63 protein-coding genes (1 of these 63 running past the window's edge) are annotated in these 57,347 nt (G+C 38.8%); 33 read left to right on the top strand and 30 right to left on the bottom strand.

Going from position 1 to position 57,347, the window contains the following annotated elements; translation table 11 throughout:
• From kdpB to B3E92_RS04510, 5 genes are all read right to left on the bottom strand, one after another.
• Window positions 1-1,692 carry the 5' portion of a potassium-transporting ATPase subunit KdpB gene (kdpB, locus tag B3E92_RS04525; protein ID WP_234108521.1) on the bottom strand. The gene continues 318 nt to the left of window position 1, outside the view, so the window shows 1,692 of its 2,010 coding nt (coding positions 1-1,692); its start codon is at window positions 1,690-1,692; the stop codon falls past the left edge of the window.
• 20 nt (window positions 1,693-1,712) lie between these two features.
• Window positions 1,713-3,401 (bottom strand): potassium-transporting ATPase subunit KdpA, encoded by a 1,689-nt coding sequence (kdpA, locus tag B3E92_RS04520; protein ID WP_234108519.1) that lies wholly within the window; start codon window positions 3,399-3,401, stop codon window positions 1,713-1,715.
• Between the two features lie 242 nt (window positions 3,402-3,643).
• The gene (locus B3E92_RS24355) at window positions 3,644-3,721 is read right to left on the bottom strand and encodes a potassium-transporting ATPase subunit F (protein ID WP_078691099.1); all 78 of its coding nucleotides are present in this window, start codon (window positions 3,719-3,721) and stop codon (window positions 3,644-3,646) included.
• Window positions 3,718-4,101, bottom strand: coding sequence for a DUF7674 family protein (locus B3E92_RS04515; RefSeq protein WP_032131839.1), 384 nt, complete (start codon window positions 4,099-4,101; stop codon window positions 3,718-3,720). Before B3E92_RS04515 ends, B3E92_RS24355 begins: the two co-directional genes overlap by 4 nt.
• A gap of 300 nt (window positions 4,102-4,401) precedes the next feature.
• A complete protein-coding gene (locus B3E92_RS04510) occupies window positions 4,402-4,761 on the bottom strand; it encodes a DUF7674 family protein (RefSeq protein WP_234108511.1) in 360 nt (119 codons plus the stop codon).
• Window positions 4,762-5,324: 563 nt separating this feature from the next.
• Here B3E92_RS04510 and nhaA point away from each other — a divergent pair.
• The 6 genes from nhaA to B3E92_RS04480 are packed head-to-tail and all read left to right on the top strand — an operon-like array spanning window position 5,325 to window position 11,410.
• Window positions 5,325-6,656: a Na+/H+ antiporter NhaA gene (nhaA, locus tag B3E92_RS04505; protein ID WP_234108509.1), complete on the top strand. Its 1,332-nt coding sequence runs from the start codon at window positions 5,325-5,327 to the stop codon at window positions 6,654-6,656.
• Window positions 6,657-6,669: 13 nt separating this feature from the next.
• Complete coding sequence (locus B3E92_RS04500; RefSeq protein WP_286895552.1) at window positions 6,670-7,479, top strand: DUF389 domain-containing protein; 810 nt, start codon at window positions 6,670-6,672, stop codon at window positions 7,477-7,479.
• Between the two features lie 38 nt (window positions 7,480-7,517).
• Window positions 7,518-7,976, top strand: a complete 459-nt coding sequence (locus B3E92_RS04495) for a hypothetical protein (protein WP_286895550.1) — start codon at window positions 7,518-7,520, stop codon at window positions 7,974-7,976.
• Between the two features lie 15 nt (window positions 7,977-7,991).
• Entirely contained in the window at window positions 7,992-9,731 is a 1,740-nt protein-coding gene (locus B3E92_RS04490) for a TrkH family potassium uptake protein (RefSeq protein WP_228444889.1), read from the top strand.
• Window positions 9,732-9,744: 13 nt separating this feature from the next.
• On the top strand, window positions 9,745-10,437 hold the full coding sequence (locus B3E92_RS04485; protein WP_048500228.1) for a potassium channel family protein: 693 nt from the start codon (window positions 9,745-9,747) through the stop codon (window positions 10,435-10,437).
• Window positions 10,438-10,462: 25 nt separating this feature from the next.
• Window positions 10,463-11,410 (top strand): arsenic resistance protein, encoded by a 948-nt coding sequence (locus tag B3E92_RS04480; RefSeq protein WP_144282588.1) that lies wholly within the window; start codon window positions 10,463-10,465, stop codon window positions 11,408-11,410.
• A gap of 4 nt (window positions 11,411-11,414) precedes the next feature.
• Here the strand turns inward: B3E92_RS04480 and B3E92_RS04475 are convergent, their stop codons facing one another.
• The 4 genes from B3E92_RS04475 to mobA form a co-directional block, all read right to left on the bottom strand.
• Window positions 11,415-12,752 carry a sigma-54-dependent transcriptional regulator gene (locus B3E92_RS04475; RefSeq protein WP_055041558.1) on the bottom strand — a complete coding sequence of 446 codons (1,338 nt, stop codon included), beginning with the start codon at window positions 12,750-12,752 and terminating at the stop codon, window positions 11,415-11,417.
• Window positions 12,753-12,832: 80 nt separating this feature from the next.
• A complete protein-coding gene (gene mobC / locus B3E92_RS04470; RefSeq protein WP_286895568.1) occupies window positions 12,833-14,836 on the bottom strand; it encodes a conjugal transfer protein MobC in 2,004 nt (667 codons plus the stop codon).
• A 98-nt stretch (window positions 14,837-14,934) separates the two neighbouring features.
• On the bottom strand, window positions 14,935-16,224 hold the full coding sequence (gene mobB, locus B3E92_RS04465) for a conjugal transfer protein MobB (protein ID WP_286895544.1): 1,290 nt from the start codon (window positions 16,222-16,224) through the stop codon (window positions 14,935-14,937).
• A gap of 7 nt (window positions 16,225-16,231) precedes the next feature.
• Window positions 16,232-16,663, bottom strand: coding sequence for a conjugal transfer protein MobA (mobA, locus tag B3E92_RS04460; protein WP_182981969.1), 432 nt, complete (start codon window positions 16,661-16,663; stop codon window positions 16,232-16,234).
• 699 nt (window positions 16,664-17,362) lie between these two features.
• On the opposite strand from mobA, the gene B3E92_RS04455 reads away from it, so the two are divergent.
• From B3E92_RS04455 to B3E92_RS04440, 4 genes are read left to right on the top strand one after another with little or no spacing between them, the layout of a single operon-like run.
• On the top strand, window positions 17,363-18,130 hold the full coding sequence (locus B3E92_RS04455; RefSeq protein ID WP_123860956.1) for a ParA family protein: 768 nt from the start codon (window positions 17,363-17,365) through the stop codon (window positions 18,128-18,130).
• 12 nt (window positions 18,131-18,142) lie between these two features.
• Window positions 18,143-18,547, top strand: coding sequence for a DUF3408 domain-containing protein (locus tag B3E92_RS04450; RefSeq protein WP_066434606.1), 405 nt, complete (start codon window positions 18,143-18,145; stop codon window positions 18,545-18,547).
• On the top strand, window positions 18,547-18,852 hold the full coding sequence (locus B3E92_RS04445) for a DUF3408 domain-containing protein (RefSeq protein ID WP_066434593.1): 306 nt from the start codon (window positions 18,547-18,549) through the stop codon (window positions 18,850-18,852). The genes B3E92_RS04450 and B3E92_RS04445 overlap by 1 nt, the downstream gene beginning before the upstream one ends.
• 12 nt (window positions 18,853-18,864) lie before the next feature.
• Complete coding sequence (locus B3E92_RS04440) at window positions 18,865-19,500, top strand: conjugal transfer protein TraD (RefSeq protein ID WP_123860957.1); 636 nt, start codon at window positions 18,865-18,867, stop codon at window positions 19,498-19,500.
• A 56-nt stretch (window positions 19,501-19,556) separates the two neighbouring features.
• Here the strand turns inward: B3E92_RS04440 and B3E92_RS04435 are convergent, their stop codons facing one another.
• Genes B3E92_RS04435 through B3E92_RS04425 form a run of 3 tightly spaced genes read right to left on the bottom strand, consistent with a single transcriptional unit; the run spans window position 19,557 to window position 22,874 of the window.
• Window positions 19,557-21,311, bottom strand: coding sequence for an ATP-binding protein (locus B3E92_RS04435; RefSeq protein WP_026357461.1), 1,755 nt, complete (start codon window positions 21,309-21,311; stop codon window positions 19,557-19,559).
• Between the two features lie 2 nt (window positions 21,312-21,313).
• On the bottom strand, window positions 21,314-22,519 hold the full coding sequence (locus B3E92_RS04430; RefSeq protein WP_019974894.1) for an SIR2 family protein: 1,206 nt from the start codon (window positions 22,517-22,519) through the stop codon (window positions 21,314-21,316).
• 55 nt (window positions 22,520-22,574) lie between these two features.
• Window positions 22,575-22,874 carry a helix-turn-helix domain-containing protein gene (locus tag B3E92_RS04425; protein ID WP_019974895.1) on the bottom strand — a complete coding sequence of 100 codons (300 nt, stop codon included), beginning with the start codon at window positions 22,872-22,874 and terminating at the stop codon, window positions 22,575-22,577.
• A 204-nt stretch (window positions 22,875-23,078) separates the two neighbouring features.
• On the opposite strand from B3E92_RS04425, the gene B3E92_RS04420 reads away from it, so the two are divergent.
• The 17 genes from B3E92_RS04420 to B3E92_RS04340 all read left to right on the top strand — a co-directional run bounded on the left by B3E92_RS04420 (window position 23,079) and on the right by B3E92_RS04340 (window position 35,300).
• Entirely contained in the window at window positions 23,079-23,384 is a 306-nt protein-coding gene (locus tag B3E92_RS04420; RefSeq protein ID WP_002979435.1) for a DUF4134 domain-containing protein, read from the top strand.
• 11 nt (window positions 23,385-23,395) lie between these two features.
• A complete protein-coding gene (locus B3E92_RS04415; protein ID WP_019974897.1) occupies window positions 23,396-23,728 on the top strand; it encodes a DUF4133 domain-containing protein in 333 nt (110 codons plus the stop codon).
• Window positions 23,725-26,229: a TraG family conjugative transposon ATPase gene (locus B3E92_RS04410; protein WP_286895542.1), complete on the top strand. Its 2,505-nt coding sequence runs from the start codon at window positions 23,725-23,727 to the stop codon at window positions 26,227-26,229. Before B3E92_RS04415 ends, B3E92_RS04410 begins: the two co-directional genes overlap by 4 nt.
• 28 nt (window positions 26,230-26,257) lie before the next feature.
• Window positions 26,258-26,890 carry a DUF4141 domain-containing protein gene (locus B3E92_RS04405; RefSeq protein ID WP_286895541.1) on the top strand — a complete coding sequence of 211 codons (633 nt, stop codon included), beginning with the start codon at window positions 26,258-26,260 and terminating at the stop codon, window positions 26,888-26,890.
• Window positions 26,891-26,893: 3 nt separating this feature from the next.
• Window positions 26,894-27,886: a conjugative transposon protein TraJ gene (gene traJ / locus B3E92_RS04400; protein WP_068944884.1), complete on the top strand. Its 993-nt coding sequence runs from the start codon at window positions 26,894-26,896 to the stop codon at window positions 27,884-27,886.
• Between the two features lie 24 nt (window positions 27,887-27,910).
• The gene (gene traK / locus B3E92_RS04395; RefSeq protein ID WP_026357722.1) at window positions 27,911-28,534 is read left to right on the top strand and encodes a conjugative transposon protein TraK; all 624 of its coding nucleotides are present in this window, start codon (window positions 27,911-27,913) and stop codon (window positions 28,532-28,534) included.
• Between the two features lie 13 nt (window positions 28,535-28,547).
• A complete protein-coding gene (locus tag B3E92_RS04390) occupies window positions 28,548-28,982 on the top strand; it encodes a hypothetical protein (RefSeq protein ID WP_068945226.1) in 435 nt (144 codons plus the stop codon).
• A 17-nt stretch (window positions 28,983-28,999) separates the two neighbouring features.
• Complete coding sequence (locus B3E92_RS04385) at window positions 29,000-29,287, top strand: nitrogen regulatory IIA protein (RefSeq protein WP_068944883.1); 288 nt, start codon at window positions 29,000-29,002, stop codon at window positions 29,285-29,287.
• On the top strand, window positions 29,274-30,614 hold the full coding sequence (gene traM / locus B3E92_RS04380; RefSeq protein ID WP_286895538.1) for a conjugative transposon protein TraM: 1,341 nt from the start codon (window positions 29,274-29,276) through the stop codon (window positions 30,612-30,614). The genes B3E92_RS04385 and traM overlap by 14 nt, the downstream gene beginning before the upstream one ends.
• A 24-nt stretch (window positions 30,615-30,638) precedes the next feature.
• Window positions 30,639-31,535, top strand: a complete 897-nt coding sequence (traN, locus tag B3E92_RS04375; protein ID WP_286895536.1) for a conjugative transposon protein TraN — start codon at window positions 30,639-30,641, stop codon at window positions 31,533-31,535.
• A gap of 21 nt (window positions 31,536-31,556) precedes the next feature.
• Entirely contained in the window at window positions 31,557-32,117 is a 561-nt protein-coding gene (locus tag B3E92_RS04370; protein ID WP_286895535.1) for a conjugal transfer protein TraO, read from the top strand.
• Between the two features lie 11 nt (window positions 32,118-32,128).
• Window positions 32,129-32,578 carry a DUF3872 domain-containing protein gene (locus B3E92_RS04365; protein WP_068944880.1) on the top strand — a complete coding sequence of 150 codons (450 nt, stop codon included), beginning with the start codon at window positions 32,129-32,131 and terminating at the stop codon, window positions 32,576-32,578.
• Window positions 32,579-32,686: 108 nt separating this feature from the next.
• Window positions 32,687-32,968 carry a molybdenum ABC transporter permease gene (locus B3E92_RS04360; protein ID WP_286895532.1) on the top strand — a complete coding sequence of 94 codons (282 nt, stop codon included), beginning with the start codon at window positions 32,687-32,689 and terminating at the stop codon, window positions 32,966-32,968.
• Window positions 32,969-33,030: 62 nt separating this feature from the next.
• Window positions 33,031-33,831 (top strand): TIGR02391 family protein, encoded by an 801-nt coding sequence (locus B3E92_RS04355; protein WP_066439705.1) that lies wholly within the window; start codon window positions 33,031-33,033, stop codon window positions 33,829-33,831.
• A gap of 153 nt (window positions 33,832-33,984) precedes the next feature.
• A complete protein-coding gene (locus B3E92_RS04350) occupies window positions 33,985-34,296 on the top strand; it encodes a helix-turn-helix domain-containing protein (protein ID WP_066439706.1) in 312 nt (103 codons plus the stop codon).
• A complete protein-coding gene (locus tag B3E92_RS04345) occupies window positions 34,277-34,576 on the top strand; it encodes a helix-turn-helix domain-containing protein (RefSeq protein WP_066439707.1) in 300 nt (99 codons plus the stop codon). Before B3E92_RS04350 ends, B3E92_RS04345 begins: the two co-directional genes overlap by 20 nt.
• Before the next feature lie 274 nt (window positions 34,577-34,850).
• Window positions 34,851-35,300, top strand: a complete 450-nt coding sequence (locus tag B3E92_RS04340) for a response regulator transcription factor (protein ID WP_066439708.1) — start codon at window positions 34,851-34,853, stop codon at window positions 35,298-35,300.
• A 278-nt stretch (window positions 35,301-35,578) separates the two neighbouring features.
• On the opposite strand, the gene B3E92_RS04335 is transcribed toward B3E92_RS04340, so the two are convergent.
• The 13 genes from B3E92_RS04335 to sppA form a co-directional block, all read right to left on the bottom strand.
• Complete coding sequence (locus B3E92_RS04335) at window positions 35,579-36,385, bottom strand: PRTRC system ThiF family protein (protein WP_055133019.1); 807 nt, start codon at window positions 36,383-36,385, stop codon at window positions 35,579-35,581.
• Window positions 36,385-37,107, bottom strand: coding sequence for a PRTRC system protein B (locus B3E92_RS04330; RefSeq protein WP_123860962.1), 723 nt, complete (start codon window positions 37,105-37,107; stop codon window positions 36,385-36,387). The genes B3E92_RS04335 and B3E92_RS04330 overlap by 1 nt, the downstream gene beginning before the upstream one ends.
• Window positions 37,104-38,270: a hypothetical protein gene (locus tag B3E92_RS04325; protein ID WP_213189191.1), complete on the bottom strand. Its 1,167-nt coding sequence runs from the start codon at window positions 38,268-38,270 to the stop codon at window positions 37,104-37,106. Before B3E92_RS04325 ends, B3E92_RS04330 begins: the two co-directional genes overlap by 4 nt.
• Window positions 38,271-38,287: 17 nt before the next feature.
• On the bottom strand, window positions 38,288-38,506 hold the full coding sequence (locus B3E92_RS04320; protein ID WP_002978317.1) for a PRTRC system protein C: 219 nt from the start codon (window positions 38,504-38,506) through the stop codon (window positions 38,288-38,290).
• A gap of 27 nt (window positions 38,507-38,533) precedes the next feature.
• Complete coding sequence (locus B3E92_RS04315; RefSeq protein ID WP_123860964.1) at window positions 38,534-39,136, bottom strand: PRTRC system protein E; 603 nt, start codon at window positions 39,134-39,136, stop codon at window positions 38,534-38,536.
• 12 nt (window positions 39,137-39,148) lie between these two features.
• Window positions 39,149-39,343, bottom strand: coding sequence for a hypothetical protein (locus tag B3E92_RS04310; protein WP_123860965.1), 195 nt, complete (start codon window positions 39,341-39,343; stop codon window positions 39,149-39,151).
• Between the two features lie 14 nt (window positions 39,344-39,357).
• Entirely contained in the window at window positions 39,358-39,696 is a 339-nt protein-coding gene (locus B3E92_RS04305) for a molybdenum ABC transporter ATP-binding protein (RefSeq protein ID WP_123860966.1), read from the bottom strand.
• Window positions 39,697-39,713: 17 nt separating this feature from the next.
• Complete coding sequence (locus B3E92_RS04300) at window positions 39,714-40,091, bottom strand: hypothetical protein (RefSeq protein WP_228445162.1); 378 nt, start codon at window positions 40,089-40,091, stop codon at window positions 39,714-39,716.
• Window positions 40,092-40,149: 58 nt separating this feature from the next.
• Complete coding sequence (locus tag B3E92_RS04295) at window positions 40,150-41,223, bottom strand: DUF932 domain-containing protein (protein WP_249601202.1); 1,074 nt, start codon at window positions 41,221-41,223, stop codon at window positions 40,150-40,152.
• A 44-nt stretch (window positions 41,224-41,267) separates the two neighbouring features.
• Entirely contained in the window at window positions 41,268-41,660 is a 393-nt protein-coding gene (locus tag B3E92_RS04290) for a single-stranded DNA-binding protein (protein WP_123860968.1), read from the bottom strand.
• Window positions 41,661-42,087: 427 nt separating this feature from the next.
• The gene (locus B3E92_RS04285) at window positions 42,088-43,413 is read right to left on the bottom strand and encodes a site-specific integrase (protein WP_228378468.1); all 1,326 of its coding nucleotides are present in this window, start codon (window positions 43,411-43,413) and stop codon (window positions 42,088-42,090) included.
• A 313-nt stretch (window positions 43,414-43,726) separates the two neighbouring features.
• Window positions 43,727-44,917 (bottom strand): phosphoglycerate kinase, encoded by a 1,191-nt coding sequence (locus B3E92_RS04280; RefSeq protein WP_070570453.1) that lies wholly within the window; start codon window positions 44,915-44,917, stop codon window positions 43,727-43,729.
• Between the two features lie 216 nt (window positions 44,918-45,133).
• Window positions 45,134-46,900: a signal peptide peptidase SppA gene (sppA, locus tag B3E92_RS04275; protein ID WP_070570450.1), complete on the bottom strand. Its 1,767-nt coding sequence runs from the start codon at window positions 46,898-46,900 to the stop codon at window positions 45,134-45,136.
• Window positions 46,901-47,139: 239 nt separating this feature from the next.
• Here sppA and folK point away from each other — a divergent pair, with 239 nt between their 5' ends.
• Window positions 47,140-47,643 (top strand): 2-amino-4-hydroxy-6-hydroxymethyldihydropteridine diphosphokinase, encoded by a 504-nt coding sequence (gene folK / locus B3E92_RS04270; protein ID WP_070570448.1) that lies wholly within the window; start codon window positions 47,140-47,142, stop codon window positions 47,641-47,643.
• On the top strand, window positions 47,624-47,968 hold the full coding sequence (locus B3E92_RS04265; protein ID WP_070570446.1) for an Hpt domain-containing protein: 345 nt from the start codon (window positions 47,624-47,626) through the stop codon (window positions 47,966-47,968). The genes folK and B3E92_RS04265 overlap by 20 nt, the downstream gene beginning before the upstream one ends.
• Here B3E92_RS04265 and pssA read toward each other — a convergent pair.
• Window positions 47,965-48,651, bottom strand: coding sequence for a CDP-diacylglycerol--serine O-phosphatidyltransferase (gene pssA / locus B3E92_RS04260; protein ID WP_286895526.1), 687 nt, complete (start codon window positions 48,649-48,651; stop codon window positions 47,965-47,967). The genes B3E92_RS04265 and pssA overlap by 4 nt on opposite strands.
• 74 nt (window positions 48,652-48,725) lie before the next feature.
• Window positions 48,726-50,225, bottom strand: coding sequence for a transcription termination factor Rho (gene rho / locus B3E92_RS04255; protein ID WP_201639487.1), 1,500 nt, complete (start codon window positions 50,223-50,225; stop codon window positions 48,726-48,728).
• Between the two features lie 303 nt (window positions 50,226-50,528).
• On the opposite strand from rho, the gene B3E92_RS04250 reads away from it, so the two are divergent.
• The 3 genes from B3E92_RS04250 to B3E92_RS04240 all read left to right on the top strand — a co-directional run bounded on the left by B3E92_RS04250 (window position 50,529) and on the right by B3E92_RS04240 (window position 54,597).
• Window positions 50,529-52,256, top strand: coding sequence for an MFS transporter (locus tag B3E92_RS04250; protein ID WP_201639488.1), 1,728 nt, complete (start codon window positions 50,529-50,531; stop codon window positions 52,254-52,256).
• A 241-nt stretch (window positions 52,257-52,497) separates the two neighbouring features.
• Window positions 52,498-53,361 (top strand): N-acetylglucosamine kinase, encoded by an 864-nt coding sequence (locus B3E92_RS04245; protein WP_046671899.1) that lies wholly within the window; start codon window positions 52,498-52,500, stop codon window positions 53,359-53,361.
• A gap of 417 nt (window positions 53,362-53,778) precedes the next feature.
• Window positions 53,779-54,597, top strand: coding sequence for a UDP-2,3-diacylglucosamine diphosphatase (locus B3E92_RS04240; protein ID WP_046671898.1), 819 nt, complete (start codon window positions 53,779-53,781; stop codon window positions 54,595-54,597).
• A gap of 93 nt (window positions 54,598-54,690) precedes the next feature.
• On the opposite strand, the gene B3E92_RS04235 is transcribed toward B3E92_RS04240, so the two are convergent.
• A complete protein-coding gene (locus B3E92_RS04235) occupies window positions 54,691-55,374 on the bottom strand; it encodes a metal-dependent hydrolase (protein ID WP_046671897.1) in 684 nt (227 codons plus the stop codon).
• 10 nt (window positions 55,375-55,384) lie between these two features.
• Window positions 55,385-55,699, bottom strand: a complete 315-nt coding sequence (locus B3E92_RS04230) for a YbaB/EbfC family nucleoid-associated protein (protein WP_046671896.1) — start codon at window positions 55,697-55,699, stop codon at window positions 55,385-55,387.
• 186 nt (window positions 55,700-55,885) lie between these two features.
• Between B3E92_RS04230 and B3E92_RS04225 the strand changes: the two genes are divergently transcribed.
• Window positions 55,886-56,512, top strand: coding sequence for a hypothetical protein (locus B3E92_RS04225; protein ID WP_112374193.1), 627 nt, complete (start codon window positions 55,886-55,888; stop codon window positions 56,510-56,512).
• A 67-nt stretch (window positions 56,513-56,579) separates the two neighbouring features.
• Here B3E92_RS04225 and B3E92_RS04220 read toward each other — a convergent pair.
• The coding region (locus tag B3E92_RS04220) for an IS3 family transposase (protein WP_286895525.1) at window positions 56,580-57,347 on the bottom strand (768 nt) is incomplete at its 5' end.

Below are 57,347 nucleotides of genomic sequence, written 5' to 3'. Positions count from 1 at the left end.
CAATGTACCACGGGTCATCAGCAATTGTTTTCCGATTTCTACGACTTCAATCAATTTGGTCGGATCGTTATCCAGATCGACCATGTTTCCTGCTTCTTTTGCTGCCTGAGTACCAGAATTCATTGCTACACCCACATCAGCTTGTGCTAAAGCCGGAGCATCGTTTGTTCCATCACCCATCATAGCGACCAAGCGACCTTCCGACTGTTCTTTTTTGATGTAATTCATCTTGTCTTCGGGTTTTGCTTCTGCGATGAAATCGTCCACACCTGCCTTCTCAGCGATAAATTTAGCAGTCAAAGGATTGTCGCCCGTTACCATGACGGTTTTGATACCCATTTTACGCAGCCGTTCGAAACGTTCTTGAATACCCGGTTTGATGATGTCCTGTAGCTCAATTACACCCAATGCGATTTCATTCTCTGATACGACCAACGGTGTACCTCCATTAGAAGAGATGGCTTTCACTCTTTCTTCGACCTCTTTTGGAAAGTTATTACCTGCTTTTGTAACCAGATTTTTTATCGCATCGGTTGCACCTTTTCGGACACGCACATTCTCATAGTCTATACCTGAACTTCTAGTTTCTGCTGTAAACTTGATGAATTGAGGATTTTTGACTTCGTAACTCAAAGGGTTGATACCTGCTAATTCGATAATCGATTTACCTTCAGGAGTTTCATCAGCCATGGAGCTTAATACAGCCGCTTTAATTAATCTTTTCTCGTCAATACCATTTGTTGGATGAAAATGAGTTGCTTTACGGTTACCAATCGTGATTGTTCCTGTTTTATCCAATAATAAGACATCGATATCACCTGCGGTTTCTACCGCTTTACCACTTTTTGTAATAACATTGGCTCTCAATGCTCTGTCCATCCCTGCAATACCGATTGCAGACAACAATCCTCCAATGGTAGTCGGGATAAGACATACAAATAAAGAGATAAAAGAAGCAATGGTAATCCCCACATTTGCATAATCAGCAAATGGCTTAAGCGTCACACAGACAATGATAAACACAAGTGTAAATCCTGCTAACAAAATGGTTAAAGCAATTTCATTTGGTGTTTTTTGTCGGGCTGCACCTTCTACCAAGGCAATCATCTTGTCCAGGAAGCTTTCGCCCGGTTGCGTTGTTACCTGCACCACGATTTTATCGGACAAAACTTTGGTACCACCGGTAACAGAACTTTTGTCGCCACCTGCTTCACGAATCACAGGAGCAGATTCTCCGGTAATTGCACTTTCATCGATGGTCGCTAAGCCTTCAATAATTTCCCCATCAGAAGGAATGATGTCGCCAGCTTCACAGATGAAAACATCACCTTTTTGTAATTGAGCAGAGGAGATCGTTTTCCCATTTTTTAATCTTGCAGGCGTTTCTTCTCTTGTCTTACGCAAACTATCTGCTTGTGCTTTACCTCTTGCCTCAGCAATTGCCTCGGCAAAATTGGCAAATAACAGGGTAAGCAAAAGGATAATAAAGACGGTAAAATTATAACCAAAACTTCCTTGTCCCTGAGCTCCTGCCAACGTCCATAAACTCACGGCTAGCATAACCAAAGTACCGATCCATACAGTAAACATGACCGGATTACGGAACATGGTTTTCGGATTGAGTTTCACAAAAGATTGTTTCAGTGCTTCCTGAACCATATCTTTTTGAAACAATGATGTATTATTGTTCATTTCTAAATTCTTTAATCAGTTTAATAAAGTGAAAAGTACTCTGCAATAGGACCTAATGCCAATACCGGGAAGAATGCTAAGGCAGCTACGATTGCGATTACAGCGAATACCATTAGTCCGAAAGTTGCCGTATCGGTTTTCAGGGTTCCGTCTCCCTCTGGTATAAATTTCTTTTGAGCTAACAAGCCTGCAATGGCTACCGGACCAATGATCGGTAAGAATCTTGAAAGAATAAGTACAAATCCTGTTGCAATATTCCACCAAGGTGTATTATCTCCCAATCCTTCAAAACCACTACCATTATTGGCAGATGACGAAGTGAACTCGTATAGCATTTCGCTCAATCCGTGAAATCCCGGGTTATTTAGAGAGTCCATAGTATATTGTGGTGATGCAGCGGCTAATGCTGTTCCTACTAATATCAGGAAAGGATGAAGCAAGGCAATAATCATGGCTATTTTCATTTCCCTAGCTTCCACTTTTTTACCTAAGAATTCTGGTGTTCTTCCTACCATCAATCCACTGATAAATACAGCAAGAATGATAAAAATAAAGAAGTTAAGTATTCCTACACCGACTCCTCCGTAAAACGCATTGATCATCATTGCTAATAGCTCATTCATTCCTGACAATGCCGTGGAACTATCGTGCATAGAGTTTACTGATCCAGTAGAGATTACAGTGGTGACAATGCTCCAAAAGCCAGATGCAGGAGCTCCTAATCGAATTTCCTTTCCTTCCATAGCCCCCAAGGAATTGTCTATACCCATGGCTGCAATTGCGGGATTGCCATTCATTTCCATATTGATATTTGGAATGGCCAGCATTAAAAAACCTACTGTCATTACACCAAATATCATCCACGATAGTTTTCTTCTTCTGGTAAAATAACCAAAGGCAAAGATCATAGCCAAGGGTACAATCAGCTGAGCCACCATTTCGACCATATTGGACAGATAAGATGGGTTTTCAAACGGATGGGCAGAATTCACTCCAAAGAATCCACCTCCGTTGGTTCCTACGTGTTTAATAGGCACAAATGCTGCTGCGGGTCCTCTTGATACTTCCACAGAATCACCTTGTAAAGTGGTAATAGCGTCTTTACCTTCAAAAGTCATCGGAACTCCATCGAATGCAAGAATTATGGCAATCACAAATGATACAGGTAATAAAATACGTGTACATGATTTTATAAAATTGCTGTAAAAATTCCCCAAGGTTTCAGATGATTTGTCTCTGAATGCTCTAAATAGCACTACTGCGGCAGCCATACCAGTTCCGGCACTTACGAACTGTAAGAACATTAACCAGTATTGTCCAAGATAACTTAATCCTGATTCCCCGGAATAGTGTTGCAGATTACAGTTTACCACAAATGATATCACGGTATTGAATGCAAGGTCTGCGGACATACTTGGATTGTTATCCGGATTAAGCGGGAGGCTTCCCTGAGTCATTAGAACAACCATTCCCAACAGGAACCACACCATATTGATCGTGATCATGGCTACCATCTGCTGTTTCCAGTTCATTTCTGTTTGCGGATTGATACCGCTTATTTTGTAAAAGATTCGCTCTATCGGATTAAAAATCGGATCGAGCAGCGTTTTTTCACCGCCATAAACTTTTGCAATGTATTTACCGAAGGGTATTGCAAGCAATATCGACAGGGTAAACATTACGATTATTCCTAAAATTTCTGTATTCATTTTTATTAATTAAATATGGTTTTAAACATCCATCCGAACAGCCTGACCAATGCCAATACAATCAGGAATATCAAAGCAATTCGGGCTACATCTTTCATTTCAGTAAATATCTTTTTCATAGCAATATTTGAATTTTTAGAAAAGCCAGATAAATGATCGAAATGAAGAACAGTATCCAGAATATAATGGATATCCATTCCTTGATTTTTCCTTTTGTATCTTTCTTCATCTGCTGAAGCGTTTTAAAATTTTTCCGGTTTGAGCAATACGTAACATATATAGGCAAATACACCTATGGCTACTATGAATAATGCTGTCATAGACTTGTTTTTTGTGTTAAATAATTTGTGTTCTGAAGCTGATAAACATGTTTCAGGTTATTGGGAATGAGCTGGTACATATAAATCCATTGTTCTGTAGTGCAACGTCTTTTCATTCCTTCAAAAGAGCGTACAAACAAATTTTCAATGATGTACTGTACATATTCATTACCTCTTTTATGAAGCCAACCGATGAACTTGATCTTTACCCCAATTTTCTCTATCTGTCCTTTGGAAAGCAAGAGATTGATGTGGTTGACGATTGCCTGAAATATTCCCGCAAAATTTTTTCGCATGGATAGTTCGTTGATCTCTTCTTTAATTTCACCGTAGTGATGTGCCAGGTACGTACTGGCTGCGTTTTCATTTATTTCATTCATTGATTTATAAACTTCTTTTTATTTACCGAAGAACATCGCATAGAAAATACAGAAGACAATAAAAGCTAAAAGTATTTTTGCCAATATATCCGTAACTATTTCCCTGTTTGATTTTCGTTCTTTTTTCATCTGCTTATTAATTGAAAGAATAGAAAGAAAAACACAAAGCCGATCAAAATACCTGCGAATCCTCCGAGCTTTACGCAAACGGCAAACAGGACAAACAATAAGATTGCTAATACTGCTTTTTTTATTTTAGCCGACCAATGTATTTTTCCCTTTAAAACTTTCATTATTTAATTAGTTTTCTAAAATGGTTTTGATATATCCTTTTCGTAATTCGATGGGAAATAAATCCATGTGTTTTTTTAGGCTTCCGGGGCTTTCTTCAAAAGACAAGGCTGTCAGAAACTCATTTTCAATGGCATTCCGGGTGTATTGATTCCCTCCCTGATATAAAAGGTTTATAACTTTGGCTATCTCCTGAACACACTCTAATTCATCTTCCGATCCAGAACCTATTTTTTGGGAACAAACTTCTGCCAGTTTATGTAGTAACAGATAGTCTGCGATAGAATCGTCCAAAGTATCCAAATCAGGAATGAGTCTTGCGGCTTCAGGAGCCCATTGTTGTATCGTATTTATGATTTTTGTTTTCATTTTATTTTAGATTTTCTCAAAGAAGTCAATTGACTTAATGAACAGACCGAAACAGGCTAAACCTGCGAGTACTAAAACTATTGTTGTCATTTTTATCTATTTTTAAGTGGTACTAATGTGCTTCATAATTGCTCCAAAAATCATGACCACAATAAAGGCAAAAAGCAATAAGTGGTATGATTTTAGCCATTTTGGAAACGAAGGAGGCTCTTTTCTTTGCTTCCATTTTACATTTCTTTTCCTCATTTTTAATTTCTTTTATATCCTCTATGCCAAATCCTATTCCAATAGAACTTTTTTGAATTTAAAATATTGATTTTCAATATTTTATCTCGTTATTTCAGGATTTGTTGATGCAAAAACCTTATCAAAATGATAGGGTAATTATCATTTTGATAAGAGCACAGATTTTTTGGTGGTAATGAGCGAAATCCTAAAGGACTATATCACCTTGATTAATACGGGGAATCGTTTTTAATTTTATATTTTTGTACTTTATTAATCATAGAATGACTGGTTTCTAAGTCATTTTCAGCACAAATCGGAGGGATAAGCAAAAAAAGATGAGTAAACTAAAAAAGACCCCTATTGAGAAAATCGTATCGCCAATTCAAAGCTTTATTAAAAATGAAAAAGCAGGTGGCATTGTATTAGGAATCAGTGTAGTGATTGCATTGATGTTAGCCAATTCGCCTTTAGCAGAAGAGTACCATCATGTTCTGGAACATAAATTTGGATTTCAGTTAGACGGAAGCACGTATTTTGAATACAATCTGCATCATTGGATCAACGATGGTTTAATGGCTATATTTTTCTTTGTAGTGGGTTTAGAACTAAAAAGAGAAATCGTTGGCGGGGAGTTATCCAATCCACGTAAAGCTTTATTACCCATCGCTGCTGCATTTGGTGGAATGGCTGTGCCAGCTGCAATTTATTTATTTTTGAATCCAACAGGAGAAGTGCATAGTGGTTGGGGAATTCCAATGGCGACAGATATTGCATTTGCCTTGGGGGTACTATATTTATTGGGGAATAGAATTCCGCTTACACTAAAAGTTTTCTTAACCGCTTTAGCTATTGTTGATGACTTAGGAGCTGTATTGGTTATCGCATTTTTCTATACTTCGGATATCTCTATGTTCCATCTCATTATCGGTGCTTTGGTGCTTTTGACGATGTATATCGGTAATAAAATGGGGGTAAGAGCCATTTTATTCTATGCCATTTTAGGAATAGGCGGAGTTTGGACAACTTTTTTACTTTCGGGGGTACACGCCACTATCGCAGCTGTTTTAGCAGCATTTACCATTCCGGCAGATGTAAAGATCAATGAGAAAATATTCAGTAATAATATCCAAAAACTTTTAGATAAGTTTAAAGGTATTGACCCGGATAACAGTAAACCTACTTTGACAAATGAACAATTACATATTCTGGAAGAAATTCAAAATAGTACAGTAGCCGCCACTCCGCCATTACAACGATTAGAACATGCTATGCATCCCATGGTAACCTTTTTGATCATTCCTATATTTGCTTTGGCAAACGCTGGTGTTTCATTGGCTATCGATATGGAACATTTATTCAGTACCAATGTAGCTTTGGGTGTTGCTTTAGGTCTTTTGGTAGGTAAGGTTGTTGGAGTAGTTGGTTTTACATTGCTTTTGGTGAAGCTGAAAGTGGCTCCTTTTCCAGAAGGAATGAATGTAAGAAATTTGTTTGGTTTAGGTTTACTGGCTTCTATAGGTTTTACGATGTCCTTATTTGTAACTTCTTTGGCGTTCTCGCATGAGGAATACATGACACAGGCGAAGATTGGAATTTTTGCAGCTTCTATTATTGGCGGTGTATTGGGTTATTACGTGCTGAGTAAGCAGTCTAAAAAGCAACTGTAAACCTTGTAAGCAAATGAGCAATAAATTATGGGATTTTATCAATCTGCACAATGGTGAAGAAGATAAACAGAAAGTTTTAGAGAATGTAACAGCTAACATTTCGTTCAGGGGATCCAACCTCTGGATATTAGCTTGTGCCATCCTTATCGCTTCTGTTGGATTGAATGTCAATTCAACAGCTGTGATTATTGGAGCCATGTTGATCTCTCCTTTGATGGGACCTATTTTAGGAGCAGGATTTGCCTTAGGAACCTATAATTTTTTACTCTTACGGAAATCTATTAAAAATCTTTTAATAGCAACTGTGGTCAGTTTATTGGTCTCTGCTTTTTACTTTTATATCAGTCCGTTCAAAGATGTACAATCCGAATTATTGGCTCGTACTTCTCCGAATATATATGATGTATTGATTGCTTTTTTTGGAGGTTTAGTCGGTGTTATTGCGATCACACGGGTTGAGAAAGGAAATCCAATTCCCGGTGTAGCCATTGCTACGGCTTTGATGCCTCCATTGTGTACGGCAGGTTATGGATTGGCTACCTTTAATTTTAGCTATTTCTTTGGTGCTTTCTACCTTTATACCATCAACTGTTTTTTTATTTGTATTGCTACTTTTTTAGTCATCAAATACTTAAAATATCCTGCTTCTGCTACGATCGAACCGAAGAATGAAAAACGTATTCGCTACGGAATTACCACCTTGATGATGATTATGATCATTCCCAGCTTTTATCTGCGTATAATCTATTTGAAGAAAAGAAGTTTACTAAAACCGTGGAAGAATTCATCAATTCTGAATTCAATAGCAGAGGATATACGGTGATTTACAAGAAACTGAATTACAATTCAAACCCTTAAAAGGTGGATCTGGCATTTCTGAATAAAAAACTCAGCAAAGAAGAAATGGAAATGTATAACCGATTACTGGATGAAAGAGGTATTCACAATACGATGCTGAATTTCAGACAGGATGATGCAGATCTTAAGTCGGAGATACTAAGTGAACTGAATAAGCAGGATGCTTCTTTATCTGAAAAAGATGTAACCATCAACAACCTTCGACAAGAACTGAATAAATATAAAGTAAATGAACCGGGACTTGTTAGAGAACTGAACGTTCTTTTCCCTGAACTGAAAGATGTTTCTCTTGGAAAAATAGAAAAATTTTCAGGAACAGATAGTGCCAAAGTTGAATGGTTGGTGTTATATCATTTGGAACAAGGGACAAAAGAAATTGATAAATCGAAAATGAAAAAATGGCTGAACGAGCGTCTTGATGTTGATAATACATTAATCCTACAAGACACACCATCGGAATAGCCTGAGAATTTTTAAATGAAAGAGTTTTTATATGCCAAATGGATACAACAGCTCATTGTTGTATTGCACTTGGTTGCACTTACAGCATTAATAGCTGATTACGGTTTTATACTCAATCCAACCTTACAACTAAGTATCATTTCTTTGTATCTTTTTGTATTGGTTATTGGTGTTTTTTATACTGTCCTGAAATACTATTATCATCGAAAAGAATTCATATTAAGTGTATTTATTTTTGATACATTGAGTGTTTTGTTTGTACTTTATTGTTTGTACAAACAATTATCAACAGGGGGAATATCGGAAATAACCCATTGGATACGGTTGGCTGTTATCTTAAAATTGATACGGGAGTTTACACGTCCACGTTTGAGCTATAAGCGTTCTTTACTCAATCCTGCCCAATTGTTTATCATCAGTTTCATGGGATTGATTGTCGTGGGAGCCCTACTATTAATGCTGCCCAATGCAACCTATCAAGGTATCAGCTTTGTAGATGCTCTATTCACTTCTACCAGTGCCGTTTGCGTGACAGGCCTTATCGTAGTCGATACGAGTAGTTATTTTACTCCTTTTGGGCAAACCTTAATCATGCTGTTGATCCAAGCCGGTGGTTTAGGTATCCTTACATTTGCCAGTTACTTCAGTTACTTCTTCAAAGGTGGATCTACCTACGAAAACCAATTGGCATTGAGTGATATGACCAATTCAGAGAAAATAGGCGAGGTTTTTACGACGGTAAAGAGGATTTTAACCATTACTTTTTTAATAGAGTTTATTGGAGCGATATTAATTTTCCTCAACCTGGATAAAGCTTTAATTCCATCCTTTTCAGAAAGAGTTTATTTTTCTGTGTTTCATTCTATATCCGCTTTCTGTAATGCGGGATTTTCAACCTTGCCCAATGGAATGATGGAAGACAGTTATGTGTATAATTATCCCCTACAGTTTATCATTGTCATCATCTTTGTATTCGGAGGTTTAGGTTTTCCAATTGTTATTAATTCAGTACGGTACATTAAACATTTGATAGCAAGATATATTCTTTGGTTTGTAGAGAAAAAGAACAATTACCGCCCATGGATTTTAACCTTGAGTAATAAGATAAATTTATTGACCACTTCCATATTGATTGTTTTGGGAACCGTCATTATCTACATCAAAGAATATTACAATGTATTGGGCAATCATCAAGGTTTGGGAAAGGTTGTTACGGCATTATTTACAGCAACTACACCCAGAACGGCAGGTTTTAATTCTATAGACTTTAGCCAAATGCACTTTTCATCTATCATCATTATCATTTTTTTGATGTGGGTAGGTGCATCTCCAGCTTCAACCGGTGGTGGTATTAAAACGAGTACGTTTGCCATTGCTACTTTGAACTATTTTAGTCTTGCAAAAGGAAAAACCAGAATAGAAGTCTTCAGAAGAGAGATTGCGGATATTTCCGTGAGAAGAGCTTTTGCCGTAATGAGTCTATCCTTATTGGTAATAGGAATAAGTGTCTATCTGATTTCTCATTATGATAATCATGTACCTCTTTTGGATATTGCATTTGAGAGTTTTTCGGCTTATAGCACTGTTGGGCTTAGCTTAGGAATAACCGGAGATTTAAGTAGTGAAAGTAAATTGGTTCTTATTGGAACTATGTTCGTTGGAAGGGTAAGTATGTTAACCATTCTGATTGCCTTTTTTAAGAAGGTCAGACAGGGTAACTACCATTATCCATCGGATGAAATATTAATCAACTAAAAGAATAATTGAAATGAAATTTATAATTATAGGATTGGGAAATTTTGGAGGCTCATTGGCAGAAAAACTAACCCAACAAGGAAATGAAGTTATCGGTGTGGATTCACGTTCGGAAAAAGTTGTAGCATTAAAAGATAAATTGTCTCACACCATCTGTATGAATGCTACAGATCAATCAGCCATTACTCATTTACCGCTAAAGAATACGGATATAGTGATGGTTTGTATTGGTGAAGACGAAGGTGCAAATATCATGGTTACTGCTCATTTTAAAAATCTGGGGGTAAAACGATTGATTAGTCGTGCCATTAATCCACTTCACGAAAGTGTTCTACAGGCTATAGGCGTTAATGAAATTGTACGTCCGGAAGAAGAAACTGCTGAAAGATGGGCTAAAAAACTATGCCTAAAAGGTGTTATAGATTCTTTTGAGCTGAACAAGAGTTATAGTATTGTAGAGATTGTAGTACCAGAAAAATACATTGGAAAAACCATAGAAGAAGTAAAATTCAGAGAATTGCATAATGTGTTAATTCTGACTATTATCAGAGATGCCCAAGAGAAGAGTTTCTTAGGAAGAAGTAAAACCGTTGCTAATGTGCAGGGAATTCCGGAACCTACTACTATGCTACAAAAAGATGATATCATCGTAATTTATGGTAATAATGAAGATCTACAGAGATTTGCAAAAGTAAAATATGAATAATTGCTACGATTACGTATAAATCAAAATGGATAAAATCAATAAATATCAAACGATTGTTATTTTAATCGCAGTCATTGTAGGCTTAGTTATTGGTCAATCTTCCTTGATTTCGGACATCTCGGCATCCTTTATTATTCCGCTACTGATGGTCATGCTTTTCGGTTTATTTCTGACCATTGATATCTCAGAGCTCAAGCACTCGTTTCTGAATATCAAGTTTTCTATAACCAGTATTCTAATCAATTTTGTGTGGACACCGATCTTTGCTTATCTATTAGGAAGTATATTTTTAAATAATGATATAGCTATCTGGATGGGGTTTGTCATGCTTATGGTCACACCCTGTACCGATTGGTATTTGGTTTTTACAAGTGTAGCAAAAGGAAATGTTCCCTTGTCAACAGCTATTCTTCCAACAAATTTAATCTTACAGGTATTACTTTTACCAGTATATCTTTTACTGTTTTTTGGTAAATCAGGCAATGTAGATTTAGGGACACTTGCAGAGAGTATTATTATAGTGTTAGTTATACCTTTTACTTTGGCAGTTTTAGCCAAAACAATCGTGAAAAGCAGGAAGAGTCTAAGTAAAAATGCCTTTTTAGGATTTTTTGAGACTTCACAAGTGTTTTTTCTTTCTTTGGCTGTAGTCGCTATGTTTGCATCTGAAGGAAAAGATTTGATCAATCATCCGAGCATTATTTACAAAATGCTTCTCCCTGTTTTAATATTCTTTTTCGTAGCATTTCTAGTAGCATATTTTGTAAGTAAGATACTGAAGTTCAACTATGCGGACAGAGTAAGCTTAACATTGACAACCATGGCCAGAAATTCACCGATTTCATTAGCCATAGCCGTGTCTGCATTTTCGGCAGAACCGCTGATTGCTTTAGCCTTGGTAATCGGGCCACTAATAGAGTTGCCTATTTTGGTTCTGACCACTCAATCACTTTTGAGGACACAAAAAGAATAATCTGCTACTGAAGTTTATACAATTCCATTTTTCGGTAAAGTGTTGCAATACCGATTTCTAACAAGCGAGCTGTTTCTGCTTTATTTCCATTGGTATGATTTAATATTTTTTGAATGTGCAGTTTCTCTGCACTAGCCATAGAAAATGCAGACAATTGTTTTGCATTTGATTTTGCATATTGAAGGTCTACAGGCAGCGTATCTAAATCAAGCAGGTCATCATCCGCTAAAATCACGCTTCGTTCAATCACATTTTTCAGCTCGCGTATGTTTCCTTTCCAGAGATTATTTTCCAAAGCTGTAACATAATCTTCCGATAGGGCTAGCGGCTTTCTATTGGATTTAATTGCAAAAAGATCGGCATAATACTGTGCCAACAATTTGATATCTTTTCCCCGCTCTCTCAAAGACGGAAGTTCAATACCAAATACAGAAAGTCTGTAAAATAGATCACTTCTGAAATGACCTAACTCAATTTCATTTTCCAGATTTCGATTGGTTGCTGCGATGACTCTTACTTTGACTTTAATGGGTTTGGCATCACCAACACGCAGAAATTCGCCTGTTTCTAATACACGTAAAATTTTAGCTTGCAAGTCCATGGCCATTTCTCCAATTTCATCCAAGAATATGGTTCCATTATGAGCTTCTTCAAAAAGTCCTTTTTGATCTTTGGTAGCTCCTGTAAATGAACCCGCTTTGTGACCAAATAATTCGTTTTCTAAGAGCTCTTTGCTAAATGCGGAGCAGTTTATCGCAACAAAATTTTGGTTTGCTCTCGGACTACCTTGATGAATGGCCTGTGCAAAAACTTCCTTACCAGTACCTGTTTCTCCGGTTAATAATACTGTTGTATCTTTTGGAGCCACTTTTTTAGCCAGTTCAATTGCTTTTAAGATGGGCTTTGATGTACCGATAATTTTATCAAATGAATATTTTCTGCCTAACTGCTTTTCTAATTGTAAGACTCTTTTGTTTAAAGCTACTTTTTCACTGGCTTTATAGAGAAGTGGAATAATCTTATTATTGTCATCTCCTTTGGTTATATAATCGAACGCACCGTTTTTAATAGCTTGTACACCGTCCGGTATATTGCCGTAGGCAGTCAAAAGAATCACTTCTACAGCAGGATATTTATCCTTAATGAGTTTAGCGGTGTCCACACCGCTTCCATCAGGGAGTTTGACATCGCAGATAATAATATCTATTTCTTCAACCTCTAACCTTTGTAATCCTGATTTGATATTGGATGCCTGAAAAACATCAAACCCTTCAAAACCAATTATTTTTGAAAGGAGGTTTCTCAATTTTTCCTCATCGTCTATTATTAATACTTTAACCATTTATGAGCTGAATTATTAGGTGTAAAAATACCAAATATTACGTTTGTTTGATGAATAGATGATCTACAAAAAGTATTATTTTATTTCTCCTGTACCAGATGCTGTAAATCCGGGTCGTTTTTAATACGTTTCAATTCGTTCTCTACAATATGTAAAATATCTGTTTTTATCTGTTTGTAATTGCTTTCAATTTGCTGTTTCATTTGGTCTTCGCCCAGCTCATTTACAAAAGACAAAATCTGCGGTATCTTTTGATAGGTTTTTGTTTCGGATGCAACCTTTTCATTGTCTACCACAATTTCAGCGTGAAATATTTTTTGCTCGATACGTTCTTCAAAATTGTCCGATACGGCACCAACAAACATACCTTGTGTAAGCGTTGAGATTTTAGAAGCCGGAATAAGGCTGTCTAACTGTGTGGATATAGATGTAGATTTATCATTGCGGTTGATGGTCATACTCTGACGTTTTTGCAACACTTTTCCAAATCGTTCCGAAAGATTTTTAGCCGTTTCGCCTACAACCTGACCGCTAAAAATATTACCTACCGTATTCTGAATTACTTTTGCTTCTTTATCGCCATAATCTCTGATTAATTGTGAAAAGTCTTGAAAACCCAAACACACGGCGACTTTGTTACTTCTGGCAGTTGCGATAAGGTTATCCAAACCTCTGAAATATATTGTTGGCAACTCATCAATAATTACAGAACTTTTCAATTGCCCTTTCTTATTGATGAGTTTTACAATTCTTGAATTGTATAATCCCAAAGCTGCGGAATAAATATTCTGCCGATCAGGATTATTGCCTACACATAAAATCTTCGGCTCTTTTGGATTGTTGATGTCCAATGAAAAATCATCGCCTGTCATTACCCAATACAAACTTGGTGAAATCATTCTTGACAAAGGAATTTTAGCTGATGCAATCTGTCCCTGCAACTGGTCTTGTGCCCCACCTTGCCAAGCATCCATAAATGGCGATAGGTAATTTTCTAAATCAGGATAGGAAGTTAAAATGGTGAAAACATCCGAATACTTTTTATTCAATAATTCAATGGCGTGTGGGAACGTACAGTATTTACCGTCTTCGTAGATTTTCAGATACCAAATAATGGCAGCCAATAAAATAATTGGGCTTTCCACAAAGAAATCGCCTTGCTTCTGTATCCACGACCTGTTAAGGTTCAGCATTATGGTATATGCAGCTTCGTAAGCATCAGAAATGTCCGTCATAAAATCGGGGTTGAGTGGGTTGCAACGGTGGCTCTTGCGTGGGTCGTCAAAATTTATCACATAAAATTTTGGCTGTACTTTGTACTTATCCCGGTGCTTCAGCAAATGGTTGTAGGCAATGGTAGAAAGGTCATCAAACTTAAAATCGTAAATGTACATTGAGAAGCCTTTCTCAATCTGCTGTTTGATGTAGTTGTTTACGATGGCATAAGATTTACCAGAACCAGGAGTACCCAGAACAATGGATGCTCTGAATGGGTTGACAATGTTTATCCAACCGTTGTTCCATTTGCCTTTGTAGTAAAATTTGGTGGGCAGGTTTACGGAATACTCATTTTCCATCAATTTGGTTTCCTGCTGAAAACTTTCGTTCTCGTTATTGAAAACATCATCCATTAAATTATTTTTCAGTAATCTGCTCATCCATACGCCTGCCATCAGCAAAGCGATGTAACCTAATGAGATAGTAAGCATATAAAGAAATGTGCCTGTTGCCGGAGGTAGTTTTAGCAACGGGGTGTTCAGGAAAAACAGAACAAACCCAACCCCCAAAGCCACGTAAATTTTAGACCAGGTTATCTTCTCGTTCTTTACGCCCTTTGTGCCTAAGCAGCTTAAAGCCAGTAAAACCAAAGCAAATGCTTTGGTATAAAGGGTATGTGAAAACAAACCCGCCGTCCGGTCAAAATTGCCTAAAATCTTATTGATTACTTCCAACGTCCAACCACGTTCCATAAAGAAACCATAGCAGAACCAATAAAGGTGCATCAGTACCAAAAGAATACTGACTGCCCGCATAAAAGCCATTATCTTGGCAAGCCCTCTTAAATCGTCTTCTCCCTGCATTATTTTAAGTTTTAATGTTCAGGCGTGAATTTAAAGGCTCTATGGAGTGGCTCTAAGAATGTGGCAGCCAGTGGCGTTGAGTGGCAGTATTTGGCTAAATGTTATTTCTGACCTCTTTGGCGTTTGCGCTTCTTCTTCTTCATCTTATTGGCAAAGTCCTGTTCCTCGTTATCTTCGCCCTGGGCTTCGGGAATTAATCCGCCTAACGCTTCAATCAAACCGTCTTCGTGTTTGTCCGTAGTTAAGAAGTCGAACAAACGATGTGGTTCTTCCGCAGGAAGATCTGCATCATTTGATGTAGATAATTTTGGTTGAGATATGGCAGGTTCTTTAATATCCGGTTTGATGTTATTGTTCCAATAATTATTAAAAGTATTGGCAGAAAGTTCTGTTCCTAACCGTGAACCGTTCCAAACCGCTTTGGAATTGTGGTCAATAAATGTGATACCATAAATGCGGACTGTATTATTCCGGCGCACGACTACGTTAATGCCCTGTTCCGATAACTGCTTTTTAAATGCCTGTTCATCGCCAGTGGTTTTCAAGGCGATGGTAACGGCAGATTTTAGGGTCTGCTTGGTGGGGCTGTCTTTCAAAGCGGTTTTGCATTTCGCAAAATGCAGTTCCAATGCCGGAAGCCCTGCGCTCTTTCCGAACAGCGAAGCCTTGAACGGATGCCCGGCTCTTTCGCCTTTTTCATTTAGCGGAATATATAATAAGCCCTGCTGCATCTTTCCCTGTAATTCGCCCTCGATTTTCTCGGCGGTAATATTGAAGAGGGAAAGCAGGGCATTGTACTCGCCCAAAGTTTGGTACTGGTAGTAGTTCGGCAGGTGGCGAACGACCGAAGCGATTTGGCTCTTTACATCTCCTGTCCGATAATCTACCGGACGGAAAACCTTATCAGTTTGGTTGCGCTCTTTGTCTGTTGCGGGTATCAGCCCGTGTTGTCTTTCCAGTTCACGGCATACATTCATAGACCGCATTTTCTCGAATTTATCCGAAATCTTTTTACCCTGCTCGTCCACGCAAACCGATACAATGTGTATATGGTTGCGGTCAATATCCGTGTGTTTGAATACCACAAAAGGCTGTTCTCCGTAACCCATTTCCCGCATATACTGTTCTGCCATTTCCCGAAACTTATCATCATTTACCTTGTCGTTTGGGTCAGGATTGAGCGAAATATGCAGCGTATGTTTCTCGGTGTTTCGGTTGGCTATCAGGTAAGGCGCAAAAGATTGTGCTAATTGTGCCACGGAATAATGACCGCTTGCGGTTTCAATCATCTTGTTGGCAAACAAAATCTGCCCGTTTTCATTCTCCACTTTAAGCTGATTGTACGCCAATGCCCCGTATAAATTTCCGCTTCTTCCGATTTTCGCTATCACTATTACATTATTTTTTTAGGTGTTCTTCCTCAAATTTTTCGGTAATCTGAATGATTTTCTGACACAGCATTGCCATTTCAGCCGTCTGTTTTTCCAGTTTGTACAGAAACGCAGCCGCCTTTTTCTCGGAAAAATTCTTGTACAACAGCTTTACAATTTGGTTATAGTTCACACCGATGGAACGGAACTGGCTGTGAAAAGAGGTCAGCCGCATATAAAAATCAACCGTTCCCTTGTCAATCTGGATGGTCTTTATGGTCTTTTCAAAGATGCAGGACGTTATAAAGTGCGCCTTTACCTGCATACCTGATTTATCAAAAAGGGCAAGAAAACGGGCGTGTTCCTGCTCGTTAAAGGAAATCGTATAGCGAATGGTCGCCGGGTCTTCTTTGGGGCGGCGTCCTGTCTTTTTCAATTGCTTTTTGTTGTTATCGTTCATCACTAATCCATTTTAAAATCCATACAAAACCCTGACTTCGGAAGGTGTTTTCTGCCCCCTGCAAAGGGCAAGTTGTTTTGAGCATCGGAAATCATTCCGAGATGCTCAAAACACAACTTGCCGTGTTCCGTTGAACACAAAAATCCGCCCTTCGGGACGGATTAAATGTAACAGGGAAAACGGCTCGATGCCGTTCCCGTTACCCTCCATTTTGTCAAAAGACTTTTGCATAAATCCGTTAATAATAATCATTGTACAAAGTAAAGCCCTACCTGTAAGAGTATTGCAATGCGATACCCGGACAAAGACTGCCTTTGAGTGCCAAACACTGCCACACCTCAATCAGCGGATAAATCAATCGCTTTATTTGCCGTATAATTTTAGTGCAGGTAGTAAAAAATGTATTTCGACAAAGAAGAAAATCAGGTTTGCAAACAGGCAGTTTGGAATAAAAGCATAAGGTTTTAAAAGCATAAAACAATAAAAGTGTAAAAGCATAAAAGCGGTAAAGCAATTTACCTATTGTAAGGTTTGCCACTTGCTAAAGAATGTGCCTGACAAGGCAAAAATGAAAGCAAATACCTGTGCAGGAAAGTACGCAAAAGGGAATGCAGGAATATAGGAATGAGGTAATAATCAGATAAACCAATATTCAATCCTGCAAAACAAATAAAGTGTGTAACAATAAATTTTTAAATAATGGAAACAACAAAGAAAACTTTAAAAATCAGCTTCTCCACCCAAAAAGGCGGTGTGGGAAAATCTACAATGACCACCTTGCTGGCAAGTGTGCTTCACTACCGTTTAGGTTTTAATGTGCTGGTGATGGACTGCGACTTTCCGCAACACAGCCTGACCAATATGCGTGAACGGGATAAGAGAACCATAATGCAGAACGACTACCATAAAAAGGCGGCAATGAAGCAGTTTCAAGCCATCAACAAAAAAGCGTACCCGATTATCAAATGCAAGGCTGAAACAGCTCTGGAGAAAGCATCGGAATACAGAAGCCAGTCGGCGGTTGTGCCGGATGTTATTTTCTTCGACCTGCCGGGAACAGCCAATACCAAAGGTGTACTGACAACCTTAAAAAAAATGGACTTCATCTTTTCGCCCATTACTGCCGACCGTTTGGTAGTGGAAAGTACATTGGGCTTTACCAAAGCCTTTCTCGGACTTCCCCAAACGGACGAGGGCAATCCCGAACAAGAGATGTGGCTGTTCTGGAACCAAGTGGATGGCAGGGAAAAAACAGGTTTGTATGATGCGTATCAAAGTGTCATCAAAGAACTCAACCTGCCCATAATGGAAACAAGGATAATGGACAGCAAGCGTTTCCGAAAGGAAACAGACGACACAGCCAGTTATGTATTCAGGTCAAGTTTGCTGCCTGCCGAACCACAGTTAATGAAAGCAACTAAAATGGATTTGTTTGTCGAGGAATTTTTAAAAATCACTCATCTATAAAAATAGTAAAGTATGGCTTCAGATAACAAAAACAACGATTTTGAAAAGCCCAATGTTGATGAGGAATACCTTATGAACGTCATAAGCGGCGATGAGCCTGTTGCTCCACCGACCATTAACAAAAAGCAGGATGTACCAAAGGAAAACAAGCCCAGGGAAAAAGCCCGTAACAGTTCATCAAAGAAAGCGGACTACGAGGAAACGTTTTTGGTCAATCGTTTTCCATCGGGGCGTAATGGCAAGGTCGTTTACATACGCCCTGAATACCACGAAAGATTGCTCCGCATCGTTCAACTGACAAGGGAAGAAAGAACAACGCTCTACTCTTACATTGACAATATTCTTGAACATCATTTCAGGGAGTACGGGGACGATATTACCGATTATTTCAATGAACATTTTAAACCCATTCTATAATGAAGAAAGATAAAAAGAACAGGAATACTGTTGCAGCCGGCAGCAACTCCGATACAGTTAGCAATACAGCTAAAACAACCTATGAAAACGCATTTATGCAAATGAATAAAATGCAGAAAAGAGGCAATAAAAGCATATACCTAAGTCCTGAACATCACGAGCGTTTAACCCGCATAGTCCAGATTATAGGCGATGATAAAATACCCTTGTTTGCCTATCTCAATAATATTCTTGAACATCATTTTAAAGTATTTGAAGATATGATTACAAAAGAGTTCAACGAAAAGTACAAAGGCTTGTTTTAAAAAACCTACGTTATGGAAATAGTAATTGTGATATGCCTGCTGATAGTCATTGTCCTGCTTTTACAGGATAAGATTGTCATTAAGAAAAGGACAAAACAAGTACCTCCGCAGAAGAAAGTCAATCCGAACCTGCCCGATATTATGGGGCAGCCAAAATCCGTAGAACGCCTTTCAATGCCAAACGCTGCCAATGAACGCCAAATTGAGGAACCGGAGATAAACCCCGCTAATTTAGACATTGAATACGACGAAAATGAAAACGTCGGCATTCAAATCCGCAAGGAAGAGCTGGACGAAGTTTTCAGTAATATACCTGATTTGGAGGAAGAGGAAGAAGATTGGAACAGGTACGGAATATCCGGTGGCGATGACGGTTTTGCCCAAGGGGTTACCTTTGAAGAACTAAGCTCCGTGGGGGTGTTGCTCCAAAAAGAAGAATTGGAACCAGCCCAAAAGGAAACAGCGATAGCCATAGTTCAAAAAATACAGGGAACCGAATTATTCAGCCTATTGGAGAATTCTATGGAAGATGCTTCCCGAAGAATAGCCGAGCTTTTGGATAGCACCCTTTCATCTGAAACGGAAGACAGTTCTTCCACTTTGCGGAAAAGTGATTTGAGTGATTTTGACATTGAGGAGTTTGTTTAGGCAAGCTCCCTTTTGTATGTTAGACACAAATTAAAAATTGTTCAAACGCTATAAAACTAAGTGCCCGCTATTTTTACAAATTTTGGAGTATCGAACTTCGGTGTAATTGTTGGCATATCTACTTTGACTGATATTGGCATTGGAAAATCAACTCCCATAATAATTGCTTCTCCTGACCCTAAAGATGGTAAAAAAGAAAGAGTTTCTTTATTGGCAGTCGAGCAAGCACTCGCGATTGCTTCCTTATCTTGATAATTTATCAGCCTATGAGTAATGAATGTTCCCATTTGACTTAGCGTACCAACAGGAATATCTCTTGGCATTTGTGTTGATAAACATAGAAATAATCCATATTTACGACTTTCTTTAGCAATGTTATCAAAAGCATTTAATTCTGTGCTTTCAAAATATTCATCCTTAATTTTCTTGTTTAAAAACTGATGGGCTTCATCTACAAAGAGAATTAGAGGATTTTCTCTGAAAATATTAGTTCGAGCTTTATTCAATAAGTATCTTCCCAATGAATTTGCCAAGATTTCTCTTGCCTGAAAATTATAAGGTACATTTTCAAAACCAATTCTTAAAATATTTAATTCTGGATTATTCAAAAACTCGTCTATCTTGGTTATTAGGTTATTTGTGGTTGGAGCATTAAATCCAAACATACCGGAATAATCATTGTCCGATATTACATTGTTAACACGCATTATTAAACTCGTTGCATTTCCATAATTTCTTTCATCTCTATTGTTTGCCCAACGGTCGTTGAATATTTGAAAACATTCATTCCCTATTTGCCTGTGGAGTAGATTTATACTGAAATTATTTATTGTGAAATCTTCTATAATAGATTTATAAGTAAAGTAGGCATTATTATATGCCGCAGTAATATTATTTTGTTTTACAACTAATCCATTATTTATAACTACTTGCTGACCCCTGAATGTAAAAGTATCGTTAGTTCCATCATTATTATGTCCATTATTAGGAATATTCCCTAATAAGCAATGTGCAACTTTTAACGACTTAATAGCTTCCAATAAAACGGGTTGCTGTACTTGTCCTGATGGTCTGAACAGAACGAATAAATCATTAATGGTTAAATTCTGATATGGAAAATAGCTTTCTGAAATCAGTGTTGAATGGTCAACTTTTGGATGAGCATCAAATGTAGAGTATTCTCCCGTTGGGTCTAAGATTATAGCTTTTGCTCCGGTTTCTATAACTCCCTCAATAAATTTGCTGATGGTATAACTTTTCCCTCCTCCTGTTGTACCAACAACCGCACAATGACGACTAAATATCGCTTGCAAAGAAATATCTACGGGAACATTTTTATCGTATATCAAATTCCCCATTCTAAAAGTAGGAGAATGTTCGATATTTTCGGGTTTTATGCCAAAGGTTTTGAAATGTGTAGAAAGAAATTCCGACGAACAAATGAATACCTTAGAACCAATGAGTGGGAGGCTATTTATCCCTTTTTCTATTCTACTCGGGTCAAACAAATCAAATGATAAAAGAATTTCTATTCTTCCTACTGGATGAAATGCTTTAGTTGAAAAAGTTCTTTCACTTAATTCCAACCGTTCTTTTTCAGGTAACGATATTTCCAACATTTTTCCCAGAAAACCTTTTTCCTCTCCCTCAACAACAATATAGTTTCCTACAAGTCCACCTCTCAACACTTCTGCGTGGTGAACAAATGTTTTCATCAAAACAGAAGACGGGAAATGCACTTTCACAAATGCAGGGGATACAAAATTTACATACCCAAGAAAATGACTGTGATTAAAGGGGCTATTGCTCATATCTAACTATTAGGGATATTAATTACTATTTGTCGTGTATCTTCCTGATTGTAAGATTTTAAGTCAGGATAATTCTTAGCGAAATCCTCAAAGGTTTCTGAAACAATAGATATATTGGAATATTTGTTTGCAGCATCAATAAAGGGTTTCATATTTTCGTTGGTTTCATCTATCCCTTTATTTACAATCATCAATTGAAAGCCTGGATTTTGTTCCAAGGCTTCGATGATTGCGGTTACGATATGTTTATCCCCGAAACTAAAGCCTATTGTAATAAGGAAAACATTCTCCTTTCTCAAATTGGACTGGAACCTCGACATCATTTCAAAATACGGCTGTTCATAAGAGCTTTCATATTTTGATTGATGTGGATATATCATCAATGGTTCGTCAGGTTCTTCTTTTTGTATAATCTTGTTGTCTTGCTTTTCCCAATTTACAGAACCGTGTAATTTGTACAAATGGAAAACTTTTTGAATAAAATTGTCTTCTTCTTTTACTCTACTTTGATTGCGGGAAACAATATCGTAATCATAATTACGCCCACTAAATATTCTTGGTTGAGAAAATGAAAACCCGTCTATAACAACAAAATTGCTTTCACAAGCTGATTGTTCAAACATTAGGTCATAATTCAATGTAAACAGCTTAAATCTTGGTAAAGTAACTTTGCGTTTCGTTATTTTATTTAATAAGAGCGTATGTGGCGAATTATCTGGCAAACTCAATTGACAGGCTTCTTTGATAAAATCTTTAATTTTGTTTACACAATCCTCAATATCTATATCCTCTTTGGGTATATATGGTATAGCAGGTGTTGCCATAGAAAGAACCTTTTCTAAATTCTTTACTATAGAGCCATCATCCCATTTTTCATCGTAGCCAATAGTTTCAAGTAACTTTCCAAAAACATCGGCTGTTAAAAGAGCTTCCGCATCATCCCATAAATTTGCCATCGACTTACCCAACTTCCCATCTTTTCCCCAACCAATAGATGACCCTGCACCAGTTAGAAGTAATAAATTCTCAAACTGATTATTTAGAGTTTGGGAGTATTTATTCCTATTTGTTGCAATTGCATAATCAATTCTATTTTCGGTACTTTCTTTGAAATCGTGAAGTTTGCCGTCGATATATACTTTTATATCAGTAGCATCACTATCATCATAAGCAACAGAACTGTTATTGTTGAGTAAAATGTATTTCATATTCGCATATTTTATTTGTTAACCTTTTTATTGCCAAAGAAGAGTTGTTAAAAACCTAATCTGCATTATTCTTGATTGCATTTAATTCTTTTAAAACAATTTTTAAAGCCTGCTTTCCTATTTCTTTATCGTCAATAAGTCCCTTTATTTTATCTGAAAACCATAAAACCAATAGCTCATCAATTGGGGTATTCAAAAATTCTGCAAGCTTTTCGATGTGTTTTCTTGGCAATGGTCTTTCTTCATTTTCGACTTTACTGATAAAAGCACTATCCAGTTCCAATGCAGCCCCAACTTCCCGTAGGAACAATCCTTTACTTTCTCTTAGTCTTTTTATGTGTTTTCCAAATGCCATTTTGCTTTTTTAAGACTTGTCTAAATATGTCAAATTTAAGCAAAATAGTTTAATAAATACGGATTTAGACTTTCTATAAAGCCACTCACTGCCAAATCATTCCTTTGACTGCCACTTTATTATAACGCCCTGATTTCTGAAACACCTTTGTTCCGAAAGTCCGCAAGGTGCGGGATAACAATAACAAATTAATGTGTTTCAATTATGGAAAAACAGAGAAAAAAAGTTTTGCTGGCAGCCGTGGCTATGCTGTCAGGAATTGGTGCGTTCGCACAGGGAAACGGCTCGGCAGGTATCAACGAGGCTACCCAAATGGTAACTTCCTATTTCGACCCCGCAACCCAATTAATCTACGCCATCGGTGCGGTCGTGGGCTTGATAGGGGGCGTTAAAGTTTACAATAAGTTCAGTTCGGGCGACCCCGACACATCGAAGACTGCGGCAAGCTGGTTCGGTGCGTGTATCTTCTTAATCGTAGCGGCTACCATCCTGCGTTCATTCTTCCTTTAATCCTTTGCTTTATGAACAATTACAACATAAACAAAGGCATTGGCAGGACAGTGGAATTTAAGGGACTGAAAGCACAATACCTGTTCATTTTCGCTGGCGGACTGCTCGGTACGCTCATCCTCGTGATGATACTGTATATGGCAGGCGTAAACTCTTACATCTGCCTGTTCCTCGGAGCAGGCGGTGCTTCGCTCATTGTGTGGCAGACCTTTTCACTAAACAGGAAGTACGGCGAACACGGGCTAATGAAAATCGGAGCAGGAAAAAGACATCCCCGATACATCATTTGTCGCAAGCCTGTACACCGCTATCTGAAATTCACTCCTAAATCGAATGCCCTATGAGAAACGTTGCAAAGACAACAACGCTGGAAAACAAATTTCCTTTGTTGGCAGTAGAAAACAACTGCATCCTTTCCAAAGATGCGGACATTACCGCCTGCTTTGAGGTTCGTTTGCCGGAACTGTTTACGGTAGCATCGGCGGAATACGAAGCTATTCACTCCGCCTGGCATAAGGCTATCAAGACCTTGCCGGATTTTACGGTCATCCACAAACAGGATTGGTACATCAAAGAAAGCTATGCTCCCGATTTGGCAAAGGAAGACCAAAGTTTTTTGGCTAAATCCTACCAACGCCATTTTAATGAGCGACCATTTCTGAACCATTATTGTTACCTGTTCCTGACCAAGACCACTAAGGAAAGAATGCGTATGCAAAGCAACTTCAGTTCGCTTTGCAAAGGTACGCTCATACCAAAGGAAATCAGGAACAAGGAAACGATACACCGCTTTATGGAAGCGGTGGCACAGTTTGAGCGTATCGTGAACGATAGCGGTTTCATAACCCTGCAACGCCTTACCGAAGATGAAATCATCGGAACGGACGAAAAGCAGGGATTGTTGGAACAGTACCTAACCCTGTCAAGGGAAAGCGGAACACCGATGCAGGACATCGCACTCGGAACGGAAGAAGTCCGTATCGGAAACAAAAGGTTGAGCCTGCACACCTTGTCCGATACAGACGATTTGCCCGGAACGGTATCGGCTGATACCCGTTTTGAAAAGCTATCCACCGACCGGAGCGACTGCCGTTTGTCGTTCGCTGCTCCCGTGGGATTACTCCTTAGCTGTAACCATATCTACAACCAATATTTGTTTTTGGATAACAGCGAAGACAACCTGCAAAAGTTTGAAAAGTCCGCCCGCAATATGCACTCTTTGGCAAGGTATAGCAGGGCAAACCAAATCAACAAAGAGTGGATAGAAAAATACCTGAACGAAGCCCACAGCTTCGGTCTGTCGTCTATCAGGGCACACTTCAACATTATGGCGTGGTCGGAAGACCCTGCGGAGCTGAAACAGTTAAAGAACGATTGCGGTAGTGCATTGGCATTGATGGAGTGTAAGCCTCGCCACAACACTACGGACGTAGCCACTTTGTTTTGGGCTGGAATGCCCGGCAATGCAGGCGATTTTCCGAGTGAGGAAAGTTTTTACACTTTTATCGAACCTGCCTTGTGCTTCTTCACAGAAGAAACCAACTATCACAATTCGCCCTCGCCGTTCGGTATCAAGATGGCTGACAGGCTTACAGGAAAACCTATCCATTTGGATATTTCCGACCTGCCTATGAAGTGTGGCATTATCACGAACCGGAACAAGTTTATACTTGGTCCGTCAGGTTCGGGAAAATCGTTCTTCACAAACCATATGGTAAGGCAATACTACGAACAGGGCGCACACGTATTGTTGGTAGATACGGGTAATTCTTATCAGGGCTTATGCGAACTCATCAAAGGAAAGACCAAAGGTGAAGACGGTGTTTATTTTACGTACACCGAAGGCAACCCGATTGCATTCAATCCATTTTACACGGATGATGGGGTTTTCGACATCGAAAAGAGAGAAAGTGTTAAGACCTTAATATTGACACTATGGAAACGTGATGATGAACCGCCAACCCGTTCGGAAGAAGTGGCATTATCCAATGCCGTATCAGGTTATATTGAACGTATCAAAACAGATGATGTTTACCCATCATTCAACGGTTTCTACGAGTATGTCAAAGGTGATTACCGCAAGGTACTCGAAGAAAAACAGGTAAGGGAAAAAGACTTTGACATTGCAAATTTCCTGAACGTCCTCGAACCCTACTACAAGGGTGGCGAATACGATTATCTGTTGAACTCCGACAAGCAGTTAGACCTGCTTTCCAAACGCTTTATCGTGTTTGAAATTGATGCGATTAAAGACCACAAAATCCTCTTTCCCATAGTCACAATTATCATTATGGAAGTTTTTATCAACAAGATGCGGAGGCTGAAAGGTATCCGAAAACTCATCCTGATTGAAGAAGCGTGGAAAGCGATTGCCAAAGAAGGAATGGCGGAATATATAAAATATTTATTTAAAACCGTCCGCAAATTCTTCGGAGAGGCGATTGTCGTTACGCAAGAGGTAGATGATATTATCCAGTCGCCCATTGTAAAAGAAAGTATCATCAACAATTCCGACTGTAAAATCCTCTTAGACCAGCGTAAGTATATGAATAAATTCGATGACATACAGGCAATGTTGGGGCTTACAGATAAGGAAAAAGGTCAGGTACTTTCTATCAATATGAACAACGATGCAAGCCGACTGTACAAAGAGGTTTGGATTGGCTTAGGTGGTACGAACTCGGCAGTCTATGCCACCGAAGTTAGTTTGGAGGAATACCTCGCATACACCACAGAGGAAACCGAAAAAATGGAAGTAATGCAGCTCGCATCCGAACTGGACGGAAACGTCGAACTCGCCATCAAGCATATAGCTATGCAAAGGCGTGATAAAGTCAATCAATAATTATTAATCATTTAAAAAATTAGAAACAATGAAAAAAGTAATGTTATTGGTGTGTACGGCAATTATGCTTGCCGTTGCACCTTCCGCAAAAGCACAGTTTGTAGTAACCGATCCTGCAAATCTTGCATCCGGTATTCTCAACTCTGCCAATGAGATTGTACAAACATCCTCCACAGTAAGTAATGTGGTAAAGAATTTTAAGGAGGTTGAAAAAGTCTATAAGCAAGGCAAAGAGTATTACGACAAGCTGAAAACCATCAACAACTTGGTAAAAGATGCCCGTAAGGTACAGCAAACGGTTTTGCTAGTAGGTGATGTATCCGAAATGTATGTACAGAATTTCGGCAAGATGATGAACGATCCCAATTTCACAGCTCAGGAGTTGACGGCAATTGGCAATGGCTATTCTGCATTACTGGGCGAAAGTACCGAACTATTGAAAGAACTAAAGCAGATTGTTACCTCATCAAGCCTATCGCTAAACGATAAAGAGCGTATGGACGTCATCGACCGTGTGTACAAAGAAGTAAAGGAGTACCATAGTTTAGTACGCTATTACACCAACAAGAACATTTCCGTAAGCTATTTGAGAGCGAAAAAGAAAGATGATGCCAAAAGAGTGCTTGATCTCTACGGAACTTCCAACCAAAAATACTGGTAAGCTATGGAATGGAATAATCTTCACGAAGTCCTGCGGTCGCTCTACGATGATATGATGCCGCTTGCAGGCGATATGGCAGCTGTGGCAAAAGGACTGGCGGGATTGGGTGCATTATTCTATGTGGCGTTAAAGGTTTGGCAGGCTCTGAGCCGTGCCGAACCTATAGATATGTTTCCGTTGTTACGACCGTTTGCTTTAGGACTATGTATTATGTTTTTTCCAACGATTGTTTTGGGAACCATCAATTCGGTACTAAGCCCTGTAGTCACGGGAACACACGCCATACTCGAAGACCAGGTACTTGACCTGAACCAATTACAACAGCAGAAAGACCAGTTGGAATATGAAGCAATGGTCAGAAATCCGGAAACAGCCTTTATGGTATCGGACGAAGAGTTTGATAAAAAACTGGATGAATTGGGCTGGTCGCCTTCCGACATTGGAACAATGGCGGGAATGTATATGGACAGGACGGCGTATCAGGTAGAAAAAGCCCTTAAAGATTGGTTTCGCAATCTGTTGGAAATACTCTTTCAGGCAGCCGCATTAGTCATAGATACCATCCGAACGTTTTTCCTGATTGTCCTTTCCATACTTGGACCAATCGCCTTTGCGATTTCTGTATGGGATGGCTTTCAATCCACACTTACGCAATGGCTCACAAGGTACGTCAGTGTATATCTCTGGCTACCGGTTTCAGATCTGTTCAGTTCCATGCTTGCAAGGATACAATCACTCATATTGGAGCGGGATATTGAGATGCTCGCCGATCCGAGTTATATCCCTGATACTAGTAATACCGTGTACATCATATTTATGATCATCGGCATTATCGGATACTTTACGATACCTACCGTAACAGGTTGGATTATCCAGGCCGGAGGTGCAGGAAACTTTACACGAAATGTAAATCAGACAGCAATGAAAGCCGGAAATGTAGCAAGTGCCGGAGCCGGTTCTGCCGCAGGTAATATCGGTGGTCAGCTAATGAAATAATGTAAAATAATTAATCATCTAAAAATGGAATTTAAAACACTAAGAAATATTGAAAACAGCTTCAGACAGATCAGGCTTTATGCCATTGTATTTGCCGTTCTCTGCATTAGTGTGGTAGGATATGCCGTATGGCAGTCCTACCGTTTTGCAGAAGAACAACGCCAAAAGGTTTATGTGCTGGATAACGGAAAATCGCTAATGCTTGCCTTATCGCAGGATGCAAGTATTAACCGCCCTGTTGAAGCGAGGGAACATGTAAGACGTTTTCACGAACTGTTCTTCACATTGGCTCCCGATAAGAATGCCATTGAAAGCAATATGAAACGAGCGTTTAACCTTGCCGACAAAAGTGCCTTTGATTATTACAAAGACCTTTCGGAAAAAGGATACTACAACCGTATCATTTCAGGAAACGTACAGCAGCGTATCGAGGTGGATAGTGTTGTCTGCAACTTCGATACTTATCCGTATGCCGTGCGAACCTATGCCAAACAATTCATCATCCGTTCGAGCAATGTAACCAGACGAAACCTGATCACGTCCTGCTATCTCGTGAACTCTGTCCGTTCCGATAATAACCCACAAGGTTTTAATATCGAAAAGTTTGCCGTAACGGAAAACAGGGACATTGAAGTAATTGAACGCTAAAAGCCGAAAAGTTATGAAACAGTTACTTGACTTAGACACACTCGCACAAACCCTCATGAATAAAGGGTATGACGGTTATTTTCAAACTGAGACGGCCTATGCCGACAAAATCAAAGATAGTATCAGCAGATTTTTGGAGGCTTGTAATAATGGAACAGACAAACCGATGTTGCCAAACATTCTGATGCTGAAAACCTACCTGGAATGGAATGGCGATGATAAGCCAAAGGTTGAATGCAATATGTGGGTAAGGTATGAAGCCGGTCTTTTCGATGTGCAGAAAATGAATATTGACAGAATAGACCAGTATGGGCAATTATTGAAGCAATCGAAATTAACAGATCTCTCTACAAATTCGGTTCCGACAAGAAAAGAGGCGATTGCACAGGTTTCCGAAAAACCCAGAGAACAGTTGTCTAACCAAAACAGAAGGTTCCGAATGCGATAACCGATAATCATTACAATATGAAAAAATTAAGAGCAAAGATGGACAGGTACTTTGACCGATTGGATGATCGCTGGCGGGAACTGCCTGTACGCAAACAGCACAAATATACCCTTTACTTTTTCTTGGGTTATCTGATGCTTACCGCAGGCGTGATTGCCAAAGTTTGGTACGACACGGGAAAGTCTGAAAAAGATATGAAAATCAGGCATATCGAAAACCCTGTACTCAGAAAAGGAGAAAGCCCTGCAAGCTTGCAGGACACATTATCAACCATTTTTAAAAATAAGATTTATGAAAGAAAATGAAAATAAAAAGACGGTGGTTCGGGTAACCGAGGGTAATCCGAAAGAAACCGCTAATGTGCTGCAAGACAGAACACAGAGCAAAGCCGATAAACTAAAAAAGCCACTCATATTCGGCTTGATGGGAATTGTTTTCATAGGCTGTATGTATCTCATATTTAAACCATCGAAAGATAAGAACGAAATCGAAAGCCTTGGGCTGAACGATGCCGTACCGCAGGCTACCGAAGCAGGATTACAGTCGGACAAGCAAAAGGCATACGAACAGGAAATGCTGGAACAAAAGGATAAGGAAAAACGAAATGCCCTGACAACGCTTTCGGATTACTGGAATACGGACAGTTCCCAGAGTATGGAAGAAGATATACCTGAAGAAGAGGAAAGCTATCGTTATGGTTCTGAAAGAAATTCCGGCAGATATGGAAATTCTACCTTAAACAGTTACCGCAATGCACAAAGTACATTGGGTTCGTTTTATCAGGACGATAATTCTGAAACAATGGAACTCCGCAGGCAATTGGACGAACTGAAAGATCAATTGGCTGAAAAAGATGTACCAAAAGCTGCAACCATAGATGACCAGCTTGCATTGATGGAAAAATCCTATCAGATGGCAGCGAAGTATCTTCCACAAGGTAGTACGAATGCATCAGAAGGAGTACCTTCCAATAACAACAATACGTCAGGAACTGCCACTGCAAATCAAAAAGAGCATTTTGTAGCGTTTAAAACTGCGAGAAAAAACACCGTATCCGCCTTGTACCGTGAGCCTTCTGATGCAGAGTTTTTAGACAATTGGAACGAAAACCGTAACCGAGGTTTTTATACAGCAGGTTCTACAGAGCAGGTGGTACAACCGAAAAACAGTATCAAAGCAAGTGTACACGAAACACAGACTGTTATTGGTGAAACAGGCGTAAGACTTCGATTGCTGGAAACAGCCCAAACTCCTCAGCGTACCATTCCCAAAGGAACTATCGTAACTGCTAACGGCAAATTTCAGGGCGGACGTTTGCAGTTGAAAATTACATCTATAGAATTAGAAGGTAATATTATTCCCGTAGATATTACTATTTACGATCTAGATGGACAGCAAGGTTTATACGTTCCATACTCACCGGAAATGAACGCCCTTACTGAAATGGCGGGCAACATGAGCCAACAATCAGGGACTAGCCTGATGCTTACACAAAATGCCGGGCAACAGGTTGCTGCTGATTTAAGCCGTGGCGTGGTGCAGGGTATTTCGGGTTATTTCGCCAAGAAAGTAAGGACGCCAAAAGTTACGCTGAAAGCAGGGCATCAGGTCTTCCTCGTATCGAAAAAATAATGTTGAACTCAAATAATTTAAACAATGAAAAATCATTTTAAAACCTTTTGGGCGGCTGCCCTTACAGTCGGCTTTGCCGTGACCTCTTTTGCACAGGATAGTGCAAGAACTCCGCTTGCTTTGGGCAAGATAGAACCCTACAAAATGGAAATTACCTATGATAAAACTTCGCACCTGATTTTCCCGACTGCCATTCGTTATGTCGATTTGGGAAGTGAATACCTGATTGCAGGAAAAGCGGAAGATGCCGAAAATGTATTGCGTGTAAAAGCATCGGTAAGGGATTTTGAAACCGAAACCAACTTTTCCGTTATCACAAATGACGGGCGTTTTTACAGTTTCAATGTGTATTACAGTTCCTACCCGGAGGCGTTGAGCTATGACCTGCTCACAATGCAAAAGGCGGTGGACAAAGCCAACGGTAACGATGTGCTTTTTGAAGAATTGGGTAATAATTCCCCCTCATTGGCTGGCTTACTTTTGGAAACCATCTACAAAAAGGACAAACGCATAGTAAAGCATATCGGAGCTAAAAGCTTCGGTATCCAGTTTATCCTCAAAGGGATTTACATACATAACGGCAAATACTATTTCCATACGGAATTGAGAAACCGTACCAATGTACCGTTTGAGATTGATTTTATCAATTTCAAAGTGGTGGATAAGAAAGTAGCGAAACGCACCGTAGTACAGGAGCGTTCGATGATGCCGTTAAGGACTTATAAACCATTGGATGATAGTATAAACGGAAAATCTACGGAACAAAATGTTTTTCTGTTAGACCAATTTACTATTGCTGACGATAAGGTACTGTTGATTGAGATTTTCGAGAAGAACGGTGGTCGTCATCAAACACTTCAGGTGGAAAATTCAGATTTAATCAAGGCTCGTTTGATTAACGATATGCACCTGAAATTTTAATAACCTTTTAAAGTAAATAATATGAAAAAGTATATCTATACCGTGATGCTCATCTTTATGGCCATCACGGTCACACAGGCACAACGAATGCTGCCTAAACAAAAAGGATTAGAAATAAGTGCAGGTGTATTGTCCGATGATAAAATCGGGAATGATTATTACATCAGCCTTGGTATGACTGTAAACGGTAAGAACGGCAATTACCAGCTGTGGGCATTGGAATACACGCATCAATACCACGACTATAAAGACCTCCGCATTCCACAGGAAACCTATTCCGCAGAGGGTGGTTACAGTTTCTTCCTGTTGGGTGATGCCCGTAAGAATATCACACTGAACTTTGGAATAACAGGCGTAGTCGGTTACGAAAGCATCAACCGGGGTGAAACGATGTTGTATGACGGAGCGAAAATACTGAGCGAAGACAATTTTGTTTACGGAGCAGGCGGACGGCTCACATTTGAAATGTACCTGTCCGACCGTTTTGTGTTAGTCCTGCAAGGGCGTACAAAGGTTTTGTGGGGTACAGACTTGGAACAATTCCGACCGTCCGCAGGCGTGGGATTAAGGTTTAATTTTTAAAATGTAAAATGATGATAGCAATATTCAATAAATTCAGAATAGGATTACTGCCGATATATGTAATGCTGGCAATCCTCACAGCTTCGGCTTCTTTGGTATCTTGTAGCAAAGACGATGAACTCGAAATACAAAACGATTTTCCTTTCGAGGTAAACGTGATGCCTGTACCCAAAGATGTTGCCAATGGGCAGACAGTAGAAATCAGAATAACAATACAACGAAACGGCAATTACAGCAATACACAATATTTTCTCCGTTACTTCCAGTTTGATGGCACAGGAACATTGCAGTATTATGATGAACCGCCTTACTTACCTAATAACCTGTATCAATTGCCTACGGAACAGTTCCGGTTGTATTACACATCCACATCTGCTGCTTCACAGTCCTTTGAGGTTTGGATCTCGGACAGCTTCGGGAATGAAAAGCAAGTGAGCTTTCAGTTCAATAGTAGTGATTAAGAACAACAACTTTGATAAAATCAAAACCGACTTTACACGTCGGTTTTTGCTTTTGGTTTTCGACCAAGGATGTTTTTGTTTAAATTTACTTGATATAATTTTGACTATATGGATGCAGTTACTTCTCAATTGGTAATGGGGATTATTCCGCTTGTTATCGGTATAGGTCTTATCTACTGGATAAGCCGCAGGAAATTTTACAGACGTAATGCCATGGGTGCAGAGGGATTTTCGAGTTTTGAAGCATCTGTATTTACCCGTTTTATAGAACGTGTCGGCAAATGGATTGCATACGCTTTGATAATTCTCGGTATTGTCTGTATATGGACTTATAGCCAAATGAAAAAGGACAAAGAGAAGCAACAAGTGGAGATACCTAACTCGAAATAAGTATTTTTATGGAAATTTAGATTATATGATTTAGTATTCATAATAAAGAGGAAAATTATAAAATGACAAAATCCTTTGATGACATAACCCTACGAAATATATCTGATATTATATCAAATATACTGACACATACGAAAATTACAGAACATTTATCAGGTGCTGGTATTTCTCAATCTCAATATGGCACAAATAAAACAGACAGATTGTTTTATGCTTTAAAAGAAAGACAAGCACAAGACAGATGTGGAAATAATGTATTGGCATTTGTTGTTAGATTATTAAATCCTAAAAGATATAATTCCGAAGATGAATTTGAAAAAGATAGAACAACTATCAATGAGAAACTTGTTTATGAAGGGATAGAAATTGATAAAAGTGGACAGCCCCGACAAGTTGATAAGGCGAAAACTATTTCGGAAGCAAAAAGCAGGTCACTAAAAATCAAAGAAAAAGTACACGGAATTGGAGTTCATTCAGAAATTTTGCCTTATTGTGAAGCTGAATGGTTAAAGGAAAATTATTTTCACGCTATACTTGAAATTACGAAAAGTGTAGCAGAGAGGCTTAGGCAAAAAAGTGGCTATACTTCAGACGGAGCAGATTTAGTTGATGATTGTTTTGCGTTGGGAAAGGACAAAAGACCTATGCTTGCTTTCAATACTCTGAAAAATCAAAGCGAAGAAAGTGAACACAAAGGTTTTGGAAATTTCTGCAAAGGATTTTTTTCTATGTACAGAAATCCAAAAGCACACAACCCCAAAATATTGGAAGATACCCAACTTTCACAAATGACAGAAGTTTTGGTTGTAGCAACAATTATTCACAACAAACTTGATAACACTTATAAAACGGGGCTTAAATAAAAAAAATCGGATAGCTCAAAAGGTTATCCGATTTTTCGTTTATGGCAAAAGTAAAAAGCCAAACACTGCCTTTCAACGCCAATCAATGCAACCTTTCCCAATCCTGCAATAAGCCTTTATAAATTCGACTTCCACAGAAAAAATGAGCAAACAATGGAAGTTATTGCAATACAAAAAACCGCATTGGACGGAATGAAGAATGACCTAAGGGAACTTTTGGAAATGACCGAAAATGCCACACGAAAATATACCCCGATTTTCAAAGAGGAGCAATGGCTCGATAACCAGGAAGTGTGTTTGATGATGAACATTACCAAACGGACTTTGCAGACCTACAAGGACAAAGGCTTATTACCATATTCCAAACTGAACCGCAAGAATTATTATAAACGCTCGGACGTACAGGCTTTACTCGAAGCCGGACAGCCGTACAATACCAACGACAATGGATTTACTGACGAATGAAACGGAAGAAATCATCGCCCATCAGGAAATGATAATGCAGTTGAGAAACCGTATTGAAGAAATATTAAAAAATTACCGTCCTGTAATGAACGGAGAAATATACTTGTCGGGCGAAGATGTGTGTAGGCTGTTACATATCAGTAAACGGACTTTACAGCAATACCGTGACGATAATATCCTGCCGTATATACAAATTGGGGGTAAGATTATTTATAAGGAAACGGATATTCTGACCGTCTTAGAACAGAACTATATAACCAATGACAGACATTGCTTCTAATTAATTTGGTTCTGACTATGTTTCAACGGAAGGACTTTAGTATATTTGCTATGTAAAATATAACAATACTTAAAGTGTTTTTGCTTTAGGTCTTGGTACTGAAAACTGGTAATTTTTTGTATCCCCAAGACAATAAGTAAGAACGCTCACGTCATAGGCGTGGGCGCTCGCTTATTCGGGGATTAAGGCGTACCAGTGCCTCAGTATCGGTAAGTGTGGTTGCCTGCGCTTCTTTTTTTTGTGCAGGGCTACATCAACTCAAAAAAGTAATGATATGGAAACTGGTACAGCACAACAAAAAATTGCCCTCGCCTTTATCAATGATAAAAGCCCGATTTTGGATTTGACCTGCAACGACCTCGTTGCTTCAGGAATTGAAGTATTGTTCCGTTCTGAAAACATTGAAGACGGACTATCTCAATTACCAGCATTAAAAACACTTCCCAACATTTGTATTATTGACCTTGATTTTTACAATAAGAATGTGCTGGCACAGCTTCAAGAATTGAGAACACAATATCCAACCATTAACCTGATTGCACATAATGATATTGATGCAGAAAAAGCCGTAAAACCTCTTTTGGAAATTGGTTTTACAGGTTATTTGCTCATTGGTAGCGATACGGACGATTTTAAAAAAGCTATTGATGTTGTTACCAATGGCGGTAGATATTTTAGTGTGGGAGTAGCGGAAATTGCACAGGAATATTTCAGTAATAAGTAACGTTCCGATTATAATAGTATAAAATATCTGTTCTAATCAAGCGGCGTTCTTTTGCTTCTTTTCTTTGGTCGCTTATGTGAAAAGAAAAGAAGTCATTGCATACCTAATCATTGGGATAATGAATATCCCACACAATAATGTCGCAACCTGTTTGGTAAAAGGTAGAGAAAGGAAATTGTGTAGCGGTGCATTTTGACAAAGGGGTTGCACCGATTTGATGCAAAAAGACTGTCCCGACCATCGGGAGGATCTGTCTTTTTGCCGCCCGACTTTTCGGGTCAGGCGACTTTTATCGGGTGGGTGCGGAAATCTTTCAGATTGTGAAAAAATCCTTTGTATTCAGTCATTCCCCTGCGAAATAAGTTCCACAGCAAAGAACAACCCATTTGGGTTAATGAGGAATTGATAAACAAGTCCTGGTGTTCCAACGCTTCGGCAAGGGAGCAACTTGGCGTGTTATCCTCTTGTTCGGATTGCTTCAGCAATTCGCCAAATTCATCGGTAACAAATGGCAGGCTTGCCACCGTTTGGTATTTCTCTGAATTGGGTTGCTTTATCTCTCCGATAGTAGATAGTAGCACTTGTCCTGTATCTTGGCTGTTGCCAAAATCCAACCAATATTTCGGCTCATCTTGGTAGTGTCTGCGGTAACTTATTTCTTTAAGAATTTCAGCAACGCCAAACCTCGCCTGTACATTGTCCACACAAGTAATAGTAATGATTGCCCTTGCTTTTTCGGGTATTCTACCAAACTTGTCCTTTTCAAATTTTACCGTTTCGGCTTTCCAATTTGTACCGATGCAACGATTGATACGGTTTATCAATGCAACCGATTTGTACAATCCTGTTTCACTTTCAAAAAAACGCTGTCTGCCTAAATTGGCACTCGTGATAACATCATCATCCCAAAGGCGGACTTGCAACCCTGCGTGTCCCAACGCTATCAAGCTCTCGTTTATTTCCATTAAAGCGGTCAATACTTTTGAGCCTGTGCCACCTGCCCCGATAAGGTTTACCGAAATTGGGTTTGTCGGATTGAGCAGATAATTGTCCGTAAAATGGATTGCTGTTTTTGCTGTATTCATCACAATAGATTTTTAAGGGTTTTGTTATTCTTTTTTAATACTTCTTTCGGAAAAGGTTTATCAGTATTGATAAGGTCTTTCCAAAGGTTTACAATGTTTTTTTTCGTGAGGTTCTCGCATAATGAATGGCTGAAATAGGAATTAAAAAAATAATGTTCCCACGCCTGTGTAAATTCCTCAACCGAAGCCGAATTTTTAATATCAATACTAACAGTACCCATACATACATTGCCCTTTTCGTAGATATTGAAGAAAGGTGCGTAATGCAATGGCGTTTTCTCGGTGGGTCTTCTGTCGCTTGCCAAAGCAAATACAGTAAGACTGCTTTTGCTCGCTAACCAAAGCATTGGCGGTACTTGTGCCATTCCGTTGGATATGCCCAAACTATCCACAAAATACAGTTGTCTTTGCTGTGCTTTGGTGTACCATAATACTATACCTTTTTCAGCATTTGGATTGATATGCAGAATGTTTGTAGGCAATATTCCCTTTGACTTTAAAAAGGCTGTGTTCTTTTCTTCATCGGTCTGTAACGCCTTTGCCAATACGTTGGCTTCTTTTACGGTCAATGGGTGGGCATTGATAGGCGTTCCGTTGCTATCCATATCGAAATGCTCCACGTACATTGCTGTATCTGTTCCTTTGGTTTCATAGAAAACCAAAGCGGATTTTGGATAGTATAATGTGCCGAAATCTTTGGTTATGTCGTTTACGGTGTTCATTTTTCTGTTGTTTTATAGTTATATAATAAGTAAGAAAGGTCATCCAACAATTCAAACAGGCGATTTTCAAAATCAAGGTTGCCTTGTGTTATTTTACTGCCGTCAAATGCTTTGCAAATGGTCGGCTCTTCCATTTTTCCGTATTCGTTGAACTCATTGTTGATGCTTTCGGAAAGGCTTTCATATAGCCAACCTTTGGTATCTGCGATAAATGAAATGTACTTTTCCATTCCGATTGCTTCGGTTTCGTAATCATCGTCATAAGGGTCTTCTTCGGGCAATGGTGCGTTTCTAAAAAAAGTTGCTTTCGGATATTCAGTACAAAGGGCAAACGCATTACACGCTACCTGCCAACATTCCCTGTCGAACGTGTCAAGGCTTTTAAATCGGTTCAAACGCTGTTCAAATATCTTTAGATTGCTTCGGTTAAATAACTTTTGTTCTATCCTGTCGCCAATATATTCGGCATTTCTCAACTCACTTCTATATGTTTCTGTTTCGTCCGTTTCCTCGTCCTGTTCTACCCAATCTTTATGCGTTTCATACAACCAATACAAATAGCTGTCTTCCTGCCTGTAATACGGCACATCGGCAATATGGTACAGATAACTGCATACCGATACAAGTAGCTGTGCGGTCTTTTTACGCTTCGGGTCTTTGAGCATTTTAAAGAGTGGTGCAATAGGAATATAATACAAGGTTGTACCTACATTATACCTTTCCTCACTTACAAAAAAGGTTTTCTTACTATCCTGTACCAATTTGAAACTGTCCCAATTTATGTTGGTACGTTTTACTTTGGTTTCCATATCCCACATAGATAATACTACATTGTATGGAAACTCAAAATCTTGGGTTTGCATCGGTTCAATGCTGTAATGCTCGGCAAGTCGGGAAAGGGACTTGTAAAAATCCCTCTCCGTTTTCTGACAAGCCTGTACGGATTGTGCTGTTTTCAGTTTAGGCAGAAACGTACACTTTAGAATACCATTGGTAGCATTGCTATCGGTACGGATTTCTGCTTGTCTTTCTGCACTTGGTTTGCGTCCTTTGGTCTTTGTAGCCAATTTGCGAACTCGCCCAACTGTCGGTGTAACTGCTGTTGTCGTTTCTGTTCGGGTATATTGATTGTTCCCGATATGATGTTGCGTTGCATAATTCATCGTTTTAAAATTTTGGTTTAACCTTTCGTACCCATTACGCTCTCAAATTTGTACTCTACCGCATCGTCTTTTATCTGTGGTGCAGATGCTTTTGCCGTTGTCAAAATCGGGTACATATTGGCGTAAAAATTCATTACGGCTTCCACGCTCCAACGTGGCTCTGGGTCGGTCAGTCTGATGTCCTGTCCTTTGTCTTTGAGTATGAAAACTCGTTCTAATTGCGTTGCTAATAACATAACTTTCTAATTTTGGGGTTAACACTTTTATTCTTCCTCGTCCGCTTCATCAATAGGATAATCGGCAGTAACTTCTTCCACCTTTGGCGGTTCGGGTGTAGCTTCTTCCATTGCTCCGAAAAGGCTCGGTGTTGCGAACTTGTCGGACAATGAAGTTTTGCGTTTGCGTATCTCGTCCGCTTTTTCGGGAAACTCCGTTATATCGGGTACTTTCATCCACGCTTCGCGGAACTTGCCCTCTTTCTCCAACTCGTCAGCCTTTACCATAGCATCTTTAAATTTCTTGTCTTTGGCTTCTTTTTCCTTTTTCTCCTTTTCTGCTTTTTCTTTCTCGATTGCCGATTGCTTTTTAACTTCTTCCAATTGCTTTAAGAATTTTTCCATATCCACCATTAAGCCCGATACCTTTTGTATAGGTGTGGTAATCTGTTCAAAAAATCCCTCGTCAAACTCTTGGGGTGTGGCGTTAAATGTCAATGGGGGAATAAGGTTTTTGGCACTATCTCCGCATTGTTCGTTATTGAGCAATACTGTTACGATTAGGTTGCTTTCTATTCCTTTTGAAATGTTCAGTTGCAATACTCCTGTAAAGTCCAACTGCTGTATCTGATTGAAAAAATTTGTGTTCATCGTTCTTTGATTTTAATTGTTGTTTAACCGTTTTTTGATTGCTTTTAGTTTCTCGTATATGTCCATCCAATAGGCATTTTGCCTTTTATCGAAGTCTGAAAAACTTTTGTCCTCGTGGCTATACCCTGTATTTCGTTTGGCAATACAGATAGCTTCTTTTAGGTCGGTTACTTCAATTTCGTAACCGTTCAAATCCGTTATTTTCATACCTGTTCTAATTCTTATTTAGTGATTTCCGCTATTTGGTCAATCCTGCCGTAAACAATACTTCTAAGGCTTGTTTTGTCGGGGGCGTTGTATTCTGCCCAACTGCCGTACTGCTTCACTACATAGGTTTTCAAAATATCCTCAAACCCGAAGCGATAACCCATAAGGGGTACGGCTCTTTTGAAGTAGGCATTTCGGTTTACTGCTTCCGCAAGCCAATTTTTTTCTGCTCGGCTCAACTTGTCGCTTTTGTTCAGTTTTTCCCTTAGTAGGTAAACCTTTGCATTTTGCAGGGTTTCCAATTCGGGAACATCGTAGCGTACAAACTTTGTGGCTATTGCTGTCGTTTCCATTGTATCTGCTTTAAGTGTTATGAATTAGTTTCAGCATCGGTGTATTTTCCATTTTCATAGTAGCCTATAAGCCGTTCCCAAAGCCGTATTAGGCTGTCGGTATCTACATAGAAATACTCTGTTCTGTTGCAATAGATGATGTATATAGCTTCATCCCTGTATTGCGTTTCAAGGCTTTTTTCTTTAGCCATACTTTTGGCTTCGTCTATGGTTTTTGCTTTCATATTCTGCTGTTTTGTATCGTTATCAATCTTTACTATATCCACAATGGCACATTCGGGACAACCCTCTACGGCTGTTATCTGCTGTATTGCTCTCTGCTTTCCGCTAAGTGATACTACTGTCAGCGTTACTTTGCCTGTGTCGTGTTTCAGCGTTGCTTTATAGGTTTCCATTGTCATAGCTGTTGTTTATAATAGGCTACCACCGATTAAGGCGGTAGCCTGTGGTTATCTAATTAAGGTTTAGGATTTCCGCACCGTCCAGAGCAAATGCAGTACATAGTTCAAATGCTTTCTGCGATTTGAGTTGGGCAGTACCACCCAATACAATGCTCTGCAACTTGGCTTCGTCATTCTTGTAACTCCTTACATTCTGATAGTAGCCTGTCACAGAATTGTACGCTCCGAACAACGTACCTTTGGTAGTGTCCATTTGTTGGGTGTCGCTTATCATAGCATACGCAAAAGCATCCTCAACGACATTTTTGAACACGGTGGAAATTTCATCTTCCGCACCTTTTTTGATTAGGTCAAGCGTTTCCTTATTTGGGCAAAGTGCCAACTGTATTAGCTTTCTTACTTCTCGGTCTGTTACCTTTACTTTTGCCCATTCGTTGAAAATGCCCTCTAATTGGTTGCTCAATGTGTTGGCAAGTCCCATAATCTTGTGAGCGTTCTCGATACGTTGTTTTGCTCCCGAAGTGTGCTTGATACGGACTACATTGGTCATACTGCGTAACGAAGCATTCAGCGTGTTTTGGCATACAATACGGATAGGCGTAAATGCGGCTGTGATACTTCCGCTACCATCGTGCGAAGTGGTTAGGAAAATGTACTTTTCCGTAACATCATCGCCATTGCCTACACGGATATAGTCGGGCAATTTGGCTGTGATAAAAACACGTTCTCCGTTGCCTAACGCTCCTGCGGTTTCGTACAGAATGCCCTCGCCACCGCCTACAATGGCATCAAAGAAATTAAAGGCTTCACGGTTTTGTACGATATGGTAATCCTTACCGACTACGCCCAATACTGCATTGTTATCGGTGCGTATGTTGGCGAAATAGTTAGGTACTTCTAATTCGCTACTGTCTATCTCTATGCCGTTGGTGGTTTCGATAATGCCCGAACCTTTGGTAAATAGTGGGGATTTTACGACTTCGTAATCTAACCCTGCGTATTTGATTGCTTCCTCACTTGTCGGGTATTGTTCTACGATTTGACCTAAACCGTGCCACGCTTTTTGTTGTACGCTAAAAAATGAATAACGTCCTGTTCTCTCGTTGAAATTGATATTATGTGCCATAATGCTTAAAATTTGATGTTTAAAAAATGATTGAATACTCGTTGTTAGAATGGGAGGTCGTCATCTGCTCCCTGTGCAGTAAAGCTGTTGTTCTCGGCTTGTGCAGTAGCCTGTATGGTTTCGGCTCTCTTACTACCTCCGTGCAGTTTGATTTGAGAGGTATGAAAGTTCAGCCCCGAATGTGCTTCGCCGTTTTTGCCTATCCACGCCCTTGTGCTTATTCTGCCTGTGAGTTCTACCAAAGTGCCTTTTGTGAGTAGGCTTGCCACGTTTGCAGAAATCCAATAGGCACAATCGAAATAGGTTGTTTGCTCTATTCGTTCACCTTGCTTGTTTTTGTAGCTTTCATTGGTCGCTACTGAAAAGTTTACTACCTGTTTTTCGTTCGACAATGTGCGTACTTCCGCATTTTTTGTCAGTCTTCCGATAATGTTCATAATCGTCCTGTTTTAAAAGTTTTACATTTTGTTACGTTCGCTTTTCTCGTTTCCTGCTTCCTGTTGTGGTTTGCTCCGCTTCGCTTCGCATAATTTTTTCCAAAAGAAAAACCGGAAAAAAGAAAGCAGATAATCCAAGCGGGCAATAGCGAAAACCAAGAAAAAAAATGATTTAATGGGGGTTCCTTTAGGGGGAAACCGTTCATTCATTTTTTTTATTGGTGGGTGTGTGCGGTGGCTGCCCGCTATAACTTAGCTGCCTTTTTACCGGTTGATTGTGGAAATATTCTGTTCTAATTTTTATGGAATAAATGACCAGGCTATGAGAGCCTGAAATAGAGGTTGGAATAATCGAAAAGTAAGGGCATAAAAAAAGCAGGATAGTTAAATCCTGCTTCAATCTGATAAGTAAAGAATGCACTAATTTTTAAACCATAATTTCTTCGGTATTGTAAATTTTATCTGCGTTTGTATGTTCATTCAATAATGCTATTTCTTCCCGTTCCATTTTAATAATAAACGCATCTTCCATTGCCTTAAATTTAGGCGAAACCAAATCCATATCCTTACTGATTTTTTGGCTGGTAATCTTAGCATAAATCTGTGTAGTGGAAATATTCTTATGACCCATCATTTTGCTAAGGCTTTCAAGCGGAACACCCTCGGTCAAAAACATTGTGGCGAATGTATGACGGGCGGTGTGGAATGTAACTTTCTGTTCTGTAACAATACCCGCTTCCTCAATAAGTTTACCTATATGCGTGTTGCAAGTCGCATTGGATGGCATTGGGAATACAAAATCATTTCTTGTAGCTCCACGATATTTCTCAATGATGCGTTTGGGGATTTCCAAAAGACGGACGTTGGAGGCAACATCTGATTTCTTTCTCCTGCTGATTATCCATTGGTGTCCATCAAAGAAAGACTGGATATTGCTCCATTTCAGTTTCTTAATGTCTATGTAAGAAAGCCCTGTGAAGCAACTGAAAATAAAAAGGTCTTTTACAAGTTCATATCGAGGCTTAGATGGTTTCAGGAGCATTAAGGTTTCTACATCCTCTTTTAAAAGGTAGCTGCGGTCGGTTTCTTCCATACTGATTTCATAATCCTCAAAAGGATTATCCCGTATCAAGCCTTTTTTAATAGCCAATTCTGCCAAAGCAATAACTGGCATTGTGTAAACCCAAACCGTATTATGGGTACATTCCTTATCAATGCGAAGAAAGAAATCAAACTCACGAATAAAATCAGAAGTGAGTTCCCGGAAAGCCATATCGTCCCGATGGTAACGCTCCCTTATAAATTCGCTAAGATGGTTGTAAACAGTGTTGTATTTGCTATACGTGCTTTGAGAGCGTTTTCCCTTAGCGACCATTTTTTCAAAGTCTTCATTTTGGTCTTTAAAGACTTTTAGTACGGCATCGTCCATTACACCAACACCCAAAAACGAGAGCTTTACTTTCTGTGCGGTCGCAAAACCCTCGTGCTTCAGCATATCTTCGTAAATCTTGTCGATACGACCCCGTACGTTATCCAGCTTTTGGTTAATGTTCAAAGCGGTGGCACTCTTGCCCTCAACTCTTCCGTATTTTAAATCCCAATTTTTCGGGTTAATTTCTAACTTTGTTCCCAAAGTTTTAGCTGTTCCATCAATGGTAATACGTGCCATAATCGGTGCATTACCGTTCTTTTTCAGTTCGTTCTTTTTCAGGTAGAAAAGCAGTTTGAACGTGGACTTTTTTGTCTGTTCCATAACTCAAATGTTTAATGTTTAAAATTAAATTACATTGAGTTACAAGGGAATGTAAAAAAGGGTGCAAAAGACTGAAATATAAACAGTTAAGCTATGTAGTTACCTTTATCAATCGGTAACGAATTAGTAACCTAACCTTGTGTTTTCAAGCCCAAAACCTATCAGACACCGAGTTCCAAACTAAGACTACTGTTTTATAAAGCATTGTATAGCAACGGGTTTAATCGTTTTGCTTATTTTTGCTTTTTACTAATCTTTTTTTTATAAAAAAGGGACAACCTATGTTGTCCCTTTCTAAAGATTTTGATTTATATTAATCTTCAAGTGCCTTCACCCCTGGAAGAACTTTTCCTTCCATGTATTCCAAAAGCGCACCACCACCTGTACTGACGTAACTTACATCTTCAGTCATACCAAATTTACTTACCGCAGCAGCAGAATCACCACCTCCTATTAAAGAGAATGCCCCATTCTTCGTTGCTTCCACAACAGCATCAGCTACAGCTTTGGTACCCTTTGCAAAGGTATCAAATTCAAAAACACCCATTGGACCGTTCCAAAGAACTGTTTTAGAATTTTTGATGATCGCAGCGAAATTTGCTGCAGACTCCTGACCAATATCCAGACCTTGCAAATCTGCAGGAATTTGATCATTTGGTCCATCATATACATTGGCATCGTTGGAAAATGCATCTGCAATCTGAGCATCCGTAGGAATAACCAAGTTTACACCTTTTTCCTTCGCTTTTTTCACCAACTCATTCGCTAAATCAAGTTTATCGATTTCAACCAATGATTGACCAATTTCACCCCCTCTAGCTTTGATGAACGTATAAGCCATACCTCCACCAATTAAAAGGTTGTCAACTTTATCCAATAAGGCCTCAATTAACTGAATTTTATCAGAAACTTTTGCTCCACCCATGATAGCCGTAAATGGTCTAACCGGATTGTTTAATACTTTTTCTGCATTTCCGACTTCTGCAGCCATCAAGTAACCGCTATATTTAGCTCCTGGAAAAAATTGCGCAACAATTGCTGTCGAAGCATGAGCTCTGTGGGCTGTACCGAAAGCATCGTTCACATAGATATCGCCTAATTTTGACAACTTCTCAGCAAATTCAACATCTCCTTTTTCTTCTTCTTTATAGAAGCGAAGGTTTTCTAGCAATAAAACCTGACCAGCTTGTAAAGCTGCCGCTTTTTCTACGGCCTCTGTACCGATACAATCATTGGCAAACTGAACATCAGTACCTAAAACCTGTGAAAGATGAGCAACAATATGTTTTAATGAATACTTATCAGTAGGACCATCTTTTGGCCTTCCTAAATGGGACATCAATATCACGCTTCCACCATCGTTCAAGATCTTCTTTATTGTTGGAGCCGCTCCCTGGATACGATTATCATCCGTAATATTGAAATTTTCATCCAAAGGCACGTTGAAATCCACACGTACCAAGGCTTTTTTACCTGCAAAATTTAAATCGTCTACTGTTTTCATTCTGTAACTTTATTGATTTGGGATTAGGTCGTTTTGTCAAACGAACAGCTAAATATAAAAAAAAGCATTTGCTTTCATTAGAAATAATTATTTATTCATGGCAATCCGTACATTGGATCGAACTTCTCCGCACGCAACGTAAGAATTACCGGCATCGTTATAAATTATAATCACCTACAACCATACCACGATTGGACTTCCTTTACGAATCAATTACTAGTGAATCTCAACGCTATAAGGCATTCTCGCCTGCACCCCCGTCTGTGCTGTAGCTTTTCTCACGACATCAAAATAACGATAATATTCGCCCATTTGCTCTTTTGCAATCCAAACTTGGACTTTTTCTTTTGAATTATTTAATATCGAGGTAAAAGGATCTTCTTTCTCCGGATATTGGGACACTTTATATTTATTCAGATTGGCCTTTTTTGCGGCAGCCTGAATAGCGGCATCCAAGTTTCCGAGACGGTCAACCAATTTATTATTCACACCTTGCGCACCGGTCCAAACTCTTCCCTGCCCAATACTATCTACATCAGCAATGGATAATTTACGGCCGTCTGCAACAACTTTAGTAAATGTACCATATACTTTATCCACTTCCCGCTGGATGATATCCCTTTCTTCTGCTGTCAACGGCCGATCGAAAGAAGTCATCAAATCAGCAAACTTACCCGTCTTTACACCATCATAATGCACTCCAATTTTATTGTTCATCAGATTTTGGAAATTAGGAATCACACCAAATACACCAATAGATCCTGTAATTGTAGTTGGTTCAGCAAATATCGAATCTGCTGCCGCCGAGATATAATACCCACCTGATGCAGCTAAATCTCCCATCGACACGATTACGGGTTTCACTTTCTTGGTCAAAATAACCTCCCGCCAAATAATATCGGACGCTAAAGCAGATCCTCCTGGTGAATTCACACGCAAAACAACAGCTTTAACAGCATCATCTTCTCTTAATTTTCGTAGTTCGCGGGAGAATTTATCACCACCGATTTGACCTGGTCCTGTTCCTTCACCATCAACAATTTCTCCGGCAGCATAAAGAACCGCGACTTCAGATCCGCTCGCATCATCTTTTAACTTTTTATTATAATCCAACAGGGAAACAAACGATATCTCATCCTTTTCCGAAATTTTCAAACGTTTTCTCAAATCCGATAAAAGTTCGTCTTTATACAACTTGGCATCTGCAAGCTTATATTTTACCGCGTCGTCCGCATCCCGGACACGATAGTCATTCGCAATAGCCCGTAATGAATCGGCAGCAATATTTCTGCTCGCTGCTATTTCATTAATAAAGGTACTGTATATACTTCCCAAATATGATGTTACCTGCAAGCGATTGGGATCACTCATTTTATTTAAAAAGAAAGGCTCAACAGCACTTTTAAATGTACCTACCTTCACAATTTGCATCTCCACCCCAACCTTGTCCAAAAGGTCTTTATAGAACATCGTAGAACTTGCCAAACCTTTAAAATCAATCGTCCCTTGCGGATTAACGTACACCTTATCGGCGGTGCTCGCTACATAATAGGCCTTTTGGTCATACCCCGCATTATAAGCAACAACAAATTTCCCGGTTTTCTTAAAAGCCAAAAGTTCGTCTCTCACTTCCTTTAAACTTGCAAAGCCAACTCCGATATGACTAGCATCTAAATAGATCCCTTTAATATTCCCATCCGTCGCCGCATACTTGATCCTCGCCAAAATATCGTCTAGACCAATATTTTTAGTGGAATAACCTGGAAGATTGAGACTACCCAAAGGATTCGCTTCGCTTCTCTCTGAAATATCATAATCAAAGGATAGGTATAAAACCGAGTTGCTTTTAACAACAATCTCCTGATCCGAGGATGCCGAGCTGATGATGGCCCCAATAATCCCCATCAAAACAATAAACAACACAACAAAAGAGATCACAATCCCCGTAATTGTTGCCAGTACGTACTTAAAAAATGATTTCATATTTTGTAATTAAATCCGATCCATAATCGATCTTCCTGTGAAAAGACTTATTTTCACTAAAGGTAATGCAATATTTTTTATTCACCCAGTCTTTTATTTCATCTACCCCACATTTTATTCGCGAAATTAAGGCTCATAGCCTGAAAGAAATTTACATATCCATAGACCATTAATACACTAAATCCAAAAAATAGCCGAAATTCAAACAACTAAGTTTCACAAAATCTTAATTTAGCATCATGAATCAGATTTATATACTATTGGGCACTAACCTTGGGGATCGTTTTCAACAGCTTGATCTAGCGAGAAAACAACTTGAAACACATGTTGGAGCAATTATTGAAGCTTCTTCGATCTATGAAACAGCGGCCTGGGGAGTTGAAGACCAACCGCCCTTTTTAAATCAGGTCGTTTTAGTGGCATCCCGGTTACAGCCTTTAGCATGCTTAAACCTGACACAACACATCGAACAGGAATTAGGACGTATCCGTATAAAAAAATGGGGTGAAAGAGTCATTGATATTGATATACTCTACTTTAACCAGGAAATTATCGATCTGCCATCGTTGCAGATTCCACACCCTTTTATTGCTGATCGCAGGTTTACACTGGAGCCTTTAGTGGAAATAGCACCAGCCTATATCCATCCCGTTTACAAAAAAAATAACGTATATTTATTGAATAAATGCAAAGACGACTTACCTGTAAAGAAAATTAGCGACGATGAACCATATCGATATTGAACTGATCAACCAAAACATGTTTGACAGCCACGAATTAATCAAACAATTTGTATCCATGTATCTTATTCAAACACCTGTAGATCTCGACAAGCTCCGACAAGCGCTGGTTGAAGGTGATCTTCAAAAGATTGGTGATACAGCCCATCACATCAAACCGACAATGGACTATATCGGTGCCTTTCACTTAAAAGAAAAATTTGAGGAATTAGAGACCAATTCAAAGAACGAAGCATCTCTTGACAGCCTTCGGGCCACTTTTGGTGTTATCGATATTGAAATGAAAGAGCTTCTATTTGAATTGGAACAATATGAAAAAACGATCTAAACCAGATCGTTTTTTTTATTAAAATGCAATGCTGATAATAGGAAATATAAAATTAAAATAATCGGTAAAGCCATAAATTGACCAACAATAAACAAGATCAGCGTCAGGATCAAAAATATGAAGCGAAATTTATTCGTTTTCCAATCCATCGAACTAAATTTCATCGAAAACAACCTAATTTCACTTACCAAAAGATAACTGGTTAAAAGAACACTACCGATTAATACAATCGGATTTAAAACCAATTGTGGGTATTTGTCTGCGATATAAGGTAGAGAAAGCACATAAAATGTATTCATTGGCGTATTCAAACCAATGAAATCCGAAGTTTGGCGCTCATCCAGGTTGAACTTTGCTAAACGTAAAGCCGAGAAAACAGTAATGATAAACCCTAAATAAGGTAACAGAGAACCATCAGGAAATACCTTTGTCAACAAGGTAAACATGATTGTCCCAGGTAAAAAACCAAAACTGACCATATCAGCCAACGAATCCAGCTCCTTTCCTATTGGCGATTTAACATGAAGTAGTCTCGCTACCATTCCGTCAAAAAAATCGAATATCCCGGAAGCAAATACGCAAATAGTGACAACTTGAATATTGCATTGCAATGCCATCAATACAGCGATACAGCCACTAAATAAATTTAGACAAGTCAGCAGATTTGGGATATGTTTTTTCATGTACAGGATCTATTTTATAAAAAAAGCCATCATTTGATTAAAAATGATGGCTAAAATATCAAAATTTGATGGGATTACCCATTCATACTGATCAAAAATTCTTCATTTGATTTAGTTCCACGCAATTGACCTTGTAAAAATTCCATGGCCTCTGTAGAATTCATATCCGATAAGTGGTTACGAAGTACCCAAATACGTTGTAATGTTTCTTTGTCAGTCAATAGATCATCACGACGTGTACTCGATGCGGTGATATCGATCGCAGGGAAAATTCGTTTGTTTGCCAACTTACGATCCAACTGTAATTCCATATTACCTGTACCTTTGAATTCCTCAAAGATAACTTCGTCCATTTTAGAACCTGTATCTGTCAATGCTGTTGCTAAGATCGTCAATGAACCACCATTTTCAATATTCCGGGCAGCACCAAAGAAACGTTTTGGTTTGTGTAAAGCATTCGCATCCACACCACCTGACAAAATTTTACCTGACGCAGGCGCCACTGTGTTATAGGCACGTGCCAATCTTGTAATCGAGTCTAACAAGATAACGACGTCATGTCCACATTCTACCATACGTTTAGCTTTCTCAAGCACGATGTTTGCAATTTTAACGTGACGGTCAGCCGGCTCATCAAATGTCGAAGAAACAACTTCCGCGCGTACACTTCTCGCCATATCAGTAACCTCCTCAGGGCGCTCATCGATTAATAAGATAATCAAATAAACTTCTGGGTGATTTTTTGCAATAGCATTTGCAACCTCTTTCAACAAGTTTGTTTTACCCGTTTTCGGTTGAGCAACGATTAATCCACGTTGACCTTTACCTATAGGCGTAAATAAATCCATGATACGTGTAGAGTAATTTCCAACACCCATATCTAAATTTAAACGCTCATCAGGGAATAATGGTGTCAAATAATCAAATGGCACACGATCGCGTACCTCAGCCGGATTTTGTCCATTGATAGCCTCAACCCGTACCAGAGGGAAGTATTTTTCACCCTCTTTAGGCGGACGGATACAACCACGTACCGTATCTCCCGTTTTCAAACCAAATAATTTGATCTGAGATTGTGATACATAAATATCATCAGGAGAAGTCAGATAGTTATAATCTGATGAACGTAAGAAGCCATAACCATCAGGCATGATCTCCAATACACCCTCATTAACGATCACATTATCGAAATCTGTACTTGAAGAAGTGTTTTCTGCTTTAGGAGTTTGTGTTGCTTTTTCAGGTTGGGGGCCTTTATCTGCTGCTGGTGTATCTTCGGTTGCAACCGGGGCTTCGTCATGCTCAGAAACTTCACGTTTTCTTACCGTGACAGGTTCCGCAGTTTTTACGGTCCGCACACGTTTACGTGTACGCTCAGCATGTTCCTGATTATCTTCCTCTACTTTAGCTGCTTTTTCAGCTGGCGCTGGTGCTGCTTCCTCTTCCCCACCAGTATTGCTAATTCTTTCGATTAATTCTTGTTTACGCAATTTATCAGCATCTGCGATACCGATCAACTTAGCAATCTCGCGCAATTCCGATACGAGTTTAGCGTTTAATTCGTTAATATCCATTAATGTGTTGTGTATGATTTTTGGATTTTTTTTTGAGCTTTTTTCTGAATTCTGATTACACACTTAAACAATTTTCCATGATTAAGTGAGATGAAGAACTTAATGATTTCTTTTAAACCCGAAGTGGATTAAATATTGAGAACCTAGACAAAGAAAAAAACAAATTTTGTTATTTCAAAATATTTCAAAAAAAATATTTACTATTGTAGCTAGTAAAACGATTTAACAACATTTTTAGATTGAATTTTATATTTTTTTTCATAAGTTCGTACCTTTCAAAATTTAAGTTTTTAGATCCCTTATATGGAACAGCAACAAACTAAAACCAATTACCCCGCACTCTACACATTGATTATTGTGTTTTTCTTTTGGGGGTTCATTGCGGCAGGGAACAGTGTTTTTATACCGTTCTGCAAAAATTACTTTCATTTAGACCAGTTTCAATCCCAGTTAATAGACTTTGCTTTTTATACAGCCTATTATATTGGTGCATTGTTACTATTTATATTCAGTTCAATCGGGGGAAAGGACCTGGTTGGAAAATGGGGATATAAAAAGAGTATAGTTTACGGTTTACTTTTCTCGGCCTTGGGTGCCGCAGCCATGATTGTTGCTGTCGAAGTAAACTTATATGTTGGTATGTTGTTGGGACTATTCGTTGTAGCCCTTGGTTTTTCATTACAACAGACTGCAGCAAATCCATTTGCCGTTTTATTGGGCGATCCAAAAACGGGTGCTTCCCGTGTGAACCTAGGCGGTGGTATCAACTCATTTGGTACAACAATAGGCCCTCTTGTTATCGGGTTTTCCTTATTCGGAACTTTTGAGCCTATTTCTGACTCCGAGATCGCCAACCTTCCGCTAAACAAGGTTGTTTATCTTTATATAGGTGTTGGTCTATTGTTCCTGTTGGCTGCAGCATTATTTAATTTCAGTAAAAAAGTTCCTGCTGGAATTAGTGATGAGCCAATGGAAAAAGCGAATAAAGCTTTACGTACCTTGATCATTATGACCATCCTCCTTTTTGGTATGTTCACGCCAGTGTTTTTAAGCTATAAGAGCGACTTAGCCTTGCAGGTAGAGCAGTTACACAAACAGGTTTCAAGTTTAACAGATCAGGTTCAGATCGATCAACTCAAACTGCACATTAAAGAAGTTGCCAAACCACTCGAAATGCAACGCATGTTATGGTTGGCAGGAGCATTGGTCGTTGTGATCGGTGGTTTATTGTTCTCCAATAAGAGCGCGCAAAAAAATCCAGAAGGTTGGGGTGCGATGAAATATCCACAATTGGCTTTGGGTATGCTCGCGCTTTTTATCTATGTCGGTATCGAAGTCGCAATCGGTAGTAACCTCGGCGAATTATTAACATTGAAGGAATTTGGTCATTTGCAATCATCTCAAATTACACCTTATGTATCCATGTATTGGGGAAGTATGATGATCGGTCGTTGGGCTGGTGCTATTACAGCATTTAACTTGAGTAAATCAACTAAAAATGGATTATTGATTATCGTTCCTCTGATTGCATTCTCCATTATCATCGGCGTCAATACGCTTGCAGGATTTGAGATGTCACATCTGTATTATTACGTCATATGTATTATTCTTCAAATTGTAGCATTCTACCTAAGTAAAGAAAAACCTGCTCGTACATTGATTATTTTTGGATTATTTGGAATCATTGCGATGTTAATTGGCCTATTCTCATCGGGTACTATTGCAATCTATGCTTTCTTATCAGGCGGTCTTGCATGTTCAATTATGTGGTCCTCAATTTTCAGTTTGTCCATTGTAGGTTTAGGAAAATATACCGCTCAAGGTTCGGCATTTCTTGTGATGATGATTCTTGGTGGTGGTGTTCTTCCTCCGATACAAGGAAAATTAGCGGATATTATCGGTATCCATAACTCGTATATTCTACCATTAATCGGATTCTGTTATGTTGTTTTCTTTGCGATATTTGTTAAGGGAATATTAACAAAACAAGGAATCAATATTGATGAAATAGAGGCTGAAGGAGGCCATTAACACCCCTCACTAATTGTAAATAGTACACTATTTAAACAATTTTATTACACAGCTCAAAAACTGGCTTAACAACACCGTTAAGCCAGTTTTTTTATATAGTCACCAAAGTACAAAAATTTATTTTTTGAAAAATAAGCGTATAAATTATGATATTTAAAATTAAAAAATGTATTTTCGGGGAATTGATTAATGAATTGATTACTCATTTTATAACGATAAACACAATTAAAACTACTCAATAATGATAATCATTGCTGACGGGGGATCAACAAAAACAAACTGGTGTTTGTTAGACGATTCGAATAAAAAAATCTACTTCAATACGGAAGGGTACAACCCTTATTTTGTTGATAGTGAATACATTGTAAACTCCCTAAAAAAAGGACTACCGCAAGATTTACCTTTTGAAAAAATCTCAGAGGTAAACTATTATGGTGCAGGTGTTCATAACAAGGAAAAAGCACAAATTGTTGTTGATGCTTTAAAACAAGTATTTACTACAGCTGAAGTTGAAGTAGGACACGATCTTCTTGCAGCAGCAAGAGCATTATTAGGAACTCAAGCCGGATTTGCTGCGATCTTAGGAACAGGAACAAATTCTTGTCTATACGATGGTAAAGAAATCACATTAAACATCGACTCAGGTGCTTACATTTTAGGTGATGAAGGTTCTGGTAGTTATATTGGTAAAAAATTACTGGCAGATTATGTTCGTAATTTGATGCCTAAAGATGTTAAAGAAGTATTTTATAACACGTATAAAATGACAAAGGACGAAATTATGGACGCGGTTTATACCAAACCAATGCCAAATCGTTTCTGTGCAAGCTTTAGCAAATTTGTCTATGACAACAATGTAAATATCGAATACACACGCAATATTGTTGATGAAGCTTTTGAAGCATTTTTCAGAAATCTTGTCAGCAAATACCCTAACTATCAAAGCTATACTTTCAACTGTATCGGTTCGGTTGGTTACAATTTCAGAAATGTATTAGCAGAAAAAGCTGAGCAATATGGAATGAAAGTAGGAAAGATCTTGCGCTCCCCTATCGACGATTTAGTACAATTCCACATCGATAGAGCAGCAGCGACTGCCAAATAGAAAAAGAAAAATAATCTTTAACATAAGGAAAGGTATTCAATAAAATTGGATACCTTTTTTATTGCTCTTACCCCAGTCCTCCGACCTCCCAATATTCTCCGTACCGAAAATTCCCTACTAATATTAATTTCCAATTAACTAACTCATACCGTATTACAAGACATTTTAATGATTTAATAACAGGAATTTCATCGGTACAAAATAAAAGTATCTTTTTTTTGTAATAGAAGTTAACAGATTGATTAAATGAAATATTGCGGCTTAGAATAACTTCAAAAACGGTGAAAAAGGTCGTTTATGATCGATTCATTTCAGACAAATCCGGCAAAGGTCAAATATAGTCCTCAACAGACGCATAGAAAAAAAATCTACAAAGGACATCTTGGTAGACAAGATGAATAAACAAATTTATTGCAAATGAAAAGAAGCCTTGATATACTTGTAATCTCAGATTTACACCTAGGTACTTACGGTAGTAGAGCTAAAGAGCTTTTACTTTATCTAGAGTCCGTATCTCCCAAAATACTGATACTCAATGGAGACATCGTAGACATTTGGCAATTTAAAAAAAGCTATTTTCCGCAAGAACATCTAAAAGTCATCAAAAAAATCATTGACATGAGCTCTTCGGGGACAGAAGTACATTACATCACGGGCAACCACGATGAAATGTTGCGCAAGTTTACCGATCTAAAATTAGGTAATATCAAGCTGAGCAATAAACTCCTTCTTTCACTCAATAATCAAAAAGTGTGGATCTTTCATGGAGACGTTTTCGACGCATCCATTCATCATTCTAAATGGTTGGCCAAACTCGGTGGATGGGGCTACGACAAACTTATCCAGCTCAATAATATCATTAATTATTGCCTAGATAAAATGGGTAAGGAGAAATATTCTCTTTCTAAAAAGATCAAAAATTCGGTTAAAAAGGCCGTCAAGTATATATCAGATTTTGAACATACAGCGACTGAACTAGCGATTGAAAAAAATTACGATTTCGTTATCTGTGGACACATCCACCAGCCTCAAATCAAAGAAGTCATTACCCGAAAAGGAACCTGCACGTATATGAACTCAGGAGATTGGATTGAAAACCTCAGTAGTTTAGAATATAAAAATGGGGAATGGAAGCTGTTCTATTTTGAAGAAAATAAAGAACAAATCCTGAAGAATAAAATCATCGATATCCCTCTTTTCAGCCTGGAAGATCTTAAAAAGATTGTCATCTCATAAAGATTGTCATGTCTTAATGAACACAACAGAGATCTGCATATAATCAGGAAAACACTAAAACAAAGCCGAGCAAGCTCGGCTTTGTTTTAGTGTTTATAGTTCAAATGTTGCACCGATTTTCGGCAATGACAATGAAATATCCTCATTTTGGAATTTATCCAAAGCTTGTTGTTTATCGATCGTTATTGGCGGAAATGAATCGTAATGGATACCAACTACCCGAGCACAATTCACAAACTCAGCCGCTTTAATTGCATCATCCACATCCATTGTATAGTGCCCACCTATAGGTAAAAATGCCCAATCCAGGTTCATGTCTGCCAGCAATTTCATTTCCATAGTCAGTGCGGTATCGCCGGCAAAATAAATTTTTTTGCCTTTTACATGGAAGACAAATCCCACAGGAAACCCGCCGTATTGACCATCAGGTGTACTATTGGTATGTGCAGCATACACCATCTTGACCGAACCAAAAGGCAGTTGAACTGTTCCGCCCAAGTTGAATTCGATCACCTTATCGTCAGGTACGCCCTGTCTTCTCACCCAGCCTGCAGTTTCAACAATCGCTAAAACAGTGGCATCGCTGTTTTTTTGAATTGTCGCCATATCGGCCACATGGTCCTGATGTCCATGACTTAAAAAGATATAATCCGGTTTAATTGTATTTACATCGATTTCTTTTGCAAGTGGATTATAAGTAACAAATGGATCTAAAAGAACCTTCGTTCCGTCAAAATCAAACTCTACACAAGACTGTCCGTAATAAGTTGCTTTCATGATAATATCGCTATTGATTAAATAATCCGCCTAGTCCTCCTAGTCCACCCAACATATCTTTACTTGCTGCCTGCATTTCAGCCTGGCTGATATTCTCAGCTTGCGCAATTGCCTTATTCAGAGCAACCACAAGCAACTCCTCCAATTCTTCCTTATCTGCGTTTGATAAAAATACAGGATCGATGGTAACCTCTTTTATCTCTTTGTTTGCTGTCGCTACCACACGGATTAAACCACCTTCCACTTCACCAGACACAGAAATTGAATCCAATCTTTTCTTGATTTCCTCCGCCTTTTGCTGAGCTTGAAATAATTTGTCAAACATATTTAAATCATTTATTTCAGGCCAATTTACAAAAATCTGCGCATACCTACTATTGCTAATTTACTTTCGCCAATGCTTCCCTTTTTTTCTGAAGGTTGTCTGATCTTATTGGCCAGAAAGAACCTTCAGTTCGCTTTCATTGCTCTTGGTGTCTGCGAAGTCAGGAAGGTTTTGTATTTTTGCAACATGCAAAGCAATCAAGAAAAACTAGTCGCCCATATTTTGGACCAGTTGGACCTAAATCCGGCAGCTATTCCAGCTGAAACCTACGACACATTAATTTCAGATCGCCCTCAACTTGTCGACATTGACGATATGATCTCCTATATCAAACGTATCGGGACTGATCTCGATGCCATTGATAAAACAGTTGAACTGGTTGAAAAAATTGAAGACGAAACAAGTATTCTCATCCATAAGCTTAAGTTTATTTCGGCTACTGACAGGCCCAAGGTATTGGTACTGGACCAAATACAGCCGCTTGAAATAAACCGTTCTGCCTATCTGCAGGAAGCCATAAAAATAGCCGGTGGTATTCCAGTTACAACAGAAAATGAAGCCGATAAAATCATTGTCATCGGTCAGGGAGAACAGACATTTATCCAAATTCCACAATTGTTGAATTCGGCAGCTATCGCATCATCCAAAGCTATCGAGCTCGATCAGGTCTTCATCATGACCAATAAACAATTTGCACAGATTCCCGGATATAATTATTTGAGCGAACTTGAATCCTTAGCCGAAATTCTTCAGCCAAAGTATTTTGTGTATGGTCATGAAGGAAACGATTGGCTACAATTTCAACTAAGCTAAAAAAACAAAAATATATGACTAGTCCTGAAAAATCGATACAGGTTTTCAGTGATTAAAAATAAATAATTTAAACAGTAGTAGCCGATAGGTTGCTACTGTTTTTTGTTTTATAAGTTCTGAAGTTCATGTTTGATTTCATGTGCATCTGATTTGGAGTTAACATATGATTAGACCAATGTGGTCTGTCATTATTATAGATATCGATTGCTTCAGCTACGATCTGCTTCATCAAATGTAGATCTAAATGATAGGTATCAATCATGAACTCTTGTTTGAGTATACCATTGATTCGTTCAGCGATGGCATTTTCATAAGGATCAGAGTTTTCTGTCATACTGCACCTGAGCTGATATTTGTTTAGGTAATATTGGTATTCTTCTGCACAATATTGTACCCCTCTGTCGGAATGATGGATTAACGGCTCGTTTGTTTTTCTTTGTTTTTGTGCCATTTTTAGTGCTTTTACAACATGCGGTGTGCACATGGTCCGCGAGACCTCAAAGCCAACAATTTTTTTCGAATAGGCATCTGTAACCAAACTCAGGTAACAGGGGCTTTCTCGCTTCCCTATGTAAGTGATATCACTTACCCAAACCTGATTGGGACGGCAAACAGTCACTTCTTTAATAATATTCGGATATTTTCTAAATCTATGATGTGACATAGTGGTCGTATGATAGCTTCTTTTAGGTGTAATTAACAAATGGTTGGCGCGTAAAATATCAAAGAATTTGTCTCTGCCCACTTTTAATGCCTGTAGCTCCCTTGCCAATATATGGTAAAGTTTCCGTGTGCCTATTCTTGGCTGGGTACTGCGTATTTCATGAACTAAGTC

It is taken from the genome of Sphingobacterium sp. UBA6317, from assembly GCF_002440385.1.
GTDB classification, from domain to species: domain Bacteria; phylum Bacteroidota; class Bacteroidia; order Sphingobacteriales; family Sphingobacteriaceae; genus Sphingobacterium; species Sphingobacterium multivorum.
This window is presented reverse-complemented; position numbering and strand designations above follow the sequence as displayed.

What these genes read in the sequence shown, in the direction of transcription:
- B3E92_RS04420 (WP_002979435.1), top strand. Translation starts at nt 23,079, where the DNA reads ATGGAAAAACAGAGAAAAAAAGTTTTGCTGGCAGCCGTGGCTATGCTG.
- folK (WP_070570448.1), top strand. Translation starts at nt 47,140, where the DNA reads ATGAATCAGATTTATATACTATTGGGCACTAACCTTGGGGATCGTTTT.
- B3E92_RS04360 (WP_286895532.1), top strand. Translation starts at nt 32,687, where the DNA reads ATGGATGCAGTTACTTCTCAATTGGTAATGGGGATTATTCCGCTTGTT.
- B3E92_RS04310 (WP_123860965.1), bottom strand. Translation starts at nt 39,343, where the DNA reads ATGAAAATAACGGATTTGAACGGTTACGAAATTGAAGTAACCGACCTA.
- B3E92_RS04435 (WP_026357461.1), bottom strand. Translation starts at nt 21,311, where the DNA reads ATGAGCAATAGCCCCTTTAATCACAGTCATTTTCTTGGGTATGTAAAT.
- B3E92_RS04320 (WP_002978317.1), bottom strand. Translation starts at nt 38,506, where the DNA reads ATGTTATTAGCAACGCAATTAGAACGAGTTTTCATACTCAAAGACAAA.
- B3E92_RS04265 (WP_070570446.1), top strand. Translation starts at nt 47,624, where the DNA reads ATGAACCATATCGATATTGAACTGATCAACCAAAACATGTTTGACAGC.
- B3E92_RS04415 (WP_019974897.1), top strand. Translation starts at nt 23,396, where the DNA reads ATGAACAATTACAACATAAACAAAGGCATTGGCAGGACAGTGGAATTT.
- traM (WP_286895538.1), top strand. Translation starts at nt 29,274, where the DNA reads ATGAAAGAAAATGAAAATAAAAAGACGGTGGTTCGGGTAACCGAGGGT.
- B3E92_RS04510 (WP_234108511.1), bottom strand. Translation starts at nt 4,761, where the DNA reads ATGAAAACAAAAATCATAAATACGATACAACAATGGGCTCCTGAAGCC.
- B3E92_RS04440 (WP_123860957.1), top strand. Translation starts at nt 18,865, where the DNA reads ATGGAAATAGTAATTGTGATATGCCTGCTGATAGTCATTGTCCTGCTT.
- B3E92_RS04450 (WP_066434606.1), top strand. Translation starts at nt 18,143, where the DNA reads ATGGCTTCAGATAACAAAAACAACGATTTTGAAAAGCCCAATGTTGAT.
- B3E92_RS04335 (WP_055133019.1), bottom strand. Translation starts at nt 36,385, where the DNA reads ATGAATACAGCAAAAACAGCAATCCATTTTACGGACAATTATCTGCTC.
- B3E92_RS04285 (WP_228378468.1), bottom strand. Translation starts at nt 43,413, where the DNA reads ATGGAACAGACAAAAAAGTCCACGTTCAAACTGCTTTTCTACCTGAAA.
- B3E92_RS04515 (WP_032131839.1), bottom strand. Translation starts at nt 4,101, where the DNA reads ATGAATGAAATAAATGAAAACGCAGCCAGTACGTACCTGGCACATCAC.
- traN (WP_286895536.1), top strand. Translation starts at nt 30,639, where the DNA reads ATGAAAAATCATTTTAAAACCTTTTGGGCGGCTGCCCTTACAGTCGGC.
- B3E92_RS04245 (WP_046671899.1), top strand. Translation starts at nt 52,498, where the DNA reads ATGATAATCATTGCTGACGGGGGATCAACAAAAACAAACTGGTGTTTG.
- B3E92_RS04315 (WP_123860964.1), bottom strand. Translation starts at nt 39,136, where the DNA reads ATGAACACAAATTTTTTCAATCAGATACAGCAGTTGGACTTTACAGGA.
- mobA (WP_182981969.1), bottom strand. Translation starts at nt 16,663, where the DNA reads ATGAACGATAACAACAAAAAGCAATTGAAAAAGACAGGACGCCGCCCC.
- B3E92_RS04385 (WP_068944883.1), top strand. Translation starts at nt 29,000, where the DNA reads ATGAAAAAATTAAGAGCAAAGATGGACAGGTACTTTGACCGATTGGAT.
- B3E92_RS04410 (WP_286895542.1), top strand. Translation starts at nt 23,725, where the DNA reads ATGAGAAACGTTGCAAAGACAACAACGCTGGAAAACAAATTTCCTTTG.
- B3E92_RS04455 (WP_123860956.1), top strand. Translation starts at nt 17,363, where the DNA reads ATGGAAACAACAAAGAAAACTTTAAAAATCAGCTTCTCCACCCAAAAA.
- B3E92_RS04290 (WP_123860968.1), bottom strand. Translation starts at nt 41,660, where the DNA reads ATGAACATTATCGGAAGACTGACAAAAAATGCGGAAGTACGCACATTG.
- B3E92_RS04330 (WP_123860962.1), bottom strand. Translation starts at nt 37,107, where the DNA reads ATGAACACCGTAAACGACATAACCAAAGATTTCGGCACATTATACTAT.
- B3E92_RS04485 (WP_048500228.1), top strand. Translation starts at nt 9,745, where the DNA reads ATGAAATTTATAATTATAGGATTGGGAAATTTTGGAGGCTCATTGGCA.
- B3E92_RS04240 (WP_046671898.1), top strand. Translation starts at nt 53,779, where the DNA reads ATGAAAAGAAGCCTTGATATACTTGTAATCTCAGATTTACACCTAGGT.
- B3E92_RS04230 (WP_046671896.1), bottom strand. Translation starts at nt 55,699, where the DNA reads ATGTTTGACAAATTATTTCAAGCTCAGCAAAAGGCGGAGGAAATCAAG.
- B3E92_RS04490 (WP_228444889.1), top strand. Translation starts at nt 7,992, where the DNA reads ATGAAAGAGTTTTTATATGCCAAATGGATACAACAGCTCATTGTTGTA.
- pssA (WP_286895526.1), bottom strand. Translation starts at nt 48,651, where the DNA reads ATGAAAAAACATATCCCAAATCTGCTGACTTGTCTAAATTTATTTAGT.
- B3E92_RS04340 (WP_066439708.1), top strand. Translation starts at nt 34,851, where the DNA reads ATGGAAACTGGTACAGCACAACAAAAAATTGCCCTCGCCTTTATCAAT.
- traK (WP_026357722.1), top strand. Translation starts at nt 27,911, where the DNA reads ATGGAATTTAAAACACTAAGAAATATTGAAAACAGCTTCAGACAGATC.
- B3E92_RS04325 (WP_213189191.1), bottom strand. Translation starts at nt 38,270, where the DNA reads ATGAATTATGCAACGCAACATCATATCGGGAACAATCAATATACCCGA.
- B3E92_RS04305 (WP_123860966.1), bottom strand. Translation starts at nt 39,696, where the DNA reads ATGGAAACGACAGCAATAGCCACAAAGTTTGTACGCTACGATGTTCCC.
- B3E92_RS04390 (WP_068945226.1), top strand. Translation starts at nt 28,548, where the DNA reads ATGAAACAGTTACTTGACTTAGACACACTCGCACAAACCCTCATGAAT.
- B3E92_RS04235 (WP_046671897.1), bottom strand. Translation starts at nt 55,374, where the DNA reads ATGAAAGCAACTTATTACGGACAGTCTTGTGTAGAGTTTGATTTTGAC.
- B3E92_RS04425 (WP_019974895.1), bottom strand. Translation starts at nt 22,874, where the DNA reads ATGGCATTTGGAAAACACATAAAAAGACTAAGAGAAAGTAAAGGATTG.
- B3E92_RS04405 (WP_286895541.1), top strand. Translation starts at nt 26,258, where the DNA reads ATGAAAAAAGTAATGTTATTGGTGTGTACGGCAATTATGCTTGCCGTT.
- B3E92_RS04345 (WP_066439707.1), top strand. Translation starts at nt 34,277, where the DNA reads ATGGATTTACTGACGAATGAAACGGAAGAAATCATCGCCCATCAGGAA.
- B3E92_RS04225 (WP_112374193.1), top strand. Translation starts at nt 55,886, where the DNA reads ATGCAAAGCAATCAAGAAAAACTAGTCGCCCATATTTTGGACCAGTTG.
- B3E92_RS04500 (WP_286895552.1), top strand. Translation starts at nt 6,670, where the DNA reads ATGAGCAATAAATTATGGGATTTTATCAATCTGCACAATGGTGAAGAA.
- B3E92_RS04350 (WP_066439706.1), top strand. Translation starts at nt 33,985, where the DNA reads ATGGAAGTTATTGCAATACAAAAAACCGCATTGGACGGAATGAAGAAT.
- kdpA (WP_234108519.1), bottom strand. Translation starts at nt 3,401, where the DNA reads ATGAATACAGAAATTTTAGGAATAATCGTAATGTTTACCCTGTCGATA.
- sppA (WP_070570450.1), bottom strand. Translation starts at nt 46,900, where the DNA reads ATGAAATCATTTTTTAAGTACGTACTGGCAACAATTACGGGGATTGTG.
- B3E92_RS04280 (WP_070570453.1), bottom strand. Translation starts at nt 44,917, where the DNA reads ATGAAAACAGTAGACGATTTAAATTTTGCAGGTAAAAAAGCCTTGGTA.
- B3E92_RS04250 (WP_201639488.1), top strand. Translation starts at nt 50,529, where the DNA reads ATGGAACAGCAACAAACTAAAACCAATTACCCCGCACTCTACACATTG.
- rho (WP_201639487.1), bottom strand. Translation starts at nt 50,225, where the DNA reads ATGGATATTAACGAATTAAACGCTAAACTCGTATCGGAATTGCGCGAG.
- B3E92_RS04365 (WP_068944880.1), top strand. Translation starts at nt 32,129, where the DNA reads ATGATAGCAATATTCAATAAATTCAGAATAGGATTACTGCCGATATAT.
- B3E92_RS04445 (WP_066434593.1), top strand. Translation starts at nt 18,547, where the DNA reads ATGAAGAAAGATAAAAAGAACAGGAATACTGTTGCAGCCGGCAGCAAC.
- nhaA (WP_234108509.1), top strand. Translation starts at nt 5,325, where the DNA reads ATGAGTAAACTAAAAAAGACCCCTATTGAGAAAATCGTATCGCCAATT.
- B3E92_RS04480 (WP_144282588.1), top strand. Translation starts at nt 10,463, where the DNA reads ATGGATAAAATCAATAAATATCAAACGATTGTTATTTTAATCGCAGTC.
- B3E92_RS04355 (WP_066439705.1), top strand. Translation starts at nt 33,031, where the DNA reads ATGACAAAATCCTTTGATGACATAACCCTACGAAATATATCTGATATT.
- B3E92_RS04475 (WP_055041558.1), bottom strand. Translation starts at nt 12,752, where the DNA reads ATGGTTAAAGTATTAATAATAGACGATGAGGAAAAATTGAGAAACCTC.
- B3E92_RS04295 (WP_249601202.1), bottom strand. Translation starts at nt 41,223, where the DNA reads ATGGCACATAATATCAATTTCAACGAGAGAACAGGACGTTATTCATTT.
- B3E92_RS04300 (WP_228445162.1), bottom strand. Translation starts at nt 40,091, where the DNA reads ATGGAAACCTATAAAGCAACGCTGAAACACGACACAGGCAAAGTAACG.
- B3E92_RS04430 (WP_019974894.1), bottom strand. Translation starts at nt 22,519, where the DNA reads ATGAAATACATTTTACTCAACAATAACAGTTCTGTTGCTTATGATGAT.
- B3E92_RS24355 (WP_078691099.1), bottom strand. Translation starts at nt 3,721, where the DNA reads ATGACAGCATTATTCATAGTAGCCATAGGTGTATTTGCCTATATATGT.
- B3E92_RS04370 (WP_286895535.1), top strand. Translation starts at nt 31,557, where the DNA reads ATGAAAAAGTATATCTATACCGTGATGCTCATCTTTATGGCCATCACG.
- traJ (WP_068944884.1), top strand. Translation starts at nt 26,894, where the DNA reads ATGGAATGGAATAATCTTCACGAAGTCCTGCGGTCGCTCTACGATGAT.